This window comes from Nocardia sp. CA-151230 (genome assembly GCF_050942175.1).
Taxonomy (GTDB): domain Bacteria; phylum Actinomycetota; class Actinomycetes; order Mycobacteriales; family Mycobacteriaceae; genus Nocardia.
On sequence record NZ_CP192062.1, the window covers coordinates 1 to 48,403 of the forward strand.

87 protein-coding genes, 1 tRNA gene and 1 pseudogene (1 of these 89 cut by a window edge) are annotated in these 48,403 nt (G+C 65.2%); 82 read left to right on the forward strand and 7 right to left on the reverse strand.

Annotation, left to right across the window (positions count from 1 at the left end):
* Genes ACQP1O_RS42750 through ACQP1O_RS42765 form a run of 4 tightly spaced genes read left to right on the forward strand, consistent with a single transcriptional unit; the run spans position 1 to position 2,789 of the window.
* Complete coding sequence (locus ACQP1O_RS42750; protein ID WP_433568077.1) at positions 1-1,059, forward strand: hypothetical protein; 1,059 nt, start codon at positions 1-3, stop codon at positions 1,057-1,059.
* Between the two features lie 26 nt (positions 1,060-1,085).
* Complete coding sequence (locus tag ACQP1O_RS42755) at positions 1,086-1,529, forward strand: hypothetical protein (RefSeq protein WP_433568078.1); 444 nt, start codon at positions 1,086-1,088, stop codon at positions 1,527-1,529.
* 9 nt (positions 1,530-1,538) lie between these two features.
* Positions 1,539-2,066, forward strand: coding sequence for a hypothetical protein (locus ACQP1O_RS42760; RefSeq protein ID WP_433568079.1), 528 nt, complete (start codon positions 1,539-1,541; stop codon positions 2,064-2,066).
* A gap of 42 nt (positions 2,067-2,108) precedes the next feature.
* Positions 2,109-2,789 (forward strand): hypothetical protein, encoded by a 681-nt coding sequence (locus ACQP1O_RS42765; RefSeq protein WP_433568080.1) that lies wholly within the window; start codon positions 2,109-2,111, stop codon positions 2,787-2,789.
* A 68-nt stretch (positions 2,790-2,857) separates the two neighbouring features.
* On the opposite strand, the gene ACQP1O_RS42770 is transcribed toward ACQP1O_RS42765, so the two are convergent.
* The 5 genes from ACQP1O_RS42770 to ACQP1O_RS42790 all read right to left on the reverse strand — a co-directional run bounded on the left by ACQP1O_RS42770 (position 2,858) and on the right by ACQP1O_RS42790 (position 4,816).
* Complete coding sequence (locus ACQP1O_RS42770) at positions 2,858-3,145, reverse strand: hypothetical protein (protein ID WP_433568081.1); 288 nt, start codon at positions 3,143-3,145, stop codon at positions 2,858-2,860.
* A gap of 27 nt (positions 3,146-3,172) precedes the next feature.
* Positions 3,173-3,448, reverse strand: coding sequence for a hypothetical protein (locus ACQP1O_RS42775; RefSeq protein WP_433568082.1), 276 nt, complete (start codon positions 3,446-3,448; stop codon positions 3,173-3,175).
* A 182-nt stretch (positions 3,449-3,630) separates the two neighbouring features.
* A complete protein-coding gene (locus ACQP1O_RS42780; RefSeq protein WP_433568083.1) occupies positions 3,631-4,071 on the reverse strand; it encodes a hypothetical protein in 441 nt (146 codons plus the stop codon).
* 99 nt (positions 4,072-4,170) lie between these two features.
* The gene (locus ACQP1O_RS42785) at positions 4,171-4,338 is read right to left on the reverse strand and encodes a hypothetical protein (protein ID WP_433568084.1); all 168 of its coding nucleotides are present in this window, start codon (positions 4,336-4,338) and stop codon (positions 4,171-4,173) included.
* Positions 4,339-4,507: 169 nt separating this feature from the next.
* Entirely contained in the window at positions 4,508-4,816 is a 309-nt protein-coding gene (locus tag ACQP1O_RS42790; protein ID WP_433568085.1) for a hypothetical protein, read from the reverse strand.
* Positions 4,817-5,023: 207 nt separating this feature from the next.
* Between ACQP1O_RS42790 and ACQP1O_RS42795 the strand changes: the two genes are divergently transcribed.
* From ACQP1O_RS42795 to ACQP1O_RS42805, 3 genes are all read left to right on the forward strand, one after another.
* Positions 5,024-6,244 (forward strand): helix-turn-helix domain-containing protein, encoded by a 1,221-nt coding sequence (locus ACQP1O_RS42795; RefSeq protein ID WP_433568143.1) that lies wholly within the window; start codon positions 5,024-5,026, stop codon positions 6,242-6,244.
* A 249-nt stretch (positions 6,245-6,493) separates the two neighbouring features.
* Entirely contained in the window at positions 6,494-7,063 is a 570-nt protein-coding gene (locus ACQP1O_RS42800) for a helix-turn-helix domain-containing protein (RefSeq protein WP_433568086.1), read from the forward strand.
* A 342-nt stretch (positions 7,064-7,405) separates the two neighbouring features.
* Entirely contained in the window at positions 7,406-8,863 is a 1,458-nt protein-coding gene (locus ACQP1O_RS42805) for a recombinase family protein (RefSeq protein ID WP_433568087.1), read from the forward strand.
* Positions 8,864-9,331: 468 nt separating this feature from the next.
* On the opposite strand, the gene ACQP1O_RS42810 is transcribed toward ACQP1O_RS42805, so the two are convergent.
* Complete coding sequence (locus ACQP1O_RS42810; protein WP_433568088.1) at positions 9,332-9,616, reverse strand: helix-turn-helix domain-containing protein; 285 nt, start codon at positions 9,614-9,616, stop codon at positions 9,332-9,334.
* Between the two features lie 160 nt (positions 9,617-9,776).
* Here ACQP1O_RS42810 and ACQP1O_RS42815 point away from each other — a divergent pair, with 160 nt between their 5' ends.
* The 49 genes from ACQP1O_RS42815 to ACQP1O_RS43055 all read left to right on the forward strand — a co-directional run bounded on the left by ACQP1O_RS42815 (position 9,777) and on the right by ACQP1O_RS43055 (position 30,762).
* On the forward strand, positions 9,777-10,004 hold the full coding sequence (locus ACQP1O_RS42815; protein ID WP_433568089.1) for a helix-turn-helix domain-containing protein: 228 nt from the start codon (positions 9,777-9,779) through the stop codon (positions 10,002-10,004).
* A complete protein-coding gene (locus tag ACQP1O_RS42820; RefSeq protein WP_433568090.1) occupies positions 10,001-10,156 on the forward strand; it encodes a hypothetical protein in 156 nt (51 codons plus the stop codon). Before ACQP1O_RS42815 ends, ACQP1O_RS42820 begins: the two co-directional genes overlap by 4 nt.
* On the forward strand, positions 10,153-11,028 hold the full coding sequence (locus tag ACQP1O_RS42825) for a ParB N-terminal domain-containing protein (RefSeq protein ID WP_433568091.1): 876 nt from the start codon (positions 10,153-10,155) through the stop codon (positions 11,026-11,028). The genes ACQP1O_RS42820 and ACQP1O_RS42825 overlap by 4 nt, the downstream gene beginning before the upstream one ends.
* A 1-nt stretch (position 11,029) precedes the next feature.
* Positions 11,030-11,557, forward strand: a complete 528-nt coding sequence (locus ACQP1O_RS42830; protein ID WP_433568092.1) for a hypothetical protein — start codon at positions 11,030-11,032, stop codon at positions 11,555-11,557.
* The gene (locus ACQP1O_RS42835; protein ID WP_433568093.1) at positions 11,554-11,916 is read left to right on the forward strand and encodes a hypothetical protein; all 363 of its coding nucleotides are present in this window, start codon (positions 11,554-11,556) and stop codon (positions 11,914-11,916) included. The genes ACQP1O_RS42830 and ACQP1O_RS42835 overlap by 4 nt, the downstream gene beginning before the upstream one ends.
* Positions 11,913-12,332 carry a hypothetical protein gene (locus ACQP1O_RS42840; RefSeq protein WP_433568094.1) on the forward strand — a complete coding sequence of 140 codons (420 nt, stop codon included), beginning with the start codon at positions 11,913-11,915 and terminating at the stop codon, positions 12,330-12,332. Before ACQP1O_RS42835 ends, ACQP1O_RS42840 begins: the two co-directional genes overlap by 4 nt.
* Entirely contained in the window at positions 12,329-12,511 is a 183-nt protein-coding gene (locus tag ACQP1O_RS42845; protein WP_433568095.1) for a hypothetical protein, read from the forward strand. The genes ACQP1O_RS42840 and ACQP1O_RS42845 overlap by 4 nt, the downstream gene beginning before the upstream one ends.
* 84 nt (positions 12,512-12,595) lie before the next feature.
* Positions 12,596-13,126: a hypothetical protein gene (locus tag ACQP1O_RS42850; protein ID WP_433568096.1), complete on the forward strand. Its 531-nt coding sequence runs from the start codon at positions 12,596-12,598 to the stop codon at positions 13,124-13,126.
* Positions 13,123-13,347, forward strand: a complete 225-nt coding sequence (locus ACQP1O_RS42855) for a hypothetical protein (RefSeq protein WP_433568097.1) — start codon at positions 13,123-13,125, stop codon at positions 13,345-13,347. The genes ACQP1O_RS42850 and ACQP1O_RS42855 overlap by 4 nt, the downstream gene beginning before the upstream one ends.
* Positions 13,344-13,613: a hypothetical protein gene (locus ACQP1O_RS42860; RefSeq protein WP_433568098.1), complete on the forward strand. Its 270-nt coding sequence runs from the start codon at positions 13,344-13,346 to the stop codon at positions 13,611-13,613. Before ACQP1O_RS42855 ends, ACQP1O_RS42860 begins: the two co-directional genes overlap by 4 nt.
* Entirely contained in the window at positions 13,610-13,918 is a 309-nt protein-coding gene (locus ACQP1O_RS42865) for a hypothetical protein (RefSeq protein ID WP_433568099.1), read from the forward strand. The genes ACQP1O_RS42860 and ACQP1O_RS42865 overlap by 4 nt, the downstream gene beginning before the upstream one ends.
* Complete coding sequence (locus tag ACQP1O_RS42870; protein ID WP_433568100.1) at positions 13,915-14,121, forward strand: hypothetical protein; 207 nt, start codon at positions 13,915-13,917, stop codon at positions 14,119-14,121. Before ACQP1O_RS42865 ends, ACQP1O_RS42870 begins: the two co-directional genes overlap by 4 nt.
* A complete protein-coding gene (locus tag ACQP1O_RS42875) occupies positions 14,121-14,642 on the forward strand; it encodes a hypothetical protein (protein WP_433568101.1) in 522 nt (173 codons plus the stop codon). The genes ACQP1O_RS42870 and ACQP1O_RS42875 overlap by 1 nt, the downstream gene beginning before the upstream one ends.
* Entirely contained in the window at positions 14,642-14,902 is a 261-nt protein-coding gene (locus ACQP1O_RS42880; RefSeq protein WP_433568102.1) for a hypothetical protein, read from the forward strand. Before ACQP1O_RS42875 ends, ACQP1O_RS42880 begins: the two co-directional genes overlap by 1 nt.
* Positions 14,899-15,132 carry a hypothetical protein gene (locus ACQP1O_RS42885; RefSeq protein WP_433568103.1) on the forward strand — a complete coding sequence of 78 codons (234 nt, stop codon included), beginning with the start codon at positions 14,899-14,901 and terminating at the stop codon, positions 15,130-15,132. Before ACQP1O_RS42880 ends, ACQP1O_RS42885 begins: the two co-directional genes overlap by 4 nt.
* Positions 15,129-15,980: a PD-(D/E)XK nuclease family protein gene (locus ACQP1O_RS42890; protein ID WP_433568104.1), complete on the forward strand. Its 852-nt coding sequence runs from the start codon at positions 15,129-15,131 to the stop codon at positions 15,978-15,980. Before ACQP1O_RS42885 ends, ACQP1O_RS42890 begins: the two co-directional genes overlap by 4 nt.
* Positions 15,977-16,579 (forward strand): Rad52/Rad22 family DNA repair protein, encoded by a 603-nt coding sequence (locus tag ACQP1O_RS42895; protein WP_433568105.1) that lies wholly within the window; start codon positions 15,977-15,979, stop codon positions 16,577-16,579. The genes ACQP1O_RS42890 and ACQP1O_RS42895 overlap by 4 nt, the downstream gene beginning before the upstream one ends.
* A complete protein-coding gene (locus tag ACQP1O_RS42900; protein ID WP_433568106.1) occupies positions 16,572-16,928 on the forward strand; it encodes a hypothetical protein in 357 nt (118 codons plus the stop codon). Before ACQP1O_RS42895 ends, ACQP1O_RS42900 begins: the two co-directional genes overlap by 8 nt.
* Positions 16,925-17,347 (forward strand): hypothetical protein, encoded by a 423-nt coding sequence (locus ACQP1O_RS42905; protein WP_433568107.1) that lies wholly within the window; start codon positions 16,925-16,927, stop codon positions 17,345-17,347. Before ACQP1O_RS42900 ends, ACQP1O_RS42905 begins: the two co-directional genes overlap by 4 nt.
* Positions 17,347-17,673 (forward strand): hypothetical protein, encoded by a 327-nt coding sequence (locus ACQP1O_RS42910; RefSeq protein ID WP_433568108.1) that lies wholly within the window; start codon positions 17,347-17,349, stop codon positions 17,671-17,673. The genes ACQP1O_RS42905 and ACQP1O_RS42910 overlap by 1 nt, the downstream gene beginning before the upstream one ends.
* Positions 17,670-18,770, forward strand: a complete 1,101-nt coding sequence (locus ACQP1O_RS42915) for a phosphoadenosine phosphosulfate reductase family protein (protein WP_433568109.1) — start codon at positions 17,670-17,672, stop codon at positions 18,768-18,770. Before ACQP1O_RS42910 ends, ACQP1O_RS42915 begins: the two co-directional genes overlap by 4 nt.
* On the forward strand, positions 18,767-19,831 hold the full coding sequence (locus ACQP1O_RS42920; RefSeq protein ID WP_433568110.1) for a hypothetical protein: 1,065 nt from the start codon (positions 18,767-18,769) through the stop codon (positions 19,829-19,831). Before ACQP1O_RS42915 ends, ACQP1O_RS42920 begins: the two co-directional genes overlap by 4 nt.
* Positions 19,828-20,433, forward strand: a complete 606-nt coding sequence (locus tag ACQP1O_RS42925) for a hypothetical protein (protein WP_433568111.1) — start codon at positions 19,828-19,830, stop codon at positions 20,431-20,433. The genes ACQP1O_RS42920 and ACQP1O_RS42925 overlap by 4 nt, the downstream gene beginning before the upstream one ends.
* A complete protein-coding gene (locus ACQP1O_RS42930) occupies positions 20,420-20,707 on the forward strand; it encodes a hypothetical protein (RefSeq protein WP_433568112.1) in 288 nt (95 codons plus the stop codon). The genes ACQP1O_RS42925 and ACQP1O_RS42930 overlap by 14 nt, the downstream gene beginning before the upstream one ends.
* Complete coding sequence (locus ACQP1O_RS42935; protein ID WP_433568113.1) at positions 20,704-20,829, forward strand: hypothetical protein; 126 nt, start codon at positions 20,704-20,706, stop codon at positions 20,827-20,829. Before ACQP1O_RS42930 ends, ACQP1O_RS42935 begins: the two co-directional genes overlap by 4 nt.
* Before the next feature lie 2 nt (positions 20,830-20,831).
* Positions 20,832-21,677: a hypothetical protein gene (locus tag ACQP1O_RS42940; protein ID WP_433568114.1), complete on the forward strand. Its 846-nt coding sequence runs from the start codon at positions 20,832-20,834 to the stop codon at positions 21,675-21,677.
* Positions 21,670-22,080, forward strand: a complete 411-nt coding sequence (locus ACQP1O_RS42945; RefSeq protein WP_433568115.1) for a hypothetical protein — start codon at positions 21,670-21,672, stop codon at positions 22,078-22,080. Before ACQP1O_RS42940 ends, ACQP1O_RS42945 begins: the two co-directional genes overlap by 8 nt.
* Entirely contained in the window at positions 22,073-22,534 is a 462-nt protein-coding gene (locus ACQP1O_RS42950; RefSeq protein ID WP_433568116.1) for a hypothetical protein, read from the forward strand. The genes ACQP1O_RS42945 and ACQP1O_RS42950 overlap by 8 nt, the downstream gene beginning before the upstream one ends.
* Complete coding sequence (locus ACQP1O_RS42955; RefSeq protein WP_433568117.1) at positions 22,524-22,754, forward strand: hypothetical protein; 231 nt, start codon at positions 22,524-22,526, stop codon at positions 22,752-22,754. Before ACQP1O_RS42950 ends, ACQP1O_RS42955 begins: the two co-directional genes overlap by 11 nt.
* Positions 22,751-23,059 (forward strand): hypothetical protein, encoded by a 309-nt coding sequence (locus ACQP1O_RS42960; RefSeq protein ID WP_433568118.1) that lies wholly within the window; start codon positions 22,751-22,753, stop codon positions 23,057-23,059. The genes ACQP1O_RS42955 and ACQP1O_RS42960 overlap by 4 nt, the downstream gene beginning before the upstream one ends.
* A complete protein-coding gene (locus ACQP1O_RS42965; RefSeq protein ID WP_433568119.1) occupies positions 23,059-23,445 on the forward strand; it encodes a hypothetical protein in 387 nt (128 codons plus the stop codon). Before ACQP1O_RS42960 ends, ACQP1O_RS42965 begins: the two co-directional genes overlap by 1 nt.
* Before the next feature lie 162 nt (positions 23,446-23,607).
* Positions 23,608-23,916: a hypothetical protein gene (locus tag ACQP1O_RS42970; protein WP_433568120.1), complete on the forward strand. Its 309-nt coding sequence runs from the start codon at positions 23,608-23,610 to the stop codon at positions 23,914-23,916.
* Positions 23,913-24,104, forward strand: coding sequence for a hypothetical protein (locus ACQP1O_RS42975; protein WP_433568121.1), 192 nt, complete (start codon positions 23,913-23,915; stop codon positions 24,102-24,104). Before ACQP1O_RS42970 ends, ACQP1O_RS42975 begins: the two co-directional genes overlap by 4 nt.
* Positions 24,105-24,131: 27 nt before the next feature.
* Positions 24,132-24,566 (forward strand): hypothetical protein, encoded by a 435-nt coding sequence (locus ACQP1O_RS42980; RefSeq protein ID WP_433568122.1) that lies wholly within the window; start codon positions 24,132-24,134, stop codon positions 24,564-24,566.
* Between the two features lie 41 nt (positions 24,567-24,607).
* Positions 24,608-24,976, forward strand: coding sequence for a hypothetical protein (locus ACQP1O_RS42985; protein ID WP_433568123.1), 369 nt, complete (start codon positions 24,608-24,610; stop codon positions 24,974-24,976).
* Entirely contained in the window at positions 24,973-25,197 is a 225-nt protein-coding gene (locus ACQP1O_RS42990) for a hypothetical protein (protein WP_433568124.1), read from the forward strand. Before ACQP1O_RS42985 ends, ACQP1O_RS42990 begins: the two co-directional genes overlap by 4 nt.
* 22 nt (positions 25,198-25,219) lie before the next feature.
* Positions 25,220-25,522 (forward strand): hypothetical protein, encoded by a 303-nt coding sequence (locus tag ACQP1O_RS42995; RefSeq protein ID WP_433568125.1) that lies wholly within the window; start codon positions 25,220-25,222, stop codon positions 25,520-25,522.
* The gene (locus tag ACQP1O_RS43000; protein WP_433568126.1) at positions 25,519-26,001 is read left to right on the forward strand and encodes a hypothetical protein; all 483 of its coding nucleotides are present in this window, start codon (positions 25,519-25,521) and stop codon (positions 25,999-26,001) included. The genes ACQP1O_RS42995 and ACQP1O_RS43000 overlap by 4 nt, the downstream gene beginning before the upstream one ends.
* A complete protein-coding gene (locus ACQP1O_RS43005) occupies positions 25,998-26,528 on the forward strand; it encodes a DUF6221 family protein (RefSeq protein WP_433568127.1) in 531 nt (176 codons plus the stop codon). Before ACQP1O_RS43000 ends, ACQP1O_RS43005 begins: the two co-directional genes overlap by 4 nt.
* Entirely contained in the window at positions 26,525-26,818 is a 294-nt protein-coding gene (locus ACQP1O_RS43010; RefSeq protein WP_433568128.1) for a hypothetical protein, read from the forward strand. The genes ACQP1O_RS43005 and ACQP1O_RS43010 overlap by 4 nt, the downstream gene beginning before the upstream one ends.
* Positions 26,819-26,978: 160 nt before the next feature.
* Positions 26,979-27,362 carry a DUF6221 family protein gene (locus ACQP1O_RS43015; RefSeq protein ID WP_433568129.1) on the forward strand — a complete coding sequence of 128 codons (384 nt, stop codon included), beginning with the start codon at positions 26,979-26,981 and terminating at the stop codon, positions 27,360-27,362.
* A complete protein-coding gene (locus ACQP1O_RS43020) occupies positions 27,359-27,634 on the forward strand; it encodes a hypothetical protein (protein WP_433568130.1) in 276 nt (91 codons plus the stop codon). The genes ACQP1O_RS43015 and ACQP1O_RS43020 overlap by 4 nt, the downstream gene beginning before the upstream one ends.
* Complete coding sequence (locus tag ACQP1O_RS43025; protein WP_433568131.1) at positions 27,631-27,885, forward strand: hypothetical protein; 255 nt, start codon at positions 27,631-27,633, stop codon at positions 27,883-27,885. Before ACQP1O_RS43020 ends, ACQP1O_RS43025 begins: the two co-directional genes overlap by 4 nt.
* 1 nt (position 27,886) lies before the next feature.
* The gene (locus tag ACQP1O_RS43030; protein ID WP_433568132.1) at positions 27,887-28,144 is read left to right on the forward strand and encodes a hypothetical protein; all 258 of its coding nucleotides are present in this window, start codon (positions 27,887-27,889) and stop codon (positions 28,142-28,144) included.
* Positions 28,141-28,410: a hypothetical protein gene (locus tag ACQP1O_RS43035; protein ID WP_433568133.1), complete on the forward strand. Its 270-nt coding sequence runs from the start codon at positions 28,141-28,143 to the stop codon at positions 28,408-28,410. The genes ACQP1O_RS43030 and ACQP1O_RS43035 overlap by 4 nt, the downstream gene beginning before the upstream one ends.
* Entirely contained in the window at positions 28,407-28,883 is a 477-nt protein-coding gene (locus tag ACQP1O_RS43040) for a hypothetical protein (protein WP_433568134.1), read from the forward strand. The genes ACQP1O_RS43035 and ACQP1O_RS43040 overlap by 4 nt, the downstream gene beginning before the upstream one ends.
* 514 nt (positions 28,884-29,397) lie before the next feature.
* On the forward strand, positions 29,398-29,850 hold the full coding sequence (locus tag ACQP1O_RS43045) for a hypothetical protein (RefSeq protein ID WP_433568135.1): 453 nt from the start codon (positions 29,398-29,400) through the stop codon (positions 29,848-29,850).
* Between the two features lie 40 nt (positions 29,851-29,890).
* Positions 29,891-30,370, forward strand: a complete 480-nt coding sequence (locus tag ACQP1O_RS43050) for a helix-turn-helix domain-containing protein (RefSeq protein WP_433568136.1) — start codon at positions 29,891-29,893, stop codon at positions 30,368-30,370.
* A complete protein-coding gene (locus tag ACQP1O_RS43055; protein ID WP_433568137.1) occupies positions 30,367-30,762 on the forward strand; it encodes a hypothetical protein in 396 nt (131 codons plus the stop codon). Before ACQP1O_RS43050 ends, ACQP1O_RS43055 begins: the two co-directional genes overlap by 4 nt.
* A gap of 343 nt (positions 30,763-31,105) precedes the next feature.
* Here ACQP1O_RS43055 and ACQP1O_RS43060 read toward each other — a convergent pair whose 3' ends face one another.
* Positions 31,106-31,303 carry a hypothetical protein gene (locus tag ACQP1O_RS43060; RefSeq protein WP_433568138.1) on the reverse strand — a complete coding sequence of 66 codons (198 nt, stop codon included), beginning with the start codon at positions 31,301-31,303 and terminating at the stop codon, positions 31,106-31,108.
* Between the two features lie 148 nt (positions 31,304-31,451).
* Between ACQP1O_RS43060 and ACQP1O_RS43065 the strand changes: the two genes are divergently transcribed.
* The 26 genes and pseudogenes from ACQP1O_RS43065 to ACQP1O_RS43190 form a co-directional block, all read left to right on the forward strand.
* The gene (locus tag ACQP1O_RS43065) at positions 31,452-31,880 is read left to right on the forward strand and encodes a hypothetical protein (protein WP_433568139.1); all 429 of its coding nucleotides are present in this window, start codon (positions 31,452-31,454) and stop codon (positions 31,878-31,880) included.
* A 348-nt stretch (positions 31,881-32,228) separates the two neighbouring features.
* Positions 32,229-32,717: a hypothetical protein gene (locus ACQP1O_RS43070; RefSeq protein ID WP_433568140.1), complete on the forward strand. Its 489-nt coding sequence runs from the start codon at positions 32,229-32,231 to the stop codon at positions 32,715-32,717.
* A gap of 384 nt (positions 32,718-33,101) precedes the next feature.
* The gene (locus ACQP1O_RS43075) at positions 33,102-34,688 is read left to right on the forward strand and encodes a TROVE domain-containing protein (protein ID WP_433568141.1); all 1,587 of its coding nucleotides are present in this window, start codon (positions 33,102-33,104) and stop codon (positions 34,686-34,688) included.
* 95 nt (positions 34,689-34,783) lie between these two features.
* Positions 34,784-35,479, forward strand: a complete 696-nt coding sequence (locus tag ACQP1O_RS43080) for a hypothetical protein (RefSeq protein ID WP_433568033.1) — start codon at positions 34,784-34,786, stop codon at positions 35,477-35,479.
* On the forward strand, positions 35,476-35,880 hold the full coding sequence (locus tag ACQP1O_RS43085) for a hypothetical protein (RefSeq protein WP_433568034.1): 405 nt from the start codon (positions 35,476-35,478) through the stop codon (positions 35,878-35,880). The genes ACQP1O_RS43080 and ACQP1O_RS43085 overlap by 4 nt, the downstream gene beginning before the upstream one ends.
* A 51-nt stretch (positions 35,881-35,931) precedes the next feature.
* Positions 35,932-36,504, forward strand: coding sequence for a GIY-YIG nuclease family protein (locus ACQP1O_RS43090; protein WP_433568035.1), 573 nt, complete (start codon positions 35,932-35,934; stop codon positions 36,502-36,504).
* Positions 36,505-36,785: 281 nt separating this feature from the next.
* A tRNA-OTHER gene (locus tag ACQP1O_RS43095) sits at positions 36,786-36,906 on the forward strand.
* Positions 36,907-37,124: 218 nt separating this feature from the next.
* Entirely contained in the window at positions 37,125-37,373 is a 249-nt protein-coding gene (locus ACQP1O_RS43100; protein WP_433568036.1) for a hypothetical protein, read from the forward strand.
* Complete coding sequence (locus tag ACQP1O_RS43105) at positions 37,373-37,651, forward strand: hypothetical protein (RefSeq protein WP_433568037.1); 279 nt, start codon at positions 37,373-37,375, stop codon at positions 37,649-37,651. The genes ACQP1O_RS43100 and ACQP1O_RS43105 overlap by 1 nt, the downstream gene beginning before the upstream one ends.
* 85 nt (positions 37,652-37,736) lie before the next feature.
* Positions 37,737-38,057 carry a hypothetical protein gene (locus ACQP1O_RS43110; RefSeq protein ID WP_433568038.1) on the forward strand — a complete coding sequence of 107 codons (321 nt, stop codon included), beginning with the start codon at positions 37,737-37,739 and terminating at the stop codon, positions 38,055-38,057.
* Positions 38,029-38,418 (forward strand): hypothetical protein, encoded by a 390-nt coding sequence (locus tag ACQP1O_RS43115; RefSeq protein ID WP_433568039.1) that lies wholly within the window; start codon positions 38,029-38,031, stop codon positions 38,416-38,418. The genes ACQP1O_RS43110 and ACQP1O_RS43115 overlap by 29 nt, the downstream gene beginning before the upstream one ends.
* Positions 38,418-38,681, forward strand: a complete 264-nt coding sequence (locus ACQP1O_RS43120; RefSeq protein WP_433568040.1) for a hypothetical protein — start codon at positions 38,418-38,420, stop codon at positions 38,679-38,681. The genes ACQP1O_RS43115 and ACQP1O_RS43120 overlap by 1 nt, the downstream gene beginning before the upstream one ends.
* Complete coding sequence (locus tag ACQP1O_RS43125; protein ID WP_433568041.1) at positions 38,681-38,929, forward strand: hypothetical protein; 249 nt, start codon at positions 38,681-38,683, stop codon at positions 38,927-38,929. The genes ACQP1O_RS43120 and ACQP1O_RS43125 overlap by 1 nt, the downstream gene beginning before the upstream one ends.
* A 240-nt stretch (positions 38,930-39,169) precedes the next feature.
* The gene (locus tag ACQP1O_RS43130) at positions 39,170-39,349 is read left to right on the forward strand and encodes a hypothetical protein (RefSeq protein WP_433568042.1); all 180 of its coding nucleotides are present in this window, start codon (positions 39,170-39,172) and stop codon (positions 39,347-39,349) included.
* A gap of 11 nt (positions 39,350-39,360) precedes the next feature.
* Positions 39,361-39,678, forward strand: coding sequence for a hypothetical protein (locus tag ACQP1O_RS43135; RefSeq protein WP_433568043.1), 318 nt, complete (start codon positions 39,361-39,363; stop codon positions 39,676-39,678).
* A 4-nt stretch (positions 39,679-39,682) separates the two neighbouring features.
* The gene (locus tag ACQP1O_RS43140) at positions 39,683-39,931 is read left to right on the forward strand and encodes a hypothetical protein (RefSeq protein WP_433568044.1); all 249 of its coding nucleotides are present in this window, start codon (positions 39,683-39,685) and stop codon (positions 39,929-39,931) included.
* Positions 39,932-39,937: 6 nt separating this feature from the next.
* The gene (locus ACQP1O_RS43145) at positions 39,938-40,228 is read left to right on the forward strand and encodes a hypothetical protein (protein WP_433568045.1); all 291 of its coding nucleotides are present in this window, start codon (positions 39,938-39,940) and stop codon (positions 40,226-40,228) included.
* Positions 40,225-40,419 carry a hypothetical protein gene (locus ACQP1O_RS43150; protein ID WP_433568046.1) on the forward strand — a complete coding sequence of 65 codons (195 nt, stop codon included), beginning with the start codon at positions 40,225-40,227 and terminating at the stop codon, positions 40,417-40,419. The genes ACQP1O_RS43145 and ACQP1O_RS43150 overlap by 4 nt, the downstream gene beginning before the upstream one ends.
* Positions 40,420-40,698: 279 nt before the next feature.
* Positions 40,699-41,037, forward strand: a complete 339-nt coding sequence (locus ACQP1O_RS43155; protein ID WP_433568047.1) for an HNH endonuclease — start codon at positions 40,699-40,701, stop codon at positions 41,035-41,037.
* A gap of 628 nt (positions 41,038-41,665) precedes the next feature.
* The gene (locus tag ACQP1O_RS43160) at positions 41,666-42,133 is read left to right on the forward strand and encodes a bifunctional DNA primase/polymerase (RefSeq protein ID WP_433568048.1); all 468 of its coding nucleotides are present in this window, start codon (positions 41,666-41,668) and stop codon (positions 42,131-42,133) included.
* 43 nt (positions 42,134-42,176) lie between these two features.
* Positions 42,177-42,617, forward strand: a complete 441-nt coding sequence (locus ACQP1O_RS43165) for a hypothetical protein (protein ID WP_433568049.1) — start codon at positions 42,177-42,179, stop codon at positions 42,615-42,617.
* Between the two features lie 2 nt (positions 42,618-42,619).
* Positions 42,620-42,865, forward strand: a pseudogene (locus ACQP1O_RS43170) (terminase); the annotation flags it as partial.
* A gap of 366 nt (positions 42,866-43,231) precedes the next feature.
* The gene (locus ACQP1O_RS43175; protein ID WP_433568142.1) at positions 43,232-45,316 is read left to right on the forward strand and encodes an LAGLIDADG family homing endonuclease; all 2,085 of its coding nucleotides are present in this window, start codon (positions 43,232-43,234) and stop codon (positions 45,314-45,316) included.
* A gap of 16 nt (positions 45,317-45,332) precedes the next feature.
* A complete protein-coding gene (locus tag ACQP1O_RS43180; protein WP_433568050.1) occupies positions 45,333-46,895 on the forward strand; it encodes a phage portal protein in 1,563 nt (520 codons plus the stop codon).
* A complete protein-coding gene (locus tag ACQP1O_RS43185; protein ID WP_433568051.1) occupies positions 46,892-48,118 on the forward strand; it encodes a hypothetical protein in 1,227 nt (408 codons plus the stop codon). Before ACQP1O_RS43180 ends, ACQP1O_RS43185 begins: the two co-directional genes overlap by 4 nt.
* Positions 48,119-48,195: 77 nt before the next feature.
* On the forward strand, positions 48,196-48,403 hold the 5' portion of the coding sequence (locus ACQP1O_RS43190) for a hypothetical protein (protein ID WP_433568052.1). 470 nt of this gene lie beyond the right edge of the window; 208 of the gene's 678 nt are visible here — the first part of the coding sequence; its start codon is at positions 48,196-48,198; its stop codon lies beyond the right edge, outside the window.

Genomic DNA, 48,403 nt, shown 5'->3' on the forward strand with positions numbered 1-48,403 from the left:
ATGGCACGTATCGGCCGGTCCCAACCGGTCGCCAACTACTTCCTGCTCCGCCCGCGCGTCCACGGCACCGCATATGTCGCGGACGCCAGCACCACGGTCACGGCCACACTCACCGCTGCCGCGACCCGCGTCTACTCCGCAGACGCATCGCTGACGACGACCGCGACACTGACCGCCAGCGCACAGCGCACAGCGAATGTCGACGCGTCGACGGTGGTGACCGCGACGCTGACCGCCTCGGCGAGCGTATCGACAGCCATCTCGGCGAATACTGTTGTCACAGCTGGTCTCACCGCCGGGCAGAACTGGTCCGGATCGGCGGACGCCTCCACGGTGATCACGGCCACGACAACGACCACCGCATTCGCGGGACCCGCCATTCAGGCTCCGACCGTCGTCACCGCGACGCTCACCGCGGCAGCGACCCGGACAGCCAACGTGGACGCGACCGCCACGATGACGGCGGCACTCACCGCGGCCGGGCAACGCACTGCGAACGTCGGCGCGACCCCGACAGCGACCGCGAACCTAACGGCCGCGGTTCACCGCGCTACCGTCGCCGATGCCAACACCGTGGTCACCGCCGCGCTGACTGCTGACGCAGCCTCGTCACGGCCCGCCGCGGCCGAGACTGTAATGGTCGCAACGCTCACCGCGACCATGGGTACGTTCGCGGACGCCAACACCGTGGTTACGATCTCACGCCCCGCATCGGCGGTACGCACTGCCGCAGGCGTCAAAACGGCGAACGGCGCACTGGCCGTGACCGCCAGCCTCACCGCCGCTGCAGTGCGGATCGTTCACTGCGACACCACAACCGCTGTCACCGCCGCGCTCTCCGCGGCAGCTGTCGGCCTACTGCATGTGCAAGCCAATACGACGGTGGTCACCGCGCGCCTGACCGCGCACGCGTGGATCGTCGGCGCACCGGATCCCATCACCCCACCCGAGCGGACCGTGTACGTGACCGCGGACGACCGGACCGTGGTGGTCGTGGCGGAGGACCGCACGCAGGTAGCGACCGCCGACCGGCGAAGCATCCCCGCCTTCGTCAGCTGACCCCGACCAGAATCCTGAGGTGATCTGTGGCTTCAACCTGGCCGAATCCGGCTGGCGCATACCGCAACGCAGCGTGGTCGAGCGCGGGCTCCACGGGGCAACAGATCGTCTTCGACACCGTCGACACCAGCTACCCATATACGTCGCTGTCGTCGGGGACGATCACGATCAATCGTGCTGGGCGCGTCTCTGTCGCTGCGCAAGGCGTGATCTCCGGTTTTTCGATGACGATCACGCTGAAGGTCAACGGCGCGACCGTGGCCACTGGGAGCAACGGAACCACCTCGACGCTGTCCTACTCCTACTACGCGAACAACGGAGACCAGCTCCAGATCTGGGAAACCGACACTGTCGCATCCACATCCGGCAGCACTGGCGCGAGTACCACCTACATCCACGTCACCCCGGGCGGCACCCGCACCCAGCCATACAACGCGATGGTCGCGGTCAACCAGGCCACGCTCTACTAAGGAGACACCATGCCAGCCCCCGTATACAGCTGCTGGAACGGCGCCACCGGATCGATCACCACCGGCCCGGTCGCTACCCAGGCCACCGGAGCGACCTCGGGCACCGCGCGCACCATGCTCCAGATCCAAACCGCCAGCACGACTTCCATTCGTGTCATCGAGTGGGGCTACACCTTCGACACCGCCCCGACCAACAACGTGCGCGTCGAGCTGATCGACACGGGCACGGTCGCGGCCACCGGCCTCACCGCGCACGTCGCTGCCGGTATCGCCAAGGTGAACGTCCCGAGCGGTGCCGCGTCCACCGTCAGCCTCGGCACCGGCGCGACCGGATACTCCGCAGGCAGCTCCACTGAAGGCACCATCACCACCCCGCGACTGCTCGACTACCACTACGAAAACGGGCTCTACTACGTGAAATACAGCCCGCTCGGTCGCGAATGGGAAGTCCCGGCCGGCAACGTCCTGCGTGTCCGCGCCACCCCGACCAGTGCCGCTGCGGTCAATATTTCCGTGTGGGTCACATGGGAGGAGTGATCCCACTATATCCAGCACGGCCGGTTGACGTATTGTCGAGTGATGATGGGAGAAGCGGGAAGCACCTTCGGTCTGTGGACGCTCGTTGAGGGCCGCGCGCCCGGAGTTCGGAAGGTCCTCTGCGAATGTCGCTGCGGCACTCGCAAGTCCGTGGACATCTATTCCCTGCGCGATGGGAGGTCGACTTGCTGCGGCTGTGTGCGCGAGCCGCGCGAGTCCACCATGCTGGCCGGGCAACGATTCGGCCGATGGCTGACGACAGAAGACCATCAGCCGGGGGCAAGGAAAGTCCGTTGCCGGTGCGATTGCGGTACCGAGCGGGCGATCAATACGAGCAACTTGAAGTCCGGCGAATCGACCTCCTGCGGTTGCTTCAAGGTCGAAACGGCGGGCCTCGCCCTTCGCAAGCACGGCACAGGGTATTCGGACTACCGCTACCGTCTGTGGCAGACGATCAAGGGTAAGTGCTTCTGCGAGACACACGCAGATTGGGAGTATTACGGAGGCCGGGGTATCACGATGTACGAAGCATGGCGCGATGACTATCCGGCTTTCGCGCTGTACTTAGACGAGGCGCTCGGCCCTCGCCCGGAGGACTTCACACTGGACCGCATCGACAACGAAGGCAATTACGAGCCGGGAAATCTCAGGTGGGCGAATCGCCAAGGGCAAGCGCGTAACCGCCGGAGTCGCCACCGCAACGCGCGCCCATACACCGGTTAACGGCCCCACCTCGACCGAGCTACGAAGCCGCCCCAGCCATCTCGGCTGGGGCGGCTTTCGGCGTTTGATCAGTGGTTTATGGCCACCATGATCACGATGCCGAGGACGAATCCGATCAGGGCCAGGAAGATGGTCGCGCGGATGATGCCCCGCATGACCGCAGTGGCGATCTGGTCCATGGGGACTCGGACGACATACACCGGCTGCACCGTTGGCGGCAGTTGAATGGGCTGCCCGTTGATCACCAGCGGAGCGGTGTTGATCATGTAGGGCTGCGTGGCTGGCGACTGGTCGAACGGATTGACAGGTGCGGCGTTCTGCGGCGAGTAGGGCATGCCGGGGGTGGCGGGATTCATACGGTGACCTTCACAGGGTTGGGTGACCTACTGAGACGCCGAAGCGCTGCCGGTGGCGAGGATTCCGGCGAGCCGTTGCACGAACCCCTGAAGGCTGGGAGGGGCCGTGTCGCCGTAGTTGCTGCGGTGGTAGTCGACGACATATTTGTCGTTGACCAGCAGGATGCAGTCCGCGGTGTATCCGGCGTTCCGGTATGACCTCGCGGTGTCCTCGCAAGCCTGGCGACCGTAGATGATCCCGGTGCAGTCGGCGGACGCGGTGCCCGCCGCAGTGCTGATTCCGATGATGGCCAAGACGGCCATGACTCCCACTCGCGCAATGCGATTCATATGGTGGCCTTCGACTCGTGTCCGCGCGTTATGCGCGGTCCCCTGGATTGAGTCGGCGCGCTGTTCCCCGCCGCGCCGTGGCGCTGATGCTGCCTGGCTGTCAGCGATTTCGCAGCACGGCGCGCACGATTGGCACGAATGGTCAGGTTGAACCGTCAGTTGTAGCCGTGGATGGCTTGATACAACTCCAAAGCTGAATTGAACTCAGAGCACTTATATTTCGCGCTCACGGTGATCGCTGTCAGGGCCTGCTCAGAGGTCAGACCGGTGTTCCGAAGACCGGTGATGAGACCTCGGATTGCGTCAGCATCGGTCGGTCCGTCGCCCTTCAAGGTCAGCAGGCCATCGTTCTTCGCCGTCTTCAGCGCGCTGCAGTTGGCATCGGCAGCGCTGACGGCGGCCTTCGTTGCCGTGTCGACGCCCGAGGCCGCATTCCCGAGCTGCGTGTTGTAGACCGCCTGAGCGTATTCGTGTGCCAGGTGGTCGTTGTCCAGCTTCTGATCGGGTTTGGCCGTGGACCCGCAGGCCGTGAGCAGCGCTGCGCATACGCCACTGAGCACGAGTGGCGCGACTCGACTGCGGATCATCTTGGTCACGGGCATCCCTTCGACGGATCGTGCTCCGGACATGCTTCACAATGCTGCGGATATGCTTCACGATCAGCGCGGTGACACGCCAGAGACTGGCACGATCAGTCAGCTGCCGGTGCGGCGTGCGGCCAGGTATTCGCGGGCTGTCGTCACCCGCGGGCACGGGGGCGTGCAGCCGGCGTGAATCTTCGCGATCCCCTGCGCGAGTCGTTCGGTGATGCCGAAGATGAATCCGTGGTCGCACCAGTCGTTGCACCATCCAGGCTCAGTCATGCTGTTGCCTCCGTTACGTGGCGCAGCGCGGCGTGGAGCTGGCGGCAGTTCTCGTCATGCCGACCGTGGTCGTCGAGGACGGCTCGGGCCTGGTCGAGGGATTTGATGGCCGGTGGTGTGTCAGTGCAGAACCGGTGAGCGTTGCGCCACAGGTCCCGCGTCGCGGCGTTCATCGTGTCCTCGGCTTGATGGCGCCGGTGCCGGTAAGGGTGTCGAACGCGGCTGCCTTGCGTGCGCAATCCGCGGTCCTGCATTCACGGTGGGTTTGCATGGTCGCGTGCGCTTCGATGGGGCTGAGCGCGATCCGGGGCGCATCGTGGCTCGACGCGTCCAGCCACTTTGTGGCGTCGTCCGGGGAGTCGGGCTTGAGTCGGTGTCTGGCGGCGGATCTGGAGTCACGCAAGGGCAGCAGGTACAGGCATGCGGTCACCGTTACGAGTGCTGCGGTCAGGCCGATCAACGCAAAGTTCGTCGACATCGGAACCTCGTGGGCTGTGTTCGGTTGGATTTGCGCCTCCCGATGCCGGGCGTGGGGGGCGACGTTGCTTTGGACACGAACGCCGACCTTCGCCACGCTCCGGTATCGGGAGGCATAGACAGAATCACGCATCGAAGGGGAGCGAAGTACTAAAAGTTTTAGTACTTTTGGTAGTGGGATTCGTATGAGATGGGAACCGTGACCGTGATGACCCAAACCCATGGCTCAGAGAGCATCGGCCAGCGCATTGCAGCATCTCGCCGGTTGCGTGGCTGGACACAGAAGAGACTGGCGCTCGAGTTCGGGAATGAGTTCTCCCTCGGGCTGTTGCGCCACGTCGAGCAGGGGCGAGTTCCTGCAAGCCCCGCGTTTACGAGTGCGTGCGCCCGGGCGCTCGGCGTCAACGTGACCGAGCTGTTCGACCAGCCCTATCCGCGTACCACCCGAGACGAACAGATGGTGCACGCGGGCATCCCGGAGATCAGGCGCGAACTCGCCTCGTACCGAATCCCGCCAGAAGATGTGCCTGCACGACCGTTGGTTGAGCTCGCGGGAGATGTCGCGCGCGCGTCGCGGTTACGCCACTCGGTCAAACTCGGCGAGCTGGGGCGGTTTCTGCCAGACCTACTGCACGACTTGCGAATCGCCTGGCACTCGACCTCAGGCCCGGACCAAGAGCGGATCTTCGGTCTGCTCGCCGAGGCCTACGCAGCTGCCTCCCAGGTGGCCTACAAGCTCGGCTATGTCGATCTTTCCTCCCTTGCGGTGGACCGCTACGAATGGGCGGCTGCCCGATCGGGCGATGAACTGGCGGTCCTGGCTGGCGATTACCAGCGCGCAGGGGAGATGATTGCCACCGCCGATTGGGCTGCAGCGGGAAGGTTCCTCGAGAACAGCCGTCGCCGTATCGAATCCGAGCTCAATCGTGAAGACCCAGCGACGTTGGCGATGTGGGGGAACCTGCACCTGAAGTCGGGGCTGGCCGCCGCCCGGGGCGGGCGTCGGGACCTCGCCGACGCACACCTCGCGGAGGCAAGGGAAACCGCAGAGCGTTTAGGAGAGGACCGCGACGACTACCGCCTGTGCTTCGGGCCCGCGAACGTCGACATCTGGTCCGTAGGGCTGGCCGTGGAGATGATGGACGGCACGGAAGCGGTGAGGCGATCGGAAGATGTTCATCTGCCGACCGGCACCCCACGCGAGCGGGTAGGGCACCACTACATCGATCTTGCGCGGGGGTTTCTCCTTCATGGCGATCGAGAGGGCGCTTTCAGTGCTCTGCAGGTGGCCAAGCGTGTTGCGCCAACTCAGACCAGGTACCACCCGATGGTCCATGAAACGATTCGAATGCTTGCTCGGCAAGAAGCGCGTGCCTCGGAGACTGTGCGCGGGTTCGCGGCGTGGTGTGGCATCACAACCATCGACTGACCCAGCGATAGACAGAAGCCCCCTCTCGCATATGAGCTGCGAGAGGGGGCTTTTCCTATGCGTGAGGGCGCTCCGACCTGGAGGCCGTGAGTGGTTGGAACACGAACGCAAGGCCATGCACAACAGGTCGGAGCGCTCGCTCAGCATAGGACTAGTTGGTCTGCTGCGTAGCTACTTTCGAGACAATTCGGATGACCAGTTAGCCATCGGAAGCAAGTCTTTTGATGCCCGTGTTGTCCTATGAGATCCGTGAGCGGTCCGGGCGAGGTGATCCATGCGATGCGGCAGAGGCGTGGCCTGTCGCGGAAGCAGCTCGCCGGACTGGCCGGGACCACTCAGCGGCAGATCGCCAGATACGAAGCGAGCGAACAACTGCCCTCTCTTCCTGCAGCGGAGAGAATTGCGTTCGTGCTCGGCATCACGCTCGACGTACTCGCCGGCCGCGTGCCCATGGACCTCGACCTCGAGGGCCAATGGTTCTTCGCGTGGCAGATCGGCCAGGAGATAGAGGTCCTCGAAGCCTCGGTCACCTACCGGGACGGGAACGTAGCTGTCTACGGCGATGGGGGACATGGGGAACTACGGCTGTGGGATCGGAACCTGGGCGGGTGGTTTCGTCTGACCGCGGGCCGGATCGCGGCGGCAGCGTATCTCGACCTTCACGATGATTGGACCTACGCCGTTGGTGGATGGACGGGCGCCGGTGCCGAAAGGCCCGGCCCGGTTATGCGGGGCTGGAGCGCAATGGCTCGCACCGATTCGCAGGCTATTTCGTTGGTGAGGTCTATGGTGTCGAGGAATGGCGAATTGCCAGGCTGACTATGTCTGATTGTGGGCGTCTGCAATTCGCAACTCGGCCACCCAGGCGAAAAGCTCGGACCGAAGTACGGCGCGCTCGCTGAGAAGTTGCGTGAGCGGATCTCCCGATTCGGATTCGGCCACTCGGGATGCGTAGGCGAGGATCGCGCACAGCCGTCTCTCGAGCTGGCTCGGGTGATCGGTGGGGACGATGGCGGTGCGAGAGTCGGGCACTGCGAGCTCCGTCGGTAGCCGGTAACGCGCTGGTCGGAGGCGGTTTAACTGGGCCCCTAGCGCGGTACCGCTATAGTCATCTCACCTCGCAGACTTGTCAATAGGGGGACCGCGTCCTACCGTGTGCCCATGAGTGCACGCGCGCGGCGTTCTCCAGTAGCGATCCTCCGGGCGATCATCTACGCCCGCGTCTCCAAGGACGACTCCGCCAGGGGACGCTCATGCGAAGAGCAGATCGAGGAGTGTACGAGAGACTGCGTCGAGGAGGGTTGGGAGATCGCGGAGATCCTGGCCGACAACGACCGCGGCGCCTCCCGGCATTCGAGGCGCGAGCGCGAGAACTGGAAGCGGCTCCCTCGTTTGTTGCAGTCGGGGGATGTGCTCGTCGTGTGGGAGCCGTCCAGGCTCACCCGTGACATGAAGGCCTTCGGTGACTTCTGCGACATGTGCGCGCGGATCGGTGTGCGGCTCTATTACGACGGCCGCATCTGGGACTTGAATGATGACGACGACCGCAACCGCGTGTGGCAGGACATCCTCGACGGCGCGAAGCAGGTAGGTAAGACCCGCAAGCGGGTGCTGCGCGCCATGGAGGCCAACGCCAAGGCGAACAAGGCACACGGCCGGATCGCGCCCGGATACATGCTCGTGCGTGATCCCGAGACGGGGAAGGTCGTCAAGCGTGTGCCACATCCGGTTCGGGGGCCGATCATCGCCGAGGCTGCCCGGCGGGTGCTCAATCACGAGTCGAGGCGTTCGGTAGCAAAGGATCTCGCGCCACGATGGAAGGCGGCCGGCGGCAGCGGCCAGTTCGGCATCAACGACGTGACCCGATACCTGCGCAGCCCAACGACATACGGCATGCGCGGAAACTATGGGGAGATCCGAGGCAGAGGCGATTGGGAGCCGCTGGTCGATCCCGAGCTGTATCGCCAGATACTGGCCGTGCTCGACGCTGGTCCGACGTGGCGCAGCACCGAGCCCCGATACCTGCTGAGTTACCTTGCGAAATGCGGATTGTGCCTGGAGCAAGGACTTCCGGGCGATGTGAAGCGCATGCGATCAGCGCGGGGTGATGACCGCTATCAGTGCGCCGATTTCGGGCATGTGTCGCGCACGATCCAGCGCACCGATAGTCACGTTGAGGAAGTGTTGCTGCGGCTGCTGGAGAACCCGGAAACGGCGGCGCAGTTGGTAGCTGATGATAACGAGCCTGGCTATTCCGTGGACGCCGAGCTGGCGGCGATCGAGCAGATGCGCGCGGACATCGCCGCATTCATCAAGGGGGCGGCCAAGACTCGTATGTCGGCTGATGCTGTCGCGGCCTATGTCGAGGAGGTCGAGTCTCAGATCCGCGAGGCGGAGAAACGGGTCGGGTCGGCGTCGGGGGACCCGGTGCTGGATGAGTTCATGGGGCCGAATGCCCGGGAGCTTTGGGCTGCAGCGGATATGAACAAGAAGCGCTACGTGCTGAGGCACACCGTGCTGGTTGTGATCAATCGTTTGATTGGCGGGCCCGGATTCCGCGACGGCTCGATTGGTGTAACCGTGCGTCCGCTTAAATTCGGTGGCGCACACCGGAGTTAGGTCCCGCAGGTAGGTAGCCTGTGAAACGCAGGCGATCATGATTGATACCCATGCGACATGGCCATCTGTGCCATAAACCGACTTCCCGTGCCAATTCGCCTGGCGGCGTGTCGGGTCACGACACGTTTGCCCAGAACAGACCGACTGGTCGTAAACACGTGCCCTCAAAAGCCTTGTGTTAGAGATTGTTCCAACTAATATGCTTCCTAAGTCCGAATTAATACGGGCGTTTGGAATAGGGGTTCGGGGAGTAAGGGGCGCATCAATGCGCGAGTCAGCAAGCGGCCGAATAGCGAAAGCGGACGATTTCGAGGCGGCTGTATTGTGAACGGCGTTAATGGGAACTCCCCAATTCCCGGCGGTGATGAGCTCGGCGATGCGGACCGCCAGCTCGGTCAGGGCTGGCAGGACATGCCGATATCGCTGGCGATCGTGAAGTCTCGCCAGCGAGGGATCGACTTCGCCTCCCTACTCGATGCCGATTTCCGCCTCGGCCTCAGTGACGAACTGCCCCGGTGTAACTCCTAAGATCCGGCAGAAAATCTGCAACTGCCGAGTGTTCATCGGGCGCTCGCCCTGCTCGAATCGCACCAGCGTTCGCTTGCCGACGCCAGAGGCGTCGGCGAGCTCTTGCTGACTCATATCAGCGCCGCGGCGCAGGCGTCTTAACTTCCTGCCCAGAGCGGCGTCTAGGCGCGCGAGCTCCTCGCGCACCTCGTTGTCGACCCCTTCGAGGTCGGCGTTCGTGTCCATGTGGGCAATTCTGATGCCCGCTTGGGCATCTCGGCAAGCCCTTGGGTGATTCGTCGTGTTGTTCGAGTGTTAGCCGGAAGGTGCCCAGATCGGCACCTTCTGTGCCGCACTGGGCGCGTCGGCCTTGAAAAGTGCCTAGATTGGCACTAATGTTGCCGACATGGACATCACGGACCAGGCGGTCGCCGAAGCGGTCACCTCCGCGATCGACTGCTCTGGCAACAAGCGCAAGGCCGTCGCCAGCGCAATCGGTATTTCAGAGACCACTTTGAGCCGCCGCCTCAATGCACACCGGCCGTTCCGCGTCCGGGAGCTCCTGCGGATCGCCCGCGTTCTGCAGGTCGATCCGGGGCGATTCTTCGAAAAGGCCATGGAGAAGCTGTCATGAGCGGCGCACCGGAGTTCGACGAGGCGTGGATCGCGGAGCAGATGTCTCACTTCCAGCCGAGCGACATGGCCCCGGCCGTCCGGATCATGCGCGGCTGGGTCCGCCAGGAGCGGGATCGGGTGCGACGCAACCAGGTTGGTGACGCGGCATGAGCGGCGACCTGAGGATCTCCGACATCATCGTCGGTGAGCGCGACCGCCAGGAGCTCGGCGACATCTCCGAGCTGGCGCGCTCCATCGAGCAGGTGGGGCTGCTTCACCCGGTCGTGATCACCGAAGACGGCGAGCTCGTCGCCGGGGATCGGCGACTGGCCGCAGTGAAATCCCTTGGCTGGGAATGCGTCCCGGTCACCGTCGTCAGCCTGGAAACTGCTGCCGACGTGTTGCGGGCAGAGGCCGACGAGAACGCCTGCCGCAAGGGCTTGACGCCATACGAGGCCGCGCGAGCCCGCGAACGCCGCGCGAAGCTGCTCGCGCCGAAGGCGCGGGAACGCCAGGGGGAGCGGACCGACCTCAAGTCGGAACCTCGTACCAACTTGGTACCAAGTTCGTCCGCCGCCACCAAGACCAAGAACGTCGCTAGTGCGGGCACCGGCTATTCGGGTTCAACGCTGGACAAGGTCGACAAGATTCGTGACGTCGCCGAACGGGGCGTTATCAAGCGCGGCAAGGCGGAGATTCCTGCGCCTGCACCGGTCGTTGAGATTGCCCGCAAAGCGCTCGAGGATGTCAAGCAGACCGGCGCTGCTGTCGAGCGTTCGTCGCGCGACCTGAATGCCGCAGTGGAGGCGTACGTCGGGACCGACCCGGATGTGCAGCGCGCACGCCTGGCCAAGCAGTTCTCCGACGCGATGAGCCGAGCCATCCAGGTCATCCAGTTCAACGCCGAAAACGTTGCGGCCGTCATCGAACCTGGCGAGTGGGACGACCTCGAGCGCGAGTTCGACGCGCTGGCCAAGTTCTGGAAGCAGCTCAAATCCCATAGGCCGCAAGGTCTTCGACTCATCGGAGGCACCCGTGTTTGAGATGCGATACCTCACCAGCGAGGAACGCGCCGAGTATGACCAGATCTTCTACGACGCAACCCATGACGCGGTGGGCGATGCGCGCCCGACCCGCGAGTTCGGGGACCGGCTGAAGGCGGGACTCGATTCGGCATTGGCCGCCGGCCGCCGTTGGCCGCAGTGGCTGCTCGACGACCTGATCGAGACCGGCCTGAAGCGGCGCGGCACGAACTGGCTGAAGCAGTCGGAGCTCGTGAACATCGCCGACGGCGAATCGGTAGTGATCAAGAAGTCAGCACGGATGGGTGTTATGCGGCCGTCGGAGGAAGGCGACCGCGCCTACCAGCAGGTGCTGTGGCAGGACATGAGCAATCGCGACCTGATGCAGATCATCCGGGCCGCGAACAGCCGCCGGAAGGCGGACGGCATGAACATCGCCACTGCGCGCAAGCTGCTCGATCTGTGCGAAAAGCATGGGGTCGACACGGTCACCGTTGCCTTGAAGCTCGAGGGCGCAAGCCTCGAGGAATTCCTGCGGCGGTCGGCATGAGTTCTGGCGGCTACCTGTATCGCGTCCAGATCGTGGAGTACCCGCAGGGCGCGCTGATCCCATCGCCTTTCGACCCGGACGTCATGGGCCAGGACCCGAACTGGAAGCCCCAGGGATGGCAGCCCTCCGACTACTACGTCAAGCGCATGGGCACAGAGCGTTTCATCTGGCCGACAACCAGCCGCGAGTGGAAGTCTCGATCGTCGGCTGCCCGGCGCAAGCAGTTGATCGAGTCCTTCGGCGCGAAGTGCATCATCCAGCGGAGCAGCGAGATCCGCTGGCCCGCTGATGGTTACGAGCGCTTCGGGGCCGAACTCGTCGCTCTCGCCAAGGCCATCGCCAGAGGCGGTGACGCATGAACTCCCCGGACCTGCGGTCGACGGTGTGTGCAGCCAGGCAGCTCCTGTTCACCGCGCTCATGCTCAGCGCCGGCGTGATGGCAGTGGCCTGGGCGTGGGTGTCTCTCGGCTGGATCTCCATCGACCAGTTCATCGGCATGCTTCTCGGCGGCGTGGTCGTGCTTACCAGCGGCTTGGTGACAGCCGTGCTGCAGGTGGCCTGGTTCTACCTGACGTGGCCTCGCCGCAACCGCCGGATGCGCAGCTACCTGATGTACGTCACGCGCACTTCGCGCACAGGCTCCCTCGGCGGCTGCCCCTCGCCCGCTGCCGAGGGCGGGGCGAGCCCGGTTGATGCTGCCGGGGTAGTTCCCGCGGCGCTCCCGGGCGCGTCCACCGACGTCCCGAACCTCGATACCTATCGGGGTCGGCGATGACCGAAACGCTGATTGCGCTGCTGATTTGGGCGGTGTTGTCCGTCCCGGGCGCGCTGCTGCTGGCGCGCATGATTCGAGTTTCCTCACTGCCTGCTGATTCCGCTCAGGGTGGTGAGGCCGCCTCCCCCGCTCAACCGCGCGAAACGGACGCGGGGGAGGCCTCCAACTTCCGTCCCTGACCTCCAAGCCAAGGGACGGAATCGGCCGCCAGGGTGCGAAACCGGGCGGCCAGCGAAATTCACATCGCGAGAAAGAAGTATGCCATGACGAAGATCCTGCACTCCCGTGCGTGCCGCGACCTGCTGCTCCGCTGGTGGTCGCAGCCCCGCGGCTCGGTGCGTTACCGGCTGGCCGGAATCGGCTACGACCTCACCGACATCCAGATCCGGGACCTGCTGTTGACCATCTTCGACGAGGACCCCGCCGACTCCGAAGCGGTGGCCGCGGCCCGCGAGTTGTGGCCGCTGCTGGTGCTCACCGAACCGCTGCACACCCCTGAGGAACTGAACGACGAACTGGCCGCGGTGATCCGCGAGCACGAGACGTTGCTGCTGCGAGTTCAGGCGCTGGGCGCGAAGTTCCGTGCCCTGGAGCCCTGGTCGGAGCGGTGGGACTGCTGCGGAGCCGACGCGCAGACATCTGAGTTCGGCCACCAGAACTTGCAGTGGGTGGCGCTGGCGCTGGAGTCGGCCGGCCGGTCGGCCGCCACCAACTTCGTGCGCGAGCAGCTCGAGGAGGCCCGCATGTACGGGGCGAAGGTCCGCGAATACGACACCACCGAGGAGATCCGATGAGCCACACCGCCCTCGACTACGTGAAGGCGCTCCTCGCCGGTGAGGAGGGTTCGCTCCCGCGGATCATCGGCGAACGCGTGTGGGCCCTGGCCATGGCCGACCGGGATCAGCTGCTCGAGTACCTGACCGGCGTGATGTCGACCAACGCCCCCAGCTCGCGGGAGTTCGAGGTCGCCTATGAGATCTGGCTGCTGATGGGTGAGCGGGGTGTGGCCGCATGAAGCACTTCACTCTGACCGACCGGTTCATCGGCGCGCTCTTCGTGGGCATCTTCGCGAAGGCACTGCACCGTGGCGACACCGAGGTCGATGCCGGCATGCCGGTGGTGCGCAACGGCGAACTGCGGCTGGACAACTCGGCATGGGACGCCGAGCTCCCCTGGGACCAGTGGCTGCAGAACCTCCCGAAGGTGGACGGCTGGACTTCCACTGCGTCCTGGGAGGCGCAGCATGGCCGGGCCGCCATGCCGAAGGGAGGTGTCCGGTGAGCGCCAAGTTGATTGCGCGCATTACCCATCGGCCCGGCGACCGTCTGCCGTGGGCTGTGGATGTCGCAGAGGAGGGTGTGGGCCTGATCGGGTTCACCTCCGGCCTCGGCCGCCAGTCCATGGTCGATTTCGCAAGGCGCTGCGCCTACACCTTCATGGTGGCGTTCGGTGAGTGCACCCTCGAGATCGTCGGCGATGACGACCCCGAGAGCGACGGCGAGGAGCGCCCCGGGTTGACCCTGCGGGTGCGCCGCCAGCAGATGGAGGACAGCACCCGTTTCGATGGACCGGAGGTGACTCCGTGACCGTTGATCTGCCCGGCGCTATTGCGGGTGGCGCCATCACCCTCACGGCGTTGCTGCTCATCTGGGCATTGCGGTTCACGGAGCGCGCCAACGCCCGGCTGAACGCGCTGCCGCAGGACGACGACGAGGACGACGTCACGGTGGGCGATGACCCGGACCGGTGGCGCGACTACGAGGAAGCGGACCGAAGGGGTGCGCTCTGATGGGCCGCCCGAAATCGTTGACGCCTGAGCAGGCACGGGAGCTGGTGAAGCTGGCGAGCTGCGGCTCGACCGACGAGGCGCTCGCCGAGCGGTACAGCATCAGCATCGCAACGGTCTCGGATGTCCGGTGTGGGCGACGGTACAGCGCTGAGACGGGCGCGGCTCCCGTGCGTCGGCGGATCGGACCTCGTCCGAAGCTGTCCACGGAGCAGGCCGAGCAGGTGCTCACCCGCTTCCGCATGGGCGTCCCGCGGTTGCGGATCGCCCGCGAGTTCAACGTGAACCGCTACGTGATCGACCGCATCGTCACCGGCCGCGGGTACTGGGACGCCACCGGAGCCGTGCCGCCCGCGCCCCCGTCGCAGCAGGAGGTCGCGGCGGCCCGGAATTTGAAGCGATCCCACCAGTTTCGCGGCCGCGCCGATTGCGTGACCTGCGGGAGGAGGCTGCACCGAACCTCGGACTCGGTGCAGAAGTCCGGTGGGTTCGCCTACTGCGACCCGTGCGTGAGGAGTCGGTGATGTCCCACTACACCGACCTCGACGAGGTGGCGAAGCACGCCCTGGACATCTGCCAGGACCTGCGTGATGCCGATCTCGGATCGCAGTGGCATTACAGCGAACTCGCCCGCAGGTGCGTGCAGGAGCCGGAGCGGATGGCGCAGGTGATCTTGTGCCTGGCCACATGGGTGCCCTTCGAGAACCCGCCGAGCACGCTCGCCGACCGCGCCCAGGCCGTCACCGATTCGATTGTCGAGCAGCTGCATTGGAGGACTGCATGATCCATCGCCTGATCACGGACGCAGGTGATTGGCGCTTCGCCCTCACCGATGGGTTCACGCGCTTCGAGTTCGAGCTCGAGCCGATGGGCCGGACCCGGATCACGGTGGGCGAGTACTACAACCGCGAGTTCGAGCCGCAGAACGGCGGCTCCTTCGACGCAGACCGCATCGACGAGCTGGGCGACGCACTCAAGGCATTCGCCGCTCATTCCCGAGGGGACAAGAATTGACCGACCACGCCGTCAAAAGGGATTACTTCGGCCGCCCGTTCGTCTCGCAGGACGGCCAGCCCCTCCGGTACGAGGAGGGGCGAAAGACCCCGGTCAACGCCGTCGCCTACACGCGGGTGTCGACGCTCGCCGAGACCCTCGACGACAAGTCCGGCCTGCTGGACTGGTCGGCCGCCAACGCCGCGGTCGGGGTGGTGCGTGACGCCTCCCTGTATGCGCAACTCGCGCACCTGGTTTCGGCGTACCGGGATCCATGGCAGGACCCGGTCGGCAAGAAGCAGCTCAAGCCGCTCGTGGCTCGCGCCCAGCAGGTGGCCGGCAGTGACGACGCGGCCGGGATGGGCACCGCCTTCCACGGCCTGACCGAGATCGTTGATCAGGGGCGGCGCCCGGAGTTCGCGCCGCCGCCGCTGATCCCGTGGCTGTCGGAATACCAGACGGCGATGGCGGACTGGGAGGTCCTCGACACCGAAGTGTTCGTGGTCAACGACGAGCTGCAGACCGCGGGCTCGCTGGACCGGCTGCTGCGCCACCGCAAGACCGGCCGCGTGGTCGTCGGGGATTTGAAGACCGGCAAGTCCGAGCCGGACTATCCGCTGAAAACCACTGTGCAGGTGGCGATCTACGCGCGCGGGGAGCGCTACGACCAGGAGTCCGGCGCGCGCGCCCCGCTGCACGAGGAGATCGACCTCGACCACGGGCTGCTCATCCACGCGCCGATCCGCGGCGGGGGAGAACCCAAGGTGACGCCGTACCCGCTGGACCTGGCGAAGGGCTGGGAGTTCGCGCAGCTGTCGCTGCAGGTCCGGGCCGCCCGCAAGCTGCCGAAGCTGGAGGCGTTCGCATGAGCTTCACCGCAGCGCAGGTCGCGCAGATGCTGAAGCCGATCGCGGCGGCGCGAGTGCTGCGAGATCCGAAGGGCCACGCCCACGTATCGCAGCAGGATGTGCTCGCGCACCTGATCCGGGTCTTCGGCTTCGGCAACTTCGACATCGACGTGCTCAACGCAGAGACGGTGTTCGAAGAGTCCTACCAGAAGCAGAAGAAGGACAAGGACGGGCAACCCTACGGCGACCCATTCCAGGCGTGGGATGTCTGCTACCGCGCGATGGTTCGGCTGACGGTCCGCGACCCTCACGGCAACGAGATGTGCCACTACGAGAACGGGTCCACGGCTACCGCGCAGGGCCAACCTTCCCGCGGTGACGCCCATGACCTGGCCTACAAATCTTCTATCTCGCTGTCGATCAAGCGGGCGGCGATCGCGCTGGGAGACAACTGGGGCCTTTCGCTGTACAACCGCGGCCAGCTCACCGCCCTCGTGAAGGGCACGCTCGTCCACCCCGAGGCCGACACCGAGAGCGCGCCGGAGGACATGCAGGACGGCGTGGAGAAGCAGGTATCCCTCGGCAACGACGAGATCGATCGGGAGGGCGACGATGCCTGACATCAACCCGGTGCAAATCGAGGAAGCGATCCGCGAGTGCGCCAGCAGGATCTCCCGCGGTGTCACGGTGTGCTCCAACACCTACAGCGCGTTCCTCGAAGCCGACCGCGCCTATGACCGCGCCTACGCCCAGGCATATCTGGCGGCCGACGGGCCGGCGCACGAGCGCAAGTATCACGCCGAGCTCGCCACCGGGGATGCCCGGGAGGCAAGGGATCTGGCCGATGTCACCTACCGGCATGCCGAACGCACGGCGAAGGCGCTCGATGCGGAGCTGCGTGCTTGGCAGTCGGTGGGCGCCTCGGTGAGGCAGATGTACGGCGTCGCCGGAAGGGGTGAGGGCGCATGACGATCCAACGCAATCCCCTCAACCTGGCCAAGGACGCCATCCGGTACCGGCCGCGGTCGAAGAAGTCGAAGCCGCAAGGGTTCCCGGCGTCCGCGCGGCGGCTCATCGCGGCCCGCTCGGGCGGTATCTGCGAGATCGCCGACTGCCCCGAGGCGGCCGTGCACATGCACCACCGGCGTCCGCGGGGCCTCGGCGGGACGTCGGTGCCGTGGGTGAATCGGGCGGCGAACGGGCTGCACATCTGCCTGGAGCACCACGCCTTCATCGAGTCGCATCGAACCTTGGCGCTGGTGCAGGGCTGGCTGATCTCGCAGCACATGGTCGAGAAGCAGGCCGCGGATGTGCCGGTGCTGCGGCGTGGCCGGTCGGTGCTGCTGTCGGACGACGGTGGCGTGCGCCCGGTTGGGGGTGACCTCTGATGGGGTACGGCTACTACCTGCTTCCCGACGGCCGCGAGGCTGGATACGCGGTCGACGCCGAATGCGACCACCCGGACTGCAATGCGGCTATTGATCGTGGCCTCGGCCATCTGTGTGGGCGGCATCCTGACGGCCATAGGGGTGACGAGGATCCCGGCTGCGGCAAGTACTTCTGCACCTATCACCTCGGTGATCACGACTGCCCGAATCCCGAGTGCGACGAACACGCGCTGGAAGGCAACGGATGGTGCGGCCTGTCCGCCGGCCACGACCTGCCCCACCGGGACCCTTGGAGCGGCCAGGAGTTCACGGAGGTCGAACCGTGAGCGGCAGTGCACGCACGTCCCGGCATCGCCCGGCCGCGCCGACGTTGCCGTTCGGGTTCGACGACGACGTGCCAGTCGACCATGACCCGCTCGACCCGCACCCGGAGTACCCGACGCCGTTGGAGCTGGTGCTGCGACTGACCCTGTCGGAGAGGCAAACTCGAGTCCGCGCACTGATCGCGCTGTCGCAGAACAAGCTCGACCGAGCCATCAGCGAGCACACGACCGGCAAGGACGTCGCCGGCATCTGCTCGCTGGTCTCCGGAGGCAATGATTCCTACACCGTTGCCCATCTCGTCCGTGGCCTCGCCACCCATCAGGTTCACGCCAACACCGGTACAGGCATCGAAGCCACGCGAGCCTTCGTGAGGTCGACCGCCCAAGACTGGGGTATCCCGCTGATCGAGCACACACCCGATCCGGGCAAGGGCTACTTCGACCTGGTCCGCGGAAAGGTGATGGCGCGTAGCCGTAAGACCGGGGAGCTGGTGCAGGCGTGGCCAGGAGGGTTTCCCGGCCCGGCCGCGCATGCGGTCATGTACCAGCGGCTCAAGGAACGCGGCCTGGCACAGGTGCCGCACGACTTCGGCATCAGCGGATCCAAGAACCAGCGGGTGGTGTTCATCGCCGGCCGCCGCCGACCGGAATCGAAGGTGCGCTCGACAATCCCGTACGCCGACCCCCGCGGGACTGTGGTGTGGATATCGCCGCTGGCCGTCTGGCACAAGGCAGATCTCCGCGCATACCGGCTCCTGCACCCCGACGTGCCGCTGAATCCCGTTGCTCAGGTGCTCGGCATGTCCGGCGAATGCGGATGCCTAGCCAATGCCACAGCGGGCGAAGCGGATCGGTGGCGGGCGGCGTTCCCCGATGACCCGTTCATCCGCCAGGTCGGCGAGGTCGAGGACGAGATCGCCGACCGCCCAGACATTCCCGCCCACCGCAAGAAGTGGGGTTGGGGTGGCGCTTTCGACGACCCGGACGAGATCGAGGAGATGGCACGCACCTCGGTGTGCTCGGTGAACTGCGGCCCGGATCCGTTGTGGGACTCGATGGATCCCCTGTTCGACTTCGACGGCAAGGCGGTGCGCCGATGACAACCCGGGATCACGGCCGGATCCTTTGCAAGATCTGGCAGGACAAAGACTTCCGCGGGCTGCCGCGTTCTGCACAAGCGCTGTACATGCAGTTGCTGTCGCAGCCGACGGTGAACAACGCCGGCGTTCTCCCGCTGCAGGTGACGAAGTGGGTGAAGGGTTGCGCGGAGCTGACCGTGGACGCCGTATGGCGTGATCTCGGCACGCTGTCGCAGCGCGGGTTCATCGTCGTGGACAACGACGAGACCGAAGAAGTGTTGATCCGCAGCTTCATCCGCCACGACGGAGGCATCAAGCACAAGTACATCCTCAAGAACGCACTCAAGTGTGCCGAGTCCGCGGAGAGCCCCGTCATCCGTAAGGCGTTGGCGATCGAGCTGTATCGGTTGAAGCTGCCGGAGGCATCCCGTGTCGCTGACATCCTGGCCGCATCCGAGTCTGATTCCGATTCCGTTGAAGAGGGGTCGGAATGGGGTTTGAATGCCGAGGTAAACCCATCGAAATGGCATTCTGATGGGTTCGCGAACGGATCTGGATCTGACCCCGGTGAGGGGATGGCATTCGAATCCCATTCCGATCACTCGGGTGTAGGTGAAGGTGTAGGTGTACGTAACTGTTCTGATGTTGGTTACGTAGAAGAGACTTCTTCGTCGGCGAAGCCGCCGCGAGAGAAGTCGGAGCCGTACCGCGAAGACGTCGAGGCCCTCTGCGCCCGACTCCGGGACCGCATCGCCGCGAACGGATCCAAAGCGACCGTCACCGACAAGTGGCGCACCGAGGCCCGGCTGATGCTCGACCGCGACGGTCGCGAGTTCGACAAGGCGATGCGGCTCATCGAGTGGTGCCAGGACGACTCGTTCTGGCGCGGAAACATCCTGTCGATGCCCAAGTTCCGGGCCCAGTACGACCAGCTCCGGTTGAAGGCCAACGAAACCCGCAGCCGTGCGGCGCCTTCCGGGCTCTCCAAGGCCGACCAGAAGGTCCAGGGCTACCTGGACATGGCGGCGCGCATGACCACACCCCCACCGCCTGATCCGCCACCGCTGATGGAGCTCGCATGATCACCGACGACGACAAGCACACCGCTGGTTTGGTCCTGGCGAAGTGCGCCGCGAATGACCCGTGGTTCCCGGCCGGTGGAGAGTCCACGATCCTGGCGTGGGCGGAGGTGTTCTCCGAGTCCGGGCTGTCCCGTGAGGATCTGCTCGCCGGCACCGCCCGCGCCTACCGGCTCGCCGACGAGGGATTCAAGCCGCTGCCGGGGTCGATCGTCCGCCATGCCCGCGACGGCTACTTCGAAGCCCTCAAGGCACTCCCGGATGACAAGCGGCAGCTGATGGAGACCGCGAACCACGTGCTGCAGGACATGGGCTTCAGTCCGCCTGACGCGCACCGGTTCTCGCGTCGCGTCGCATTGGGCCGCACGCCGGATGTGCGTCTGAGCGAGGAGCAGCTGGCCGAGTTCCGGCAGAAGCTGGCCGAGCGCCAGGCCCTCGAGGCCACACCGGCGAAGCCGTTGGGGCTCGGAGGGATCGTCAAGACCGTCAACGAGGTGATCGCTACAGACGAGACCCCGCAGTCCGCCAGCGTGCCGTCTGGGCCGCCGGAATCCACCACCCAAGATCACTCCCACAGCAAGGAGTCAGCTCATGGCGCAGCGTGACCTGCCCACCTACACCGGCCGCCGCGGCAACACCATCGCCGTTGGGGACTTCCTGCGCGACAAGCGCAACCACAACACCCGCACCCTGCGGGTCGACCGCCTCTACGAGGACACCTACGGCGCTGTCCGGGCGGCGTGCACGGTCGTCGGAGTCGACGGCATCGCCCTCGCCAAGACCCGCACCACCGACCGCGACGCGATCGCGTTGGCCGGCCCCGACTTCCTGCCCACCACCGCCCCGGCACCCGCGAACACTCTGGAGGAAACCCGATGAACACCCTGCTGTTGGCCGCTGCCGAACAGGGAGACCACGTGTCGTGGCCCGACGCGCTCGTCCTGATCGCTCTGTTCGTGCTGGCTGGGTTTGTCGCGTGGCTGTGGCTGCGGGGTGCGTGACCATGCCTGACCGAGACCTCATCGCCGAACTCATCGCCGACGGCCGCGCGAAGCTCGCCGCCGCGGTGCCCGGCCCGTTCCAAATCGCGAGCCGTGAAGGCATTTTCACCGACCTGCATTCGCTGCACCGGCTCCTCCCGGGCAAGGACGGCTACCGCGAGGTCATTGCCCGTGGTATGCGGATCCCGGACGCCGAGCTGTTCGTGTACATGGCCAACAGGTTCGGGCTGTTGCTCGACCAGCTGGAGCAGGCCAACGCCCGCATTGCCGGGCTGGACCAACGGTGCGGGAATTTGAGCGCCATGTTCTCTGGCGCCGAGCATCGCATCACCGAGCTGGAGTCGGGCAACGAGCTGATCGGTATCGCCCTGCGCGAGTACAACCAGATCGCCCTCGAGGCGACCGGCACCGTCCCGGACCCCGAACGCGGTGACGGCACTGATGCCGGGTACGTGGACTGGCAGGGCGTGTGGGAGCAGGTGGCCGAACTCGGTGAGCTGCGCAAGCGAGTGGCGAAACTCCGTGAAGTCGCCGAGACCTGGGCGGCCCAGGAACTCGTCGACGAGGAGTGGATCGAGCAGCAGATCGCGGACGGACGGGCCACGCTCGCGCTCCTGGACACCCCGGCCGAGCCTGTGCAGCCGCTGTTTGACAACGGCGAGCCCGCCGGCCGGGACGTGGACGGCGACATTCGCGCACGCAACGGCCAGGGCGCGCTCATCGCCCGCAAGTCCCACACCCGCGCCGACGTCCAGCGCTGGCGCGACATGGCGACCAAGCCGCGATTCATCGCCCTGTACGACGCGGCGCTCGCGCTGCTCGACACCGAGGAGAGTGGCAATGCCTGATCGAGACCTCATCGCCGAAGATCACCAGGAACTCGACATCACCGGCTGGCGGCGGCTAGCGGGCAAGTGGCGCGACAAAGCCCAGGATCGCCTCAGCGAGCTCTACGTCATGCACGCCGTCCTGGAGCACTCCCTGGCGCGCATCGCCGAGCTGGAGGCGGAGCGGCCGCGGTTCTCTCAGCGCCAGTTCGTGCAGGCATTCCGCGACCGCGACGAGGCGCAATCGCGGGCTGCCGAACTGGCCGAGCGGGTGCCCGAGCTGGAGCAGCGGCTCGATCGCGTTACCGATCTGTTCGAAGCATGGGCGGCCGAGGAGAACGAGCACCGGACGGCCGGATACTTCGGCATCGCCGAAGGGCTTCATGTCGCGATCGAGCAGTTGCGGGAGGCCGTCCATGGCTGACCGAGACACCCTGGCCGAAGCCCTCGCCCGCGCCGGATTCGCATTCGAGCGGGACGTGTGGTGTGCGTCGTGGCCTGCAGACGAACAGGAGGCGTTCGCGCTCGGCCAGACGAGGAATGCGCTGGAGCGCCGCGAGGCGGTCCAGGATCTGCGGCGCGCGAAGATTGCCGACGACCTGCTGGCTGCCGGCTGGCGTCCTCCCGCCCGCATCATCGAGACCGTCGAAGATCTCGAGGCGCTCCCGGCGGGAGCGATCGTTCTCGAAACGGGCTGGGCCGGTTGGGACTCCGACCCCGTCCCGAACGCCTGGCTGCGTGTCGATATCGAGGACGTCGGCTTGCAGTGGCTGGACTTCGGCGACAGCGGCGAATACGACCACTCGCAGATCGACCTGCCCGTGATCGTGCTGTGGCAGCCGATAACCCCGGTTAGCGAGTCACCCGATGGCCTATGACCGCACCGGAGAGCCCACCGACCCCACGCCGGTGCCTCCGTGTGGCCGTCCCGGCTGCAAGGGGATCACCGGTTATGACGACGAGTACCGCCCGATCCCGTGCCTGGTGTGCCGGCCACACCTGCGCAAGACCGTGAACAGCAACGACATCAGCGTCGTGGGCTCGCCGTCCGCCCGCGCACAAGCCGCCATCGACCGAGACAACCAGGAGAACCAGTGAGCGACTCCGCCGGACGCCAGTCCAGCGTCTGTGAACACTGCGGCTGCCACCCATGGACCGCGAAAATGGCCGACCGCTACCAGGAGAGAGCCGAACTGCTGAAACGCGAATACGAGCGCCAGGCCGCCGCCCATGCCGTGGAAGCCGCGCAATGGCGCGTGAAGGAACTCGAGCACGCGGAAGCGCCCAAGGGTTTCCAGCGCAAGATCGCCGAGCAGAGCCGCACCATACGCCGCCTGGAGTCCAAGCTCCGCGCGGCGGGTATCCCGCCATACGCCGACCGAGACAACCAGGGAGACAACTGATGAGCTACACGACGGACCTGCTGCTGTGCCTCGACTACTCCAGCGACAAGGGCATCCAGCCGTTCCTCGAAGCCATCGCGAAGGTGGAACGGTTCGGCGACACCCTGAAACCGATCAGTACCGAAGCAGCGGGCGGCACCCGGCTCTACACCGGCGCCGTCTACGCGATGGGCACCAACCACTTCCCGACATGGGACCTCCAGGAGCTGATCGACAGCGTGAAGTGGTCCCGTCCCGGCAACGTGATGCTCGTGGTGTGTAGCGAGGACTGGACCGAATCGCGAATCATCCGGCCCACCTACGAGATCGAGAACTACGGCTACTGGGACGCGGAGACCCGGGCGGTACAGGTCGCGCCGAAGGCGGAGGAGGCCGGCGATGTCTGAGCCCGCTCTGTGGATCCAGCAGCTCGCTGCCGCTGAGGCTTGCGGCGCGAAGGGCAGTACCAGCGTCGGCTACAGCGAATGCCCGTGCGAGGCGTGCGATGCCCGGTTCGGGACCGAGCGACGGGCCAGCGCTAACTGGCCGCACCCGCGGGCGGTGACTGCGTGAACCCGTTCCGTCTGTGGCGTGCCTACCGCTGGCGCAAGCGGGTCGAATGGTTCGCCGAAGCCGCGTTCCGTGCCCGCGCCTGGCGGGACAACCCGTTCAACACGAAAACTCATCCGCCGGAGCTGGTTCGGAAGGAACTCGAGTTCACGCTGTTCATCCCCGCGGCCGCGCCCGTCGTCGGGGAGCGGTTCGGGGCTGTGGATTGCGGTCTGGCTGGTGAACCGCCGGCCGAGATCCGCGAAGCGTGGGCGCGGTGGACGACACCCGTGTGGACCGTCGAGGAAGGGCGGGAGGTGACCGAATGATGTTCTTCAACCCGGTCTGCGACATGTGTGGTGCGCGAGTCGCCGATATGGGTCGGCACCTGAAATTCCATGAGGAGCAGATAGACCGGCATATCTCCGCGTTGCGCACGGCGATCGATCACAACGAGATGGTCAAAACCTTGACGCAGACCCTGCTGAACTACATGCAGCACGACCGGAAGGCATGACCCATGGGATGTGACATTCACGCGTACGTGGAAGCACAAGACGCCGAGGGCAACTGGAAGTGGCAGCCATCCATCGAAGTGTTCGACTACCGCAGCTACAACCTGTTTGGTTGGCTCGGCGACGTTCGGAACTACTCGGTCACGCCGCCTCTCGCATCCGAACGTGGGGTGCCAGACGATGCCACCGATGAGGTTCGCGATGCACTGGAACGCTGGGACTGCGACGCCCACAGTGAATCCTGGGTTGGCGTGGACGAACTTCTCGCCTTCGACTACGAAGCATCGTTCGAGGATCGGCGCGTCACCGTCGGCACCAACGGAGGCCGCACCGCCGAACCTGGCGACGGCACGATGACTACCTACCGAGAGTTCCTGGGGACCGACTACTTCAGCGATCTCGACAAGCTCACCATTCTGGCCACACACGGCCCGACGCGTGTCGTGTTCTGGTTCGACAACTAGGAGGGCATCCCCATGGCCGATGAGAACGAGGGAGGATCAGCATGAGCCGGACCAACTACCTCACGATGCAGCAAAACGCGCTCTTGTGCGACTGGGCTGCCCGTGTGCGTCAGATGTTCCGGGGCGAGATGTGTTACCAGGTCGGATCGAGCCTCACGCGTAAGGATTTTCGCGACGTGGATGTGCGCCTGATCATGGACGACGCCGACTACGACGCTCTTGCCCATCTGGTGAATATCGACCGTCTCAACCTCTCGGTGAGCATCTGGGGCAACCATGTGACCCAGCTGCCCATCGACTTCCAAGTCCAACGCATGACGGATGCGAACGCTGAATTCGCGGGCATGCGAAATGCCCTCTTCTACCTCGACGACCCGACCTACGACAACCGGGAAGGACCAGCAGCATGAGCCTGCTGTACATCATCACGATTCAGTGGACGGGGCCGAACGGCAGCAACAATGTGACGTCGGTATCCGGCACCACAACGGCCGATGGCCGCACTCGTGAGCAGCTGTACCTGTGGGTATTAGAGCAGGCGATCACTGCAACCGGTGCACCGTCCGCCCGCGCGGCCGTGGTGTTCTTCAGTCTGGAGCCCAACAAGATTGCAGTGGAGGCGAGCGCGTGACCATCGAGGGAGGGCCAGCAGCATGACGCGGGTCGGAAAGACTGGCGGCGAAGGCCGGCCGTGGATCGAGCTGGAGAAGCCGAGGCCCCCGAGAGTCGATGACCGGTACGAATATTGGCAGGAAGCACCTGCGACGCTCTCGCCCCGCTGCGAGTATTGGCTACGGCAGATCCGCCGCGGCTGGCTTCCGAACCGCCGCATCTCCGCCGAATGCTACGACTGCTCGGCAGGCTGGTACGGCGTCTACATCTGGGAGTATCTGCACGCACTGGCCCCGCTGATCGCTGAGCGCCGCCAGCTCGCCGAGGGCGGATCAGCAGCATGACCATTGTCGAAGGCTCGTATCTGCTGTGGTTTGCTCGCCATGGCCACCTCACCTTCCAGCAGATGGACTGCGTCGAGGACGCCATCGAACTCGTTGTGCGCCTGCGGCACGACTCGACCACGACGGCCGAATACGACCAGTACGGGTCCGCGTGCGACCTCGAGCGGGTCGGCCACGGCATCGTCGAAGGATTCTTCGACCTGTGCGATGAACGCGAGGAACAGAACGCACGCGAGTGGCAGGCACGCCAGGAGGCCCGCGCTCGCGAACGCGCGGCGAAACCCGGCCCGCGCTACGCCATCCTCCTGTCGCCGCCGGAAGGGATGGAGCCCCACCTTTGGCGCGGGCCCGAATACCTGACCGGCGATCTCGACGGCGAGCAGGTGATCGTCGAACGCGACCGGCTCGAAGCGCTTGTCGGCCGCGACCGAATCACCGTGCGGCAGACCGCGACCGCCGAGGAAGGACCAGCATTGTGACCAACAAGGAGACATGCTTGGTGTGCGATCTCCACAGCTCGGCCCTGTACCGGGGTGAAGGTTGCCCGAACGGCTGCGGTCAACGACAGGCGCGACTGAACGTGGAGGAGTTCATCGAGGCCCGGATCAGCGCCCTGGCGGACGCGGCCACCGCCTCAGGTTCCACCGCCTCCCACCTGTCCCCGAACTGGCACAGCATCGTCGAAGACGATGAACGGGTCGTCGTGCTCGACGAGCATTACGCGCGAGTCGCCATCGATGTCGGTGGCTCGGGCCGGCACATCTCGCTCAACGACCCCGGACACACATTGCGGCTGTGCGCGGCGCTGCGTGAGTTGTTCGAGCGAGCGCGGCCACGGAAGGAGTGCCGCGGCCATCCTGGGCCGTGGATGCCCCACGGCGAGTATGGCCCGGGCTTCTGCCGTGAACCAGACATCGCTGACAGCCTCCGGGTGATTGCCGAAATCTGGCGCACCCACCCTGACTTCGATCCTTCCTGGACTGTCGATGGAGGAGGGAAGTCGTGAACCGCAGAGATCCGGAGCTGGAAGCCCGGGAGATGACCTGGGATGCGCTGCGTTCCTTGACCGTGTCACAGCGTCACCGCGTATTACGGTGGGCGGTCCAGGAATTCCTGCCCACGAAGAAGATGCTGGCCAGCGTCGATGGCGTGGCTGAAGCGTTCCGGCGCGGGTTCAACACGGGCCGCGACTACACACTGTGGGCCGACCGGTCCTCAGACGAGGCCACACGCCCAGACACCCGGAACCCCTTCGACGGCCGCGACGAAACCGACCCCGATGGGTCGGCAGTATGAGCGATGGGTTTGAGCCTGGTTGCCGGTATCGGATTCTCCAGCCCGACGGCGAGCTGTGGATGGAGACAGACGATTCGGAAGAAGTGTACAGCGAGTCGCAGAAGACTGGCTGGCCGGTCGAAATGCAGTGGGTACGAACCGAATACGAGTGGAGGCCGTGGTGACCATCGAGGAGTTCATCGAGGCCCGGCTCTGCGAGGACGAGGACATTGCCGCAGGTGCCAGGCGAGGACCGCGGCGTCCAGACGGCTGGTCGGAGGATTACGGCCAGGAGTTCATCGTGGTCGTTGGCGTCCGCGACGGCGTTCCCGATTGCGTCGTCAGGAGCACCGACGAATCCCGGCACATCGCCCGCCACGACCCGGATCGGGCGCTGCGGCAGTACGCGGCGTTGCGGAAGATCATGCGGCTGAACCGCGAGGACATCGCTGACGTGGATAGTGGTGCATCGATGCAGATCACGGAAGCCGTGGCGTCGATCTGGTCCGACCATCCCGACTTCGATCCTTCCTGGGCTGTCGATGGGGGAGGATCAAACCCATGAGCGAGCCGCCCGAAGTCGACGGCACCAAGTACTCCTACACGGGCGATGGCGGCGAATGGCCAACCGTCACCGTTCCGTTCGAGTGGCACTTCTTCGACGAGACCGGCCACCACTCCGGCCCGATCCGGCGAGGCGAAATCATCGGCGGCCGGTACGACGGACTGCAGGTGCCTGGTTACGAGCCTCCGCCCTCGTTGCCGTTCACGATCGACCCGGCGCAGGTCACAATCACCTGGAACCCCGATGGCATTGCGGGAGGATCAAACCCATGAGCGACGTGACTGTTCAGTGGGAGCGTTCCCGCTGGCTGCAGATGCTGGACAGCGACGGTGCGTTGTGGATGGAGACAAGCAGTCCCGGCGAAGTCCGGGACGAGGCCGAGCAGCACCCGGATTGGCCTGTTTACCGGCTCTACAAGCGGGGTGAGTCAGAGTACGAGCGCCGCCTGATCACCCGGGAGGAGCTGGACGCGGATTGCGCCTACGAAGACGAGTGGTATCGGAAGGCGTTGGGCCGTGGCTGAGATGAGCGATGGATGGACCTTGTCCGACCTCCAGCGGGCGCGCGAGGAGTGGCAGGTAGCGGCTCGGCTCGAACGGGTCGCTCGCGAGCACCGCATGCGCCAGCTGCTCGGCGACGACGTCTACGAGTTCATGACCGGAGACCCATTGATCGACCGGCACCGGCCCGGACTCAGCCCCGCAGCGCGCGCCCGTGCCGCAATCAGCGACATGATCGCCGCCCTGGACGCGCTGACCGATACTGGAGGACCAAACCCATGAGCAACCGGCCCTCTATGACCATCAGCGGAGATGGCGAGGTCGCGTTCACCGACAGCTACGGCTGCACCCACTCGACTACCGGCATCGATATCCAGCCGGGTGACGTGGTCAGCGCTCGAATCGCCGAGGATGGCGTGTGGTGTGTGGTCGAGCGCGATGGCGAGGAGCGCCGGCATCCGCTGCGTATGGCGGCCTGCCCGCATTTCACGGAGTTACAGGCGATGCCGATACCGTTCAACCCGCTCTGGCCTGAAGGGACAGCATGAGCATCGATGACAGGGTCGTCTACCTCGCTTCGGGACCGTTCGTGCCGCCGCGGTCGCCGTCAGCGGATCGCGTCACGGCGTACGCGACGGCCGACGAGTGCCCGGATGAGTTCGTTACCCGGGTGAGTCTGAAACGGCTGCTGTTGGGGTTGCGGTCTCCGCTGCCTGCCCGGAGCCGCTGGTGGCGGTTGGACGACGCTGGCCGGTTCGGGCCCGACGGTGTGGAGTTCGTGAACATCTCGGAGAGCGCCGCGTCGTTCCACCCCTTCGATCTGGCGCGCATGTTCGCTCCTCCTCGTCACACGTTCATGCGGTTCGGTGACGTGTGGGTCGGGCTGACCCACGACAAGGACGACGGCGACGCCTACGGCAACATCTACCAGTACTCGCCGTCGGAACGGTGGGTGCGCGCGTTCTATGAGGGGCCGGGATTGCCTGGGTGGGCGCTGGACGATCAGCGGGTGCCGGTGTGACCGACGGCGAGCCGGACGCCCCGGTCTCCCGCGTCCAGAACCCAATGAACTCGTAGTGCGTGATCTGCGAGGACTGGGCAGGCCCTACCTGGACGCTCACATGGCCTGACGGCCACCAGGAGATCCGTTGCGGCATCCACGGAGGCCGGGACGACTACTCGCCACCCCAGTGAGCCGCGTTGTGAGCCTTGATCTCGGCGATGCACTGCTCGCACGCCTGACCGCCGGCACCCACCCGGTTCGGCGGCTCACGGTGGAGGACCTCTACGCATCGGCCACACAGCTTGGGTTCATCTGACACGTCACGGATCGTAGCCGCCGGACTCTGTGGGCGTCTTGTCCGAATCCCCTGTGCGGCAACCGCCCCTGAGTCATTTCGTGCCAAATCTGGGACATCCTGTGCGGTCGTGTGCCTGGAGATAGCTCCTTGCCGAGATTTCTGATGCATGATCACTCCCGAGCGCTCGCTGTAGATGGCGGGTCTGGTTCAGGTGGCGGTGGAAGCGGGAGTTCGATGGCGAAGGACAGCCGATCGAAGGCGTCCAACGGGGGTTGCACGTGGGTCAAGCTAGATACGTTCGAGGTCGAGTTCACTGAGCTGGACGACTCGGAGCCAGTTGCGGCGGGGTACTTCGAAGCGCTGATGGATCGTGCCGAAGGAAGCGGGGTCGGCGAAGAAGACTATGACGCGCCGATGGGTCTTCGCCTGACACGCCTCAACAAGCCGTGGATTGCCGAGTTCAAGACCAAAGATCGGACCGAGAAGAACGACATCCGCCTGTACTGGGGTGAGGCACCAGTCGACAAGCCATCTCTTGTGGCGTGCCTGGTCGGTACGAAGCCAGCAAACGTCGAACCGCGGGGCTTTCTACCACGGCAGGACAAGCACATCACAAGAGCGATGGATCGGCTGATCAGCTGGTGCAGACGCGTTGGCGAAAAATACCGCTTGCTGCAACAACGTTGATACAGTTGCATTACGTGCAACCGAGAGAAGGTGTCGGGTCATGAGGTTCAAGCTTCGTCGTGATCGCTCCAAGAAGACCGACAAGGCGTTGGCCAAAGCCCTGGCAAACGCAGAGTTCCGGCTGAAGGACGATCTGATCGCCGCGCGAAACGAAGCAGGTCTTGATCAGAAGGACATCGCAGAGCTGATCGGCGTCGACAAGAGCACGATCTCCCGGTTCGAACGCCTCGACTCGAACCCAACTCTGTCGATGATCCGCAACTACGCCTATGCGATCGGCGCTCTGGTTTCCTACAAGGTGGAACCGTTCGAAGAACCCGCTCCGGCAGCCAGGATGGTCCAGCTCTTCCCCGGGGTTGCCGGGTACATGTTGGTCGAGTCCGATGATCTCCTCGGCAAGCTAATAGCCCCCCATGGACCTGGCCTGTTGGCGGAGATCCTGGAAGCTTCGACGCCACGGTCATTCACTGCTGTGCGGAGGACTGCTTCCTTCGAGATCGAAGGTCCCGTTCGAGCATGAAACTGACTGTTCTTATTGCGGACGCGGCGCAGGTTGACTTGGCGGGCAAGGTACATGCCCTCGGTATGGGGTGGGATAAGACCACTACACCTACACCGCCCATGACGTTGATCATCTTCGTCGACTTCGAAGAGTCACCGCCGACCGCACCACTGACTTTGGATGTGTTGTGCCTCGGCCCAGATGGGGAGGTCGTGAAGGCCGGCCCGGATAAACGCGAGATCAAGTTCCGTGGTCACCTCCAGGGTGATGAGAATGCTCTTCGGGCACTGGCAACGATCAACATTGGGCCCATGCAACTTGAGCCTGGACGCCACGTCTGGAATGTGTCGATCGTGGAGGAAGGGCTTTCTACCGTAGTGCCATTCGAGGCGATACCGGCCACTTCCTGACGGTGACGTGGCTGACACGTAACGGATGGCGTCCGGGCCGCATGTCGGCTCGAGATTGCTGCCGGATCGGCGTACCCTCATGGCCGTCATGAAGTAGATTCGCGGTTCGTCAATCCTCGCGGCGAGAGCCGGTCCCGGAAGCCCTTCCGAGACCGGCTTTCGTCGTTTGTGTCCCATAAACGCTGTCCAGCGCGCGAACGACGGTAGCTTCCGGGTCCGCTGGGCGGCTGCGAACAGTTGGCGGTTACGGCCGCCCAGCGGCACACGACAACCGTGAGGCTGCCAAGGCGCAGTCTAGGCGGTGACGCTGCGCGGTGCGGACGTCCGCAAACTGCGCCATGGGTCATTCTCCAGGCTCGGGCCGCTTCGGTATCTGCGCGCCAGGCCGGCGGATGTACCAGCGGATGAACTGGCGCAGGACTTTGGACATGTCGGCTTCGGGGTCGGGGGCATGGCGCACCGCGTCGGCGAAGTCGTTCCACAGCTCGTCATCGGCGCGGAACTTACGGAACTTGCTGACAGGTAGTGGATTGTCGGACACGGCTATTCAATCTCATTTCCATTTGTCATGTAGGCCACGCTGTGGCCACATGATGGGGTATGCTGATGGTACCGGGTCGGTTGCGAACTTGGCGGTTACGACCGAACCGGACTCACACGACAAACCACTGCCAACAGAAGGAAACCCCATGCGGCACACCCTTACCCGCGTCGCTCTCACCTGCGCCAGTGCGGCCACGATGGCGCTCACGTTCCCGGCCGCCGACGCCTCCGCCGAGCCGGTCGACAACCCGTGCAACTTCACCTTCGCCAAGGGAATCTACATCCAGACCGGCGCGGTCATCACCGGAGGACAGGCGACCTGCATGCCCAAGCCGGACAGCTTCCACATCGACCTGCGCATCGAGTACTACGACGGCGCGACATGGGTGACGACCGCTAACGCTGGCGACAGCACCCGGCCGGATCCGTTCCTCAACATCGCCGCCCGCGATCTGGAATGCAAAACCATGTCGTCCTACCGTGGCCACGCGACCATCTGGGTTGGGGCCTACGGGGGCACTTTCCCCGAGGTGGACAAGTACACTGACATCCTCAACACCGGCAGCTGCAAGTGAGAGCGACAACCCCGTGAACCACACGATCCAGTCGGCCCGGCACCGCCTGTTCTGGACCCGCTATCACCTGGTCCGCGTGCTCACTCCCCAGCGGCGTGACCCCGAGGATCCAGGCACCGGTACCGTGACGCGATGGGAGTGGTTGTGGGGTTGTGTCATCCGCCCCCGGCGCGGGATTCGCCGACACTGGTGGGCTCCGCCGCTGCGTTTCACCCGGTCGGTCGCACCAGGCGATGACGGGGCAGCGATCGCGTGGACCCGGAGGATGGGCTACTAGCTCCTGAAACCCGAAGGCGGGGACGCAATGTCCTCGCCTTCGGCTACAAGACACACCCGAACGGACCTGACATGGAAACCTCGCCGCACCCGGCCATCGACGTCGCCCTGGGCGCTGTCTCCGGGCGCGACAGGGCGGCCCGCCTGGTCGCCGCCGTCGAACGCGGCGACACGGTCGCGGTGCTGGTCGACACCCCGGACGCGCGGGCCATCGTGTTCATCGAGCGCGATGGCACCGGCCAGTGGGTGGCGCCCAGCCTCATCGGCGAGTCGCCCTGTCGTCACACCACTCGCGCCGCCACCACCCGGCGCGGCTACCCGCTGAACGCCAAGCAGACGAAACGAGTCGGCACCACCACCAGCGACACCGGATGGTTCGGCCTGACCGGCTACGCGGCCGCCGACGCTGTCGCGGTCACCGTCGCCAGCAGCCTCGACACCCACCGCGTCGACGTCGCCGATGACGGTCTCGTGCTGGCCGCTGTCCGCGCCCGCCTCGACGAAGACCCGGTCGTCGTCATCCACCTCGCGAGCGGCGAGAACATCATCGACCCGCGGTAACGCCCCTTCCGGGACCGGCTTTCGTCATTCGCGGGCACCGATCAAGATCGGTAATCGACACGGCACCAAATGGTTTGGCCTGCCGAAGTATGAGCCGATAGAGTGACGTTGCTTCCGTTGCCGAAGGCTCGGCGTTACTTCACATTTGGGATGCGATCCGTACGTTGAGCCGCCTTCATTTCTCGGGGGCTACAACTTCAGAATGTGTGCCCGCTGCCGAGGTGGTGGTTACTTCGCCTGTTAAGCGGGAGGTTGTGGGTTCGAACCCCACCGGAAGCTCGCTTCCGTAGCTCAACCGGTAGAGCGCCTACGTTACCTTCGCCGATTCACTTCTCGGGCACACATTCTCAGTTCGTAGTTCCCCGCTGCCGAGAGGGGAACGATATGTCGAAGTTCAACACGCGCACTGCATATCCGATCGGGCACGGTCCGATCGTCACCGCCTCCCAGCCGTCAGGCACCACCTTCGAGGGTGGGCCGGGATTCGCCCGAGACGAAAAGTCTGAGCTCTTCTTGCTCGCAGTCTCGAACATGGTGGGAGAGAGCACCTTCTACGAGAGCGCCGATACCCGCGATACCCGATTCGCCAACCTGGTCCGGGCTGTCGCAGTCGCAGACCCCGACTGGACCATCCGATTCGCTGGCTGGCTTCGCGACAGCGCGAACATGCGGTCTGCATCGCTCGTCCTCGCCGCCGAGGCCACAAAGGCACTCCTGGATGCCGGCAAACCCGGCTCACGCAAGCTCATCAGCTCGGTACTGCAGCGCGCCGACGAGCCCGGCGAGTTCCTGGCCTACTGGCGCACCCACTTCGGCAATGCCCTGCCGATGCCGGTGAAGCGTGGTGTCGCGGACGCCGCTTCGCGCCTGTACACCGAGCGCAACGTCATCAAGTACAACACCGCAGGCAAGGCGGTCCGGTTCGGAACCGTCGTGCACGCGACGCACCCGAAGCTCACGCCGGTGCTGCGCTATCTGCTCTCGCTGTCGAAGGTGTCGGACGTCGAGATCCCGGAGACGCTCGGCATGCTCCGTGGGAACGCCGAATTCGTCCGGTCCACCCCTGAGCAGATCAAGGGATGGGCGAAGGACGGATCGCTCACGGACCGCCTGCGCTCCGCGGGCATGACGTGGGAGGCCGTGCCGTCGCTCGTGGATGGTCCGTGGACCCGCGAACTGTGGGAGTCCATCATCCCGTCCATGGGCTACATGGCGTGCCTCAAGAATTTGCGCAACTTCGACCAGGCCGGTGTCTCCGATGACGTCGCCGCGAAGGTTGCTGCGCGCCTTGCGAATCCGGAGCAGGTGGCCCGCTCGCGGCAGTTCCCGTTCCGGTTCTATGCCGCGCACAAGAACGTCGGCTCGCTGCGCTGGGGTCACGCGCTCGAGACCGCGCTCAAGCACAGCCTGGTCAACGTTCCTGCGCTGCCGGGCCGCACGCTCGTACTCGTGGATCAGTCGCCGTCGATGTTCCCGGGCGCGTACTACAGCGGCCACGCGAGCAAGAGCGACATCGCGTTCTCGGACAAGGCGGCCCTGTTCGGTGCGGCGCTGGCGCTGCGGGCCGAGCATGCCGACCTGTATGGGTATGGGTTCAAGAGCTACCGCGTCGGATTCAGCAAGGGCGATGCCGTGCTGCGCACGATGCAGAAGTTCCACCAGGAGAACGGAACCGACACTCTCGGCGTGCTGCAGGAGCGCTTCGACCGCCACGATCGGGTCGTGATCGTCACTGACGAGCAGACCACGTCGATCGATCCGTATACGCGGAGCCGCTACGGGCTGCCCACGGTGCGACCGATCGACCAGATCATCCCGAAGCATGTCAACGTGTACAGCTGGAACATCGCTGGATACCAGCACGGGCACGGCGGCGGCGTGAACTGGCACGGATTCGGCGACCTCACCGACCGCGGGTTCGACATGATCCCGCTGTTGGAACGCGGCAAGGACTGCGACTGGCCGTTCTGATCGACTGGGCCGCAACTCTCCGGGATTTCCGGATGGTTGCGGCCCTCTCTGTGTCAGGCTCGAGATCGGCGGCCGAAATCCGTACCGTGTGAACCATGGGCAACCCGGATCTTCAGCACAGGTGTCGCCAAGGCCGTCGATGCGCAGCCCGTACAAGAACTCCCGCGAACGAATGGCTGGCAGCTGGAGTAGAGCGTCCCGACTCCCTGTGCCGGCCGTGCGAGGAACGCGCTTTCGACGCCATCCGGGAACTCGGCGACGACTACCAGATGCTGGAAGTCGCACGGACGGAGATCCACTCCAAGGTCTCCGCGCCGAAGGTCTCGGGCAGCAGCGAACTCCCAGTGCCCATCTCCCTGGCCGCGGACACTCTCCTGTCCGACATCGACACCGAAGCACTACGGTGGGCGTTCCAGCTCACCCGCGGTGAACCCATCCCCGACTCCGGAGCGTTGACGCTGGTCTGCACCAGGTTGGGAACGCTCGTAGACCTTCCTCCGCAGTTGGTTACGGTGTGGTCGCCTCATCCGGACGGTGGGGACGACACGACCACCGCATCCCTCGATGGTGTGGACGCGGTACTGCGGCTGGCGGACCTGCACCGGCGGGCTGGGCTGGTGCTGGGCATAACTCCGCAACGAGTGAACTTCCTGCGCGAGCCCTGTCACGTATGCGGGCTGGCGATGCTCGAGGCTTCGGTAAAGACGGACATGGTGAAGTGCCACTCATGCCGCAACGTGTGGAGTCAAGACCAGTTCGCCCGGCTGAACAACCCTCTGGTGGCGGCATGAATACCGACCCCTGGCCGTTCCCGGAAGACACCACTCTCGAGCGCGCACGCCGCATCGCCCGCTCCTACCGAGATGCCCTGATGGCCATAGACCCCGCACACTGCGAGTTCCTCGACGGCCGTGCGGTCGCCGTAGGGCAGGCGTGGGTGTGCCCCACCCAGATCCCTTCCGACGCGATCGTGGAGGCCCTCGACTCCGTGCTCGGTGCCAAGGACATCTCACTGCTGCTCGGCATTCCCGCGAACACCATCTACGGCTGGGCGTCCAAAGGCCTGTTGTCGCGTGCCACCGAGGATGCTGAAGGCAAGCGGCTGCCGGTTTCGTCGTCGCCGAAGTATCGAGTCAGGGATGTGGTGATGGTAGGCAACCGGAGGAGGGCGCGCCGCCTTGACATCGCATAAGTCTTCCGAGAAGCTCGATCTTGCTCCACACGTGTGCCCAGAGGCGGCCAGATGAGAAATCCAGCATTCGGAAACGCCGCGTGTGACATCAATCCGGCCCTGGATCATTGCGTCGTCGCCCACTGCGAGGACGAACCCGTAATCGCCAGTCACATCCTCCCGCTGTGCGAGAAGCACATCATCGCGGGCTACCGCGAGATCTCTCAATACCTCGCCACCCGACGGAAGATGATCTCGCTGGAGCCGAATCGGAAACCGCCGGCACCGGAGTCCAAGCCCCGCATCCCCGGCGTGCTCGGCATCCCGCTCATCGAGGATGGCCACCACGTCTATTACATGCAGTTCGGCGATCGGGTGAAGATCGGCGTGACATCCAACCTGCCTCAGCGGCTGGAGGACATCCCATGCGATGAGCTCCTCACGGTCGAGCGCGGTGGATACGAGCTGGAAAAGCAGCGCCACCACGAGTTCCGACACTGCCGGGTCAACGGCGAGTGGTTCACCAAAACGCCCGAACTCGCTCAGCACATCCAAGCGGTAGTCGACCGCGAAGGAGATCTGGGCGAGGGGATGAGGCGATTCATCGGCAGGCTGCGCCTCATGCACCGCGGCCTGCTCGCCTGACAGCGGATTCCCGCCCCAAGATCGTGCAGCGCCGGTGCAGCATCCGAGCATTCGATCCCTGCCCGGAACCCTTCTCGGACTCCCAACCCCCTGTGGGAGGCTGTGCCGCGCGCTGCGCTCCACTGTCCCAGGCCAAGCTGGGACCGTCCCGAACCGTGAGCACCGCGGCCTCGGCTGCCGCACAGTCCTGTTCGGGATCCGAACCTCCGCCGCGAGCCCGCTGTGCTGGCACAGCGCCTCTGATCAAGGGGATCGGCCGGCGGAGGTTCGGGGCTTCAACGTCCCTCGTAGTCCAGCGGCCGAAGATTGCGCGCGTGCACGGTGCGAGACCGACCGGCCTATTGAGTCCGGTGAACAGCCCCTCCGCGCAGACGCGGGTTCAAATCCCGTCGAGGGCAACCAGATCAGGGGAGTGCAATGGTGCCAACGCGGACGAAATGCCCTGGCGCTTGCGGCCAACGACTCACCGCCCGCGAGGCCCGACGTCATGATCCGCAGTCCTGCAAGTGGTTCTGCTCATGCGCTGGCCATGGCGGGACCTACATCATCGGCGGCCTGTGGATCCCGTGCACGCGATGCGACGGCACGGGCCGGACGCCGACCATTCCCGAGGAGTCCTGATGGATCTCGCCGCCATCGAGCGCGAGTACGCCGACCTGATCGAGCGGCACATGACCGTCACGCTCGTGCGGGTAGCCGACCAACTCTCCGCCGCTCTCCTCATCCCGGACATCGCCGCCGACCTGCTCGCCGCGCTTCAGCCCAGCATCCCCTCGTACGCGAAGGCGCTGGCCGCCTCGATCGCCGGTGGAGAGACCGCCGAGCAGCTTGGGGAACGTCTCGCCGCACTCAAGATCAAGGAGTCCTGATGGCCGCCGAGCGGTACCGCAAGAAGCCCGTCGAGATAGAGGCCATGCACCTCAACAACAGGACCACTCCCGAAGAAGTGGCGCGCTGGTGCGGGGGCCTCATAGCAATTCCCGAGGGTGAGCGCTACACGGGCGGCCCGATTGTCATTGAGATCGACACCTTGGAAGGCGTCATGACGGCCAGGCCGGGTGACTGGATCATCAAGGGCGTCGAGGGCGAGTTTTACCCAATCAAAGACTCGATCTTCCGCGAGACCTACGACGCTGTGGAGTCCTGATGTTCTGCTTCGAAGCCTGGATCCGTACCTGGTTGCACGCCCCCATCCGCAGCTTGGAGCAGCGGTACGAGACCCCGATCGGCGTGTGGCAGTGGTGAGCCCGAGCCCGGAGACGGTCACCAGAGTTCAGGTCGCGTGGGAGGTCCTCACCGACACCGGCAGCGTCTGGTCCACCAGCTACAAGCCGACCGCCGAGGAAGCCGTGGCGGAAGTGACCGAGCGAAACGACTGGCTCAACGCCGAGATCGCGGCCATGACCCGCGATGGCATCAAACATAAGATGACGCCTCGGCGTCTGGCGGGCGTGCGGTGTCGGAGGGTGACCACAGTGGAGATCATCGAGACCGGTGAGGTCCAACCGATCTCGGAGTTCGCTGATGCCCAAGGCCATCGACGTGATAGCTGAACGCCCCTTCGAGTGCGATCACTGCGGCCGCACCGCAGGCGATTTCGAGGGCGGCGCATCCTCGATGAGCCGCGGCGGCGACTCGTGGCGCTTCTGCCATCCCAACGTGCACGATCGGCCGGACTGCTACCGCTTGGTGACCGTGTACGGCGAGGAGATCGGCAGCCGCAAGCCCGGCGGCGCGAACCATGACGAGCCGGACTGGAGTCGTGGGGCAGCTGCAACGCAGGGATGCTCTGGCGGCGTGCACTTCATCGGCGTACCTGGTCGCTGCCAGTGCGGCATGGCGGCCGGTGGAGGTGGCGGAGGTGGGGGCGAGTCGAGCTTCGGCACCTTCCTCACCGCGGGCGGCGGCCGCTGATGGCCATCACAGACCTGGGAGTCACCCAGGTGCGCCTGCTCGCCCAGGCGGTCGGCTCCAGCGAACCGCCCATCGAGATCGGCACCGTCGACATCCCCGTCCGTGCGGTGGGGGCGGAAGGCAGCATCACCGTCCGGTGCGTGGACTGCCCGCGCACCGCCCAGATGGCTATCGAGTATGGACGCATCCCGGTAGCACCGCTCAAGGGCTGGGGCGCCGAGGGCGATGTGCCGCGGTGGCGCTGCCCAGAGCATTCCCGCTGATGCCCTGGTTCGAATGCCGTCTCTGCCAAGGCGATGAGGGCGAGATGGTCGACGGTGAATGGGTCGACTGCAAGGACTGCCAAGGCTCGGGCGGCTTCCCCGACGACCAACAGCTTCAGGTCCGCGAGTTCCGCACCGAGATCGACGCGGCCGAGGCGGAGTCCTCCCTGCAATGGGCGCACGTCGACGCCGCACAGCAGCTTGCAGCGCTGAATGCTGCTCTCGACGGACCTTCGACTCGAAGCTGATGGCCGACCTGCTGGACCGCCTGATTCTCGGTCTCGTGCGTTATCTGGTTCGCCTGCTCGATATCCCCTAAGCCGCAGAAATATGCGGCAAACGCGCTGGTCGCACCGATCACGCGGTTTGTTTCGTCCGATATGTCAGGAGAAGAACATGATCACCACCCTGTCCTCCGAAGCCGCGCACGTTATCCCCTGGGCGCTCATCGGCAAGATTCTCGTCGCCGTCATCACCGCCTTCATCTGATGGACTCCCTCGACCGCCAGGCGCGCCACCACGCGCTCGCCCTGGCCGTCGAATCCCACCCTCGCGACGGACAGTCCGACGCTGTGCTGTCCACCGCCACCCGATTCCTCGCGTGGCTGCGTCAACCCACTCCCGCCGCCACGCTGAATCTCAGTGCCGGCGAACCCGTACCGAAGTAGGAGCAATGCACATGCAGATCGTCGACAACCAGAAGTTCCAGCTCAGCGCCGACCCGCAGGACGCGGCCGGCTATGACGTGAACGTCCCCATCACCTTCACCGTCGACAACCCGGCCATCGCCACCCTCGAAGACTTCACCCTGGCTGACGGCTCGGTCGACCCGAAGTCGAAGTGGGTCGTGTCCGGTGCTCCCGGCTCCGCGGTTGTCACCGTCTCGGTGCCGACCAGCGAGGACAACCCGGACCTGACCGCGACCCTCGCCGTGGACGTCGTGCCCGGTGGTGTCGCGGTCGTCAACCTCGTCACCGGCGACGCGGTCGCCAAGTAGTTCCATGACCGTCACCTCGCATCGCACTCTGGTGGACACATCGGAGTGCGTGCAGGAGATGTGCGCCGACGCCAACGCCGCCGTCGGCTGCCATCTCGAATACGTCGGGCGCATCCACGACGGCCGGCACCACGTTCGCGCAGCATCCGGCACCGCGTCCTTGCTCGGCACGGCCGAGGAACTGTTCCGCACCATCGACGCCTTCGCGTGCGGCTACGCCAGCGCGCAGGCCGACCGCGCTGCAGGGAGCTGATCTCGGATGGTCGCAGGACGAGAAGCGACGCCTAAGGACGCCGAAGCTGTTGCGCGCCTGAAGGAATATTGGACTACAGGCAGCGGCGGCAAGGCTATCTCCTGGGGGTCGCCCGGAGATTACGACCGTTGCGTGGCGCTCGTTACAGCGGCAGTCAAAGGCAATGCCTCGTTCGTGAAGGGGTATTGCGCCGAACTCCACATCCATGCCACCGGCATGAACACCACCGAGCACGCCAAGATGGTTCGAGCCGCCGAAGGCCGTGACGCCATCAAGAAGGCCGAAGGTAAGAAGTGAGCTACACGCGATCCCTCGAACGCCAGGTGGTCCAGCCCGCGGGCGACCTGATCCGGTCGCAGCACCAGACGCTCGCTGTCGCGGGCACCTTCTGCACATGCGATCACTGCGCTCCCACGGAGAACGCCAAGGCCGAGCGGCGCGCACTGTCCGCAGCAGTAGCGGAACGCCGCAGCAACCGCACCGACTGAAGAACCAAGGAGTCTGACCAATGGCGCACTACGACGAGCAGACTCCCGCGCCTGGGTCGATCGTTCACTACTGGCCGGCAGACGAATACCGCGGCGGCGAACCACTCGCAGCGGTCGTAGTAAACGCTGGCCACGGGTACGCCGGACCTCACCTCTGCATCTTCAACAGCGACGCCAACGGCTTCCGATTCGAGCACGCAGTCCCTTACGGCGCCGAGTTCGGACCAGCCTCGGCCGGTACCTGGACATGGCCCGGCGGCCACGCCGCTTCGTGAGCCGATGCCCAAAGCCCCACGCCGCTGCCCCACCAAGGGCTGCACCGAGCTCATCCGCCACACCAAGTACTGCCCCGAGCACACGCCCGCATGGGACGTCCCGAGCGGATGGCGGGCGCCGGCCGGATGGGCAAGCCTGCGCCAGCGAGTCCTCGACCGTGACGACTACATCTGCCACGTCTGCGGCCGGCCAGGAGCCGACACCGTCGACCACCTGACACCAGTCTCGCAAGGCGGCACGCACGGGATGGAGAACCTCGGCGCGATCCATGACCGCAACCCTCCACACTGCCACCGCACCAAGACCAACCAGGAGCGCGCCGGCCGACCCGCTCGACCATGAGCATGCGTGAAGAGTTGTCTCGACCATCCTGACCATCCATCAGCAACCAGGGACCATCCCACAACCAGGCGCCCCTGTTCGCCGGGGATGGTCAGCCGTCGTAGATAGCGGCCGTCTCCAGGCGACGCCATGGGCCGGCGCACCATCCGCAGCCAGCCAGGCCAGCAACCCGCCCATGGTCAGCATGGTCAGCAGAGTTGAGCCGACCAAGCTCACGCAAAGGCGCTACAGCAAACCATCCGCAAACGTTACGGTCGCAGCCGGCGGGGTGGCGCATGTCGGCAAACCCACAGCTCACGGCGTCTCACGCTGGGGGGCCGACCACCCCTCTCCCGGGTAGCCAGCCGTCAGCGGATCACACTGCAGATTGGGGCCCGTACGGCCGGCGGGGTCAGCCGCGCCGCAGGTCAGCGCGCCGCCTGCAGCGATGGCGGGGTGTCGGGCTGACCTGCCGGGCATTACTGCTGGCCAGCGCTCTATACCGTTACACGGCTGCTAGACTGCCGGCATGGCGAGTACATGCGGTCACTGCGGCGATGCCCTGGATATACAGCGGTCGCGGCGCACCCCGAAGTACTGCTCGGGACGCTGCCGTACTGCGGCATGCCGAGCCCGGCAGGCTGCGGAGATGCCTGCCGAGCTGCGCAAGCGTGACCGCTGGCTGAGCTGGAAGCCGGTCACACGCCGCGGCCGGCAGACGAAGGTCCCGGTGCGGCTCGACGGGCGCCCGGCATCGAGTACCGATCCCGGGACGTGGACGTCGTATCGGAAGGTTCGCGGATTGGCCCGGATCGGCTATGCCCTCGGTGAGGGTGTCGGATGCGTTGACCTGGATCACTGCCTGGTCGATGGCCGGCCGACCGCGGCGGCCGCTGAGTTCCTGGGCAAGCTGCCGCCGACCTATATCGAGGTCTCGCCCTCGGGTGATGGTCTGCACGTGTGGGGTCTGTTGCCCGAGGGGCCCGGATCGCGTCGCGTCGTGGATGGGCTGTCGGTCGAGACGTATTCGGTGGGCCGCTACATCACGGTGACCGGCAACCGGTTCGTTGGTTCGGTGTCGCGGCTGGCTGATTTGAGTCGAGTTCTGGCGAGTTAGTCCCGTCATGGGGCGTTCGCCGCCCTTTGAAAGGACTGCCGTCATGGCTGAGAGCAAGCCTGCCGAGCTTCGCCGGCGGCGCAACAAGACTTCGACCCGTGCGACCCTGCGCGCGGTCACGAACCCGGAGATCCCGGAGTTGCCGGACCACGAGATGTGGCATCCGGCGGTGCTGGCGTGGTGGATCGATTGCTGGTCGAGTCCGATGGCTCCGGAGTGGACCGACTCCGACCGGCACACGCTGTTCCTGGCTGCTCGTCTGATCCAGCAGGTGTGGGATGAGGGCACGTCGCCGGCATCGCGGGTGACCTCGGCGACGGAGGCGCGGCATCTGCTGAAGGAGTGCGGCCTCACGCCACTAGCGAGGCGCTCGTTGCAATGGGAGATCGACCGCGGTGAGGCCGCTGGTGAGCGCACAACGCAGCGCCGTTCGGGCCGGAAACCTTCGGTCGCGCCGGATCCGCGGATCGCTGCCGCGCAGTAGCGATGCAGCTGATTGTTCCGCCGTTGGATGCGGAGCCGTGGCCGACGTTGGGCGACCAGGTGTGCGAGTTCATCGAGGAACGCGCGGTTTACGGCCCTGGCAGCCTGAAAGGGCAACCGGCGAAGCTCAATTCGGATCAGCGGCTGTTCATCTACCGCGCCTATGAGCATTACCCGCAGGGGCATAACCGTGCGGGGCGGCGGCGGTTCAGCCGGGCGGGATTGAGTGTTCGGAAGGGCTCTGCGAAGTGCCTGAACCCTGATGTGTTGCTCACGATGGCCGATGGTTCACGCGTGCGGGCCGATTGCATCCGCGCGGGAGACGAGATCCTCTCGTGGGATGAAGTGCGGGGTTCACTGGGGCCATCGCGAGTCCGGTTCGTTGCGGAGCAGTTCGCGGCACCACGGTATGAGGTGTTGACCGAGCGCGGCCGCAGGATTGTCGTGACCGGCGAGCACCCGTTCTTGGTGCAGGGCACTCGTTGGATACCCGGCATGCCGAAGCGGTGGCGCTATCTGTCGTGCGATCCGGCATCTGAGCAACGGCAATGGGTGAAGGCTGCAGAGCTTCGGCCCAAGGACCGGCTCGTCGTCGCGACTGGCTGGGCCGAGGACATGTGTTTCGGGCTTGACGCGGAGACGGCCTGGATCCTGGGCGCGATTGTTGGCGACGGGAGCGGTGACGGTCGCTTCACCAACGTAGACGCTGAAATCTTGGCCAAGCTCGGTGAGCGATTTGGGCTTACGCCGCTGAAGGGCGACCCGAATTCTTACTACCTGCGCGGCTGTCGGCCGTTGTTGAAAGAGTTTGGGCTCACGGGCTGCAATGCTCGATCGAAAAGGGTTCCCAGCCAGGTATTTACAGCTGGACGAGCTGCCATCGCGGCCTTCCTCGCCGGTTATTTGGACACCGATGGATGTGTCATCGTCAGACATCTGGGAGGCAGGAAAGTTCAGACGGTCGCCGAATGGGCGAGCGTCAATCGTGAACTGCTGGAGGAATGTCAGCACCTGCTGACAGGTCTCGGCGTGAATGCCAGCCTCCGAGAGGCCCGGTCGCAGTATCTGGGTGCGGCGCATGTGTCGTGGAAGCTCACGGTCAACGATTCCACGCAGCTGTCACTCCTGGCCGAGGTTTTGCCCCTGGTTCATAAGGGCAAGCGTGAACGCCTCGATCGGATCGCAGGTAGGCCAAAGCGATGCGTTTTCGCTGGCATGGACAACGATCGAGTTGTTCAGGTGAATCGTCTGGTCGACGGGCCCTCGATTTCGATCGAAGTCGAGGATACGCATACGCATGTGACCGCTGGTTTGGTCACCCATAACACCGAGTTGCTGGCGTGGCTGGCCTTCGTCGAGCTGCATCCCGAAGCGCCCGTACGGTTCTGCGGTTTCAACCGCGATGGGTCGCTCAAGCCTGGGCGTCCAGTCAAAGACCCTTATATCCCGCTCATGGCCAACACGCAGGAGCAGGTTGCCGAGCTGGCGTACGGCGCGTTGATGGTGGTTTGCGAGGAAGGCGCGGATCCGGAGCTGTTCGATATCGGCCTGGATCGGATCCTGCGGGTCGACGGGGGCTGGGCAGATGGCAAGGCGGTGCCGATCGCTGGTGCGCCGAATGCCCGAGACGGCGCGCGCACGACGTTCCAGGGGATCGATGAGCCGCACCGTTTGTATCTGCCGAACCATAAGGCCGCAGTCGAGACGATGATCGCGAATCTGCCGAAGCGGCCTATCGAAGACCCGTGGATGTGTTCGACAACGACCGCTGGCCAGCCGGGGCAGAACTCGGTCGCCGAGGACGAATACTTCGAGGCGGAGGCGATGGCCCGCGGCGAGGTGGACCGTCCCACGTTCTTCTTCTTCCACCGCCAGGCATCCGATGGCTATGACATGTCGCGGTTCGAGGACCGCGTCGAGGCGATCCGCGAGGCGTCAGGCCCGGACGTGGCCGAGTGGTCCGACCTCGAAGGCATTGCTTCGCAATGGGATCGGCCGAAGGCCGATAAGACCTACCTCGAGCGGGTGTGGTGCAACCGGTGGACGCAGTCGGAGGCGCAGGCCTTCGATGTGCGCCGCTGGAACACCCTCGGATGCGCGGGGGAGCATCTTCCGCCGCGGTCGCGGGTGGTGATCGGTTTCGACGGTGCTCGGATGCGGGACTCGACGGCGTTGGTCGTCTGCGATGTGAAGCACGGCTTCATGGAGCTCGCTGGCCTGTGGGAGCGGCCCGTTGACGCCGAGGACGGCTGGGAGGTTCCCGAGTCGGAGGTGACCGACAAGCTCACCGAGCTGATGCGGCGTTTCAACGTGGCGAAGGTGTATTGCGATCCGCCGCATTGGAACAACACCGTCGGCGAGTGGTCGGTGAAGTGGCCGGACAAGGTCGAGGAGTGGTGGACCAACCGGCGCCGGCAGGTATCGCAGGCGAACAAGGCGTTCCGGGAAGCGATCGAGACCGGTCGTGTCAGCCATAACGGTGACCCGGATCTGGAGCGGCACATCGGTAACGCGGGCCGGGCGGATACCAACCTTGTCGACGACCCGGAAACCGGTGAGAAGGCCTGGATTCTGTGCAAGTTGCACCCCGATCGCAAGCTCGACGCCGCGATGGCGGCCGTGCTGGCGTGGCAGGCGCGGATGGATGTGCTCGGTTCGCAACCGAAGTCGAAACGTCGTGTGGTTCAACGAATCCGATGAATGGAGGTGATCGCGCGTGTCGGACCCGATGCCTGTGTTGGATGGCCTGAATGATCCGGGCAGTCCCGGGTGGTGGCTGGATTATCTGGCTCGCCGGTTCGACGTGCGTGACACCACCTATGACCTGACGGTCGACAATCTGACGCAGCAACCGATATGGCCGGTGCGGACGCGCCGGCAGCGGTTCAACCTGTTGTGGAGCTACTACATCGGTGCACCGCCGTTGCCGCAAGTGGCGCAGGACTTCACGCAGACGTTCCAGGATGTGTTGCGCAAGGGGCGTGCGACGTATGCACCGATGTGTGTGACGTCGATGCTGGATCGGATGGAACTGCGGGGTGTGCGCACCGGCATCGGGGGTCCGGGTCCGCGGGGTGACGATATCGCTCGTCGGATCATGCTCAACAGTGGATTCGCGGCAGCGTTCAAGGATTTGCTGACGTATGTGTTCACGATGAGCGAGGGCTACCTGATGGTGGTCCCGGCGCTCCCGAACGCGGTCGACAAGACGCCGCTGATCACTGCGGAGGATCCGAGATTCTGCGTGGGGGAACCGGATCCGCAGAATCCGACCCAGTTGCGGGCGGCGTTGAAGGTCGGCTATGACCCCGTGCTGTCGCAAGAGGTGGCGTGGCTGTTCGTCGGCGGGCGACGCTATAAAGCGGTTCGGCAGTCCTCGGCGTATTTCAATCGCGGATTCTCGGCGTCGGGATTCCAGTGGGACGAAGACGAGGGCGGCTCCGATGGTGTGTCGCTGCCCGAGCTGGACGGGATCGGGCAGGTCCCGGTCATCCGGTTCACCAATGCGCGCGGCATGGGGGAGTACGAGCCGCATCTGGACTTGCTGGATCGGATCAATGACACGATCCTGCAGCGGATCGTGATCACCTGGTACCAGTCGTTCCGCCAGCGCGCGGTGATCGCCGATCTGGAAGGCGATGAGGACGATCAGGATTCGCCGGTCGAAGAGATCGACTGGAACGACGTGTTCCGTGCGGATCCGGGCGCGTTGTGGCGGGTGCCGGCGGGGTCGCAGTTCTGGGAGTCGGGGCAGACGGACTTGACGCCGATCATCACCTCCATTCGCGATGACGTGAAGGAATTCGCTGCGGTCACCTCGACGCCTTTGCATCTGATCACCCCGGATGCGGCGCAGGGCAGCGCCGAGGGGGCGGCGTTGATGCGTGAGGGTCTGGTGTTCAAGGTCAAGGACCGCAAGGCGCGCATCAACCCGGGCCTGGTCGAGGCATTCAAGATCGCGTTCGCGTTCGCGGGTGAGCCTCAACGCGGCAAGGACATCGAGATGCTGTGGGGCGCGGTCGAATCCTATTCGCTGGGCGAGAAGTCCAATGCGATCAACCAGACCCGCGGCATCCTGTCTCGGCAGCGGCAGCTGACGGACATCATGGAAATGGATCCCGATGAGATCGTCGCGAACGAGCAGGAACTGATCCAGGACCAGATCCTGTACGCACAGCTGACCGTGCCGCCGCCGCCCACACAGGTGCGAATGACAGAGCAGGTCACCGACAAGAACAAGCCCGGCACACTCGCCCCGACAGCGGCGCAGGTGCCGTGACCGCTCCGGCGAGCACGCAAGACCGACGCCAGCAGGCCGCCACCGCGGCAGCAGCACTGTACGTAGCGTCGCGGACACCGCGTGATGTGGCCACCGCGACCGGACACATCGTCGCGGGTGCGGCTTCGATGGTCGCGAACTCGTCGGCGGTGACCGCCGCCATGATCAAGAACTTATGGCGCACCACCAACCCGTACGACGACGCCCAGGTCGCCGCGTTCCTGGCCAAGTCCGGGCAGGTGATCGTCGCTGCCCAGAAAAGTGTCGCCGCGACTACGACGGCCGCGCAGGTCGCCCAGCTGCGGACGATGGGCATCACGGCCGACGTGTCGGTGCAGATCCCGGACAATGTGCGGGGCGCGCATGTGAAGCTGGGTGCCGACGAGGTCACCGTCACCCACAAGCCCAGCACGGTATTGACCTATCAGCCGAAACCCAATGAGACACAACAGCAGACGATCACCGCTGCCGACTCGGAACCCGGGCGCGTGTTCTCCCGCGCGGTGGTCCAGTTCCGGTATCACCAGTCTGTTGGTGCGGATGAGGCGACGGCCAACCAGGCGGCCGAGCAGCGCATCGATGACCTGGTGGACACGAACCTGGTGCTCGCGCAACGGCTTGCCGAGCAGGAGAGCTTGAAACAGGCGCAAGCCCAGGACTCCCGCATCACCGGATACCGGCGGGTCATTCACCCGGAACTGTCCAAGGGCGGCGTGTGCGGCATGTGCGTGGTGGCCAGCCACCGCGTCTACAAGATATCCGACCTGAAGGCGATCCACTACCGGTGCCACTGCACGGTCGTCGCGGTCACCGAAGCCCACGATCCGGGATCGGTGATCAACGACAAAGACCTGCAGCGGCTCTACAACGACGCAGGCGAGAAGGTCGGCGGGTCGTCCACGCACCGCAAGGATTTGAAGGCCACCCGCTACGACATCGTCCACCACGACGAGCTGGGACCGGTCCTCACGCGCGTCACCGGCGAGAAGGTCCCCTACTACAGCGTCACGCCGCCCACGCCTATCAATGCAGTGGTGAGCGCCAGCGAGAAACCGGCCGCCGCCGCGACGAGCGCCGAGGAATTCGCCGCACACCAGGTCGAGGTGTTGACCGAGTCGCTGAAGTCGCTGCGCGCGCGCGGTTTCGCCGAGGACTCCTCGCCAGTGCAGTACCACCTGGCGCAGATCGCCAAGTTCCGCAAGCAGCTCGATCAAGCTGCCTGAACCTCAGCTTCCCGCAACCGATTTGCGGGCTGACCCGACATGGGTAACTCACACCCTCCTGACATAGGAGAACACTCTTGTCCGAACCCATTGCCGCGCCCGTTGCGGCTGAACCGCAGGCTCCTGCCGCCCCGGCTCCCTCGCCTGCCGCTCCTGCCGCCCCTCCTGCGTCGACGCCGTCGGCCAATGGTGAGGACTGGCGGGGCATTCCGCTGTCGGAGATGACCGACGCGCAGAGGGCTTCCTACTGGCAGCACTATGCGCGCGAGCACGAGAGCGCCGTCA

What these genes read in the sequence shown, in the direction of transcription:
- ACQP1O_RS42750 (WP_433568077.1), top strand. Translation starts at nt 1, where the DNA reads ATGGCACGTATCGGCCGGTCCCAACCGGTCGCCAACTACTTCCTGCTC.
- ACQP1O_RS42760 (WP_433568079.1), top strand. Translation starts at nt 1,539, where the DNA reads ATGCCAGCCCCCGTATACAGCTGCTGGAACGGCGCCACCGGATCGATC.
- ACQP1O_RS42765 (WP_433568080.1), top strand. Translation starts at nt 2,109, where the DNA reads ATGATGGGAGAAGCGGGAAGCACCTTCGGTCTGTGGACGCTCGTTGAG.
- ACQP1O_RS42770 (WP_433568081.1), bottom strand. Translation starts at nt 3,145, where the DNA reads ATGAATCCCGCCACCCCCGGCATGCCCTACTCGCCGCAGAACGCCGCA.
- ACQP1O_RS42775 (WP_433568082.1), bottom strand. Translation starts at nt 3,448, where the DNA reads ATGGCCGTCTTGGCCATCATCGGAATCAGCACTGCGGCGGGCACCGCG.
- ACQP1O_RS42785 (WP_433568084.1), bottom strand. Translation starts at nt 4,338, where the DNA reads ATGACTGAGCCTGGATGGTGCAACGACTGGTGCGACCACGGATTCATC.
- ACQP1O_RS42790 (WP_433568085.1), bottom strand. Translation starts at nt 4,816, where the DNA reads ATGTCGACGAACTTTGCGTTGATCGGCCTGACCGCAGCACTCGTAACG.
- ACQP1O_RS42795 (WP_433568143.1), top strand. Translation starts at nt 5,024, where the DNA reads ATGACCCAAACCCATGGCTCAGAGAGCATCGGCCAGCGCATTGCAGCA.
- ACQP1O_RS42805 (WP_433568087.1), top strand. Translation starts at nt 7,406, where the DNA reads ATGAGTGCACGCGCGCGGCGTTCTCCAGTAGCGATCCTCCGGGCGATC.
- ACQP1O_RS42810 (WP_433568088.1), bottom strand. Translation starts at nt 9,616, where the DNA reads ATGGACACGAACGCCGACCTCGAAGGGGTCGACAACGAGGTGCGCGAG.
- ACQP1O_RS42815 (WP_433568089.1), top strand. Translation starts at nt 9,777, where the DNA reads ATGGACATCACGGACCAGGCGGTCGCCGAAGCGGTCACCTCCGCGATC.
- ACQP1O_RS42820 (WP_433568090.1), top strand. Translation starts at nt 10,001, where the DNA reads ATGAGCGGCGCACCGGAGTTCGACGAGGCGTGGATCGCGGAGCAGATG.
- ACQP1O_RS42825 (WP_433568091.1), top strand. Translation starts at nt 10,153, where the DNA reads ATGAGCGGCGACCTGAGGATCTCCGACATCATCGTCGGTGAGCGCGAC.
- ACQP1O_RS42830 (WP_433568092.1), top strand. Translation starts at nt 11,030, where the DNA reads ATGCGATACCTCACCAGCGAGGAACGCGCCGAGTATGACCAGATCTTC.
- ACQP1O_RS42835 (WP_433568093.1), top strand. Translation starts at nt 11,554, where the DNA reads ATGAGTTCTGGCGGCTACCTGTATCGCGTCCAGATCGTGGAGTACCCG.
- ACQP1O_RS42840 (WP_433568094.1), top strand. Translation starts at nt 11,913, where the DNA reads ATGAACTCCCCGGACCTGCGGTCGACGGTGTGTGCAGCCAGGCAGCTC.
- ACQP1O_RS42845 (WP_433568095.1), top strand. Translation starts at nt 12,329, where the DNA reads ATGACCGAAACGCTGATTGCGCTGCTGATTTGGGCGGTGTTGTCCGTC.
- ACQP1O_RS42850 (WP_433568096.1), top strand. Translation starts at nt 12,596, where the DNA reads ATGACGAAGATCCTGCACTCCCGTGCGTGCCGCGACCTGCTGCTCCGC.
- ACQP1O_RS42855 (WP_433568097.1), top strand. Translation starts at nt 13,123, where the DNA reads ATGAGCCACACCGCCCTCGACTACGTGAAGGCGCTCCTCGCCGGTGAG.
- ACQP1O_RS42860 (WP_433568098.1), top strand. Translation starts at nt 13,344, where the DNA reads ATGAAGCACTTCACTCTGACCGACCGGTTCATCGGCGCGCTCTTCGTG.
- ACQP1O_RS42875 (WP_433568101.1), top strand. Translation starts at nt 14,121, where the DNA reads ATGGGCCGCCCGAAATCGTTGACGCCTGAGCAGGCACGGGAGCTGGTG.
- ACQP1O_RS42880 (WP_433568102.1), top strand. Translation starts at nt 14,642, where the DNA reads ATGTCCCACTACACCGACCTCGACGAGGTGGCGAAGCACGCCCTGGAC.
- ACQP1O_RS42885 (WP_433568103.1), top strand. Translation starts at nt 14,899, where the DNA reads ATGATCCATCGCCTGATCACGGACGCAGGTGATTGGCGCTTCGCCCTC.
- ACQP1O_RS42895 (WP_433568105.1), top strand. Translation starts at nt 15,977, where the DNA reads ATGAGCTTCACCGCAGCGCAGGTCGCGCAGATGCTGAAGCCGATCGCG.
- ACQP1O_RS42900 (WP_433568106.1), top strand. Translation starts at nt 16,572, where the DNA reads ATGCCTGACATCAACCCGGTGCAAATCGAGGAAGCGATCCGCGAGTGC.
- ACQP1O_RS42905 (WP_433568107.1), top strand. Translation starts at nt 16,925, where the DNA reads ATGACGATCCAACGCAATCCCCTCAACCTGGCCAAGGACGCCATCCGG.
- ACQP1O_RS42910 (WP_433568108.1), top strand. Translation starts at nt 17,347, where the DNA reads ATGGGGTACGGCTACTACCTGCTTCCCGACGGCCGCGAGGCTGGATAC.
- ACQP1O_RS42920 (WP_433568110.1), top strand. Translation starts at nt 18,767, where the DNA reads ATGACAACCCGGGATCACGGCCGGATCCTTTGCAAGATCTGGCAGGAC.
- ACQP1O_RS42925 (WP_433568111.1), top strand. Translation starts at nt 19,828, where the DNA reads ATGATCACCGACGACGACAAGCACACCGCTGGTTTGGTCCTGGCGAAG.
- ACQP1O_RS42930 (WP_433568112.1), top strand. Translation starts at nt 20,420, where the DNA reads ATGGCGCAGCGTGACCTGCCCACCTACACCGGCCGCCGCGGCAACACC.
- ACQP1O_RS42935 (WP_433568113.1), top strand. Translation starts at nt 20,704, where the DNA reads ATGAACACCCTGCTGTTGGCCGCTGCCGAACAGGGAGACCACGTGTCG.
- ACQP1O_RS42940 (WP_433568114.1), top strand. Translation starts at nt 20,832, where the DNA reads ATGCCTGACCGAGACCTCATCGCCGAACTCATCGCCGACGGCCGCGCG.
- ACQP1O_RS42945 (WP_433568115.1), top strand. Translation starts at nt 21,670, where the DNA reads ATGCCTGATCGAGACCTCATCGCCGAAGATCACCAGGAACTCGACATC.
- ACQP1O_RS42950 (WP_433568116.1), top strand. Translation starts at nt 22,073, where the DNA reads ATGGCTGACCGAGACACCCTGGCCGAAGCCCTCGCCCGCGCCGGATTC.
- ACQP1O_RS42955 (WP_433568117.1), top strand. Translation starts at nt 22,524, where the DNA reads ATGGCCTATGACCGCACCGGAGAGCCCACCGACCCCACGCCGGTGCCT.
- ACQP1O_RS42965 (WP_433568119.1), top strand. Translation starts at nt 23,059, where the DNA reads ATGAGCTACACGACGGACCTGCTGCTGTGCCTCGACTACTCCAGCGAC.
- ACQP1O_RS42975 (WP_433568121.1), top strand. Translation starts at nt 23,913, where the DNA reads ATGATGTTCTTCAACCCGGTCTGCGACATGTGTGGTGCGCGAGTCGCC.
- ACQP1O_RS42985 (WP_433568123.1), top strand. Translation starts at nt 24,608, where the DNA reads ATGAGCCGGACCAACTACCTCACGATGCAGCAAAACGCGCTCTTGTGC.
- ACQP1O_RS42990 (WP_433568124.1), top strand. Translation starts at nt 24,973, where the DNA reads ATGAGCCTGCTGTACATCATCACGATTCAGTGGACGGGGCCGAACGGC.
- ACQP1O_RS42995 (WP_433568125.1), top strand. Translation starts at nt 25,220, where the DNA reads ATGACGCGGGTCGGAAAGACTGGCGGCGAAGGCCGGCCGTGGATCGAG.
- ACQP1O_RS43000 (WP_433568126.1), top strand. Translation starts at nt 25,519, where the DNA reads ATGACCATTGTCGAAGGCTCGTATCTGCTGTGGTTTGCTCGCCATGGC.
- ACQP1O_RS43020 (WP_433568130.1), top strand. Translation starts at nt 27,359, where the DNA reads ATGAGCGAGCCGCCCGAAGTCGACGGCACCAAGTACTCCTACACGGGC.
- ACQP1O_RS43025 (WP_433568131.1), top strand. Translation starts at nt 27,631, where the DNA reads ATGAGCGACGTGACTGTTCAGTGGGAGCGTTCCCGCTGGCTGCAGATG.
- ACQP1O_RS43030 (WP_433568132.1), top strand. Translation starts at nt 27,887, where the DNA reads ATGAGCGATGGATGGACCTTGTCCGACCTCCAGCGGGCGCGCGAGGAG.
- ACQP1O_RS43035 (WP_433568133.1), top strand. Translation starts at nt 28,141, where the DNA reads ATGAGCAACCGGCCCTCTATGACCATCAGCGGAGATGGCGAGGTCGCG.
- ACQP1O_RS43040 (WP_433568134.1), top strand. Translation starts at nt 28,407, where the DNA reads ATGAGCATCGATGACAGGGTCGTCTACCTCGCTTCGGGACCGTTCGTG.
- ACQP1O_RS43045 (WP_433568135.1), top strand. Translation starts at nt 29,398, where the DNA reads ATGGCGAAGGACAGCCGATCGAAGGCGTCCAACGGGGGTTGCACGTGG.
- ACQP1O_RS43050 (WP_433568136.1), top strand. Translation starts at nt 29,891, where the DNA reads ATGAGGTTCAAGCTTCGTCGTGATCGCTCCAAGAAGACCGACAAGGCG.
- ACQP1O_RS43055 (WP_433568137.1), top strand. Translation starts at nt 30,367, where the DNA reads ATGAAACTGACTGTTCTTATTGCGGACGCGGCGCAGGTTGACTTGGCG.
- ACQP1O_RS43065 (WP_433568139.1), top strand. Translation starts at nt 31,452, where the DNA reads ATGCGGCACACCCTTACCCGCGTCGCTCTCACCTGCGCCAGTGCGGCC.
- ACQP1O_RS43070 (WP_433568140.1), top strand. Translation starts at nt 32,229, where the DNA reads ATGGAAACCTCGCCGCACCCGGCCATCGACGTCGCCCTGGGCGCTGTC.
- ACQP1O_RS43075 (WP_433568141.1), top strand. Translation starts at nt 33,102, where the DNA reads ATGTCGAAGTTCAACACGCGCACTGCATATCCGATCGGGCACGGTCCG.
- ACQP1O_RS43080 (WP_433568033.1), top strand. Translation starts at nt 34,784, where the DNA reads ATGGGCAACCCGGATCTTCAGCACAGGTGTCGCCAAGGCCGTCGATGC.
- ACQP1O_RS43085 (WP_433568034.1), top strand. Translation starts at nt 35,476, where the DNA reads ATGAATACCGACCCCTGGCCGTTCCCGGAAGACACCACTCTCGAGCGC.
- ACQP1O_RS43090 (WP_433568035.1), top strand. Translation starts at nt 35,932, where the DNA reads ATGAGAAATCCAGCATTCGGAAACGCCGCGTGTGACATCAATCCGGCC.
- ACQP1O_RS43100 (WP_433568036.1), top strand. Translation starts at nt 37,125, where the DNA reads ATGGATCTCGCCGCCATCGAGCGCGAGTACGCCGACCTGATCGAGCGG.
- ACQP1O_RS43105 (WP_433568037.1), top strand. Translation starts at nt 37,373, where the DNA reads ATGGCCGCCGAGCGGTACCGCAAGAAGCCCGTCGAGATAGAGGCCATG.
- ACQP1O_RS43115 (WP_433568039.1), top strand. Translation starts at nt 38,029, where the DNA reads ATGCCCAAGGCCATCGACGTGATAGCTGAACGCCCCTTCGAGTGCGAT.
- ACQP1O_RS43120 (WP_433568040.1), top strand. Translation starts at nt 38,418, where the DNA reads ATGGCCATCACAGACCTGGGAGTCACCCAGGTGCGCCTGCTCGCCCAG.
- ACQP1O_RS43125 (WP_433568041.1), top strand. Translation starts at nt 38,681, where the DNA reads ATGCCCTGGTTCGAATGCCGTCTCTGCCAAGGCGATGAGGGCGAGATG.
- ACQP1O_RS43130 (WP_433568042.1), top strand. Translation starts at nt 39,170, where the DNA reads ATGGACTCCCTCGACCGCCAGGCGCGCCACCACGCGCTCGCCCTGGCC.
- ACQP1O_RS43135 (WP_433568043.1), top strand. Translation starts at nt 39,361, where the DNA reads ATGCAGATCGTCGACAACCAGAAGTTCCAGCTCAGCGCCGACCCGCAG.
- ACQP1O_RS43140 (WP_433568044.1), top strand. Translation starts at nt 39,683, where the DNA reads ATGACCGTCACCTCGCATCGCACTCTGGTGGACACATCGGAGTGCGTG.
- ACQP1O_RS43145 (WP_433568045.1), top strand. Translation starts at nt 39,938, where the DNA reads ATGGTCGCAGGACGAGAAGCGACGCCTAAGGACGCCGAAGCTGTTGCG.
- ACQP1O_RS43155 (WP_433568047.1), top strand. Translation starts at nt 40,699, where the DNA reads ATGCCCAAAGCCCCACGCCGCTGCCCCACCAAGGGCTGCACCGAGCTC.
- ACQP1O_RS43160 (WP_433568048.1), top strand. Translation starts at nt 41,666, where the DNA reads ATGCCTGCCGAGCTGCGCAAGCGTGACCGCTGGCTGAGCTGGAAGCCG.
- ACQP1O_RS43165 (WP_433568049.1), top strand. Translation starts at nt 42,177, where the DNA reads ATGGCTGAGAGCAAGCCTGCCGAGCTTCGCCGGCGGCGCAACAAGACT.
- ACQP1O_RS43175 (WP_433568142.1), top strand. Translation starts at nt 43,232, where the DNA reads ATGTGTTTCGGGCTTGACGCGGAGACGGCCTGGATCCTGGGCGCGATT.